This is a genomic window from Chromobacterium indicum (assembly GCF_039708975.1).
GTDB classification, from domain to species: Bacteria; Pseudomonadota; Gammaproteobacteria; order Burkholderiales; family Chromobacteriaceae; genus Chromobacterium; species Chromobacterium piscinae.
In genome coordinates this window covers 1-54,591 of record NZ_JAYFSJ010000003.1, presented here as the reverse complement: position 1 = coordinate 54,591, position 54,591 = coordinate 1, and the positions used below count along the sequence as shown (strand labels likewise).

At 66.3% G+C, this 54,591-nt stretch carries 52 protein-coding genes and 1 riboswitch (1 of these 53 only partly in view); of the genes, 17 read left to right on the top strand and 35 right to left on the bottom strand.

The genetic code is table 11. From position 1 onward, the window contains the following. The 3 genes in view from vioC to vioE are tightly spaced (at most 9 nt apart) and all read left to right on the top strand, a layout consistent with a single transcriptional unit that may run on beyond the window. Positions 1-1,066 carry the 3' portion of an NADP-dependent violacein biosynthesis oxygenase VioC gene (vioC, locus tag VA599_RS05030; protein ID WP_346787839.1) on the top strand. Its footprint begins 224 nt before the window's first position, so 1,066 of the gene's 1,290 nt are visible here — the last part of the coding sequence; the start codon falls outside the window, past its left edge; the stop codon is at positions 1,064-1,066. Beyond that, entirely contained in the window at positions 1,066-2,187 is a 1,122-nt protein-coding gene (gene vioD / locus VA599_RS05025) for a flavin-dependent violacein biosynthesis monooxygenase VioD (RefSeq protein WP_346787838.1), read from the top strand. The genes vioC and vioD overlap by 1 nt, the downstream gene beginning before the upstream one ends. 9 nt (positions 2,188-2,196) lie before the next feature. Then, a complete protein-coding gene (gene vioE / locus VA599_RS05020) occupies positions 2,197-2,772 on the top strand; it encodes a violacein biosynthesis enzyme VioE (protein WP_346787837.1) in 576 nt (191 codons plus the stop codon). A gap of 65 nt (positions 2,773-2,837) precedes the next feature. On the opposite strand, the gene VA599_RS05015 is transcribed toward vioE, so the two are convergent. From VA599_RS05015 to VA599_RS05000, 4 genes are read right to left on the bottom strand one after another with little or no spacing between them, the layout of a single operon-like run. Then, positions 2,838-3,935 carry a tryptophan 7-halogenase gene (locus tag VA599_RS05015; protein ID WP_346787836.1) on the bottom strand — a complete coding sequence of 366 codons (1,098 nt, stop codon included), beginning with the start codon at positions 3,933-3,935 and terminating at the stop codon, positions 2,838-2,840. Continuing rightward, entirely contained in the window at positions 3,925-5,748 is a 1,824-nt protein-coding gene (locus tag VA599_RS05010; protein ID WP_346787835.1) for a LodA/GoxA family CTQ-dependent oxidase, read from the bottom strand. The genes VA599_RS05015 and VA599_RS05010 overlap by 11 nt, the downstream gene beginning before the upstream one ends. A gap of 13 nt (positions 5,749-5,761) precedes the next feature. Further along, entirely contained in the window at positions 5,762-7,024 is a 1,263-nt protein-coding gene (locus VA599_RS05005; protein ID WP_346787834.1) for a ferritin-like domain-containing protein, read from the bottom strand. 43 nt (positions 7,025-7,067) lie between these two features. After that, entirely contained in the window at positions 7,068-7,913 is an 846-nt protein-coding gene (locus tag VA599_RS05000; protein WP_346787833.1) for a heme-binding protein, read from the bottom strand. Between the two features lie 434 nt (positions 7,914-8,347). On the opposite strand from VA599_RS05000, the gene VA599_RS04995 reads away from it, so the two are divergent. Beyond that, complete coding sequence (locus VA599_RS04995) at positions 8,348-9,829, top strand: hypothetical protein (protein WP_346787832.1); 1,482 nt, start codon at positions 8,348-8,350, stop codon at positions 9,827-9,829. A gap of 7 nt (positions 9,830-9,836) precedes the next feature. Here the strand turns inward: VA599_RS04995 and VA599_RS04990 are convergent, their stop codons facing one another. The 6 genes from VA599_RS04990 to VA599_RS04965 form a co-directional block, all read right to left on the bottom strand. Further along, positions 9,837-10,595, bottom strand: coding sequence for a copper chaperone (locus VA599_RS04990; protein ID WP_346787831.1), 759 nt, complete (start codon positions 10,593-10,595; stop codon positions 9,837-9,839). A 16-nt stretch (positions 10,596-10,611) separates the two neighbouring features. Beyond that, positions 10,612-11,088, bottom strand: a complete 477-nt coding sequence (locus VA599_RS04985) for a DUF7868 domain-containing protein (RefSeq protein WP_152527008.1) — start codon at positions 11,086-11,088, stop codon at positions 10,612-10,614. A gap of 133 nt (positions 11,089-11,221) precedes the next feature. Continuing rightward, positions 11,222-12,112 (bottom strand): tyrosinase family protein, encoded by an 891-nt coding sequence (locus VA599_RS04980; RefSeq protein ID WP_161627518.1) that lies wholly within the window; start codon positions 12,110-12,112, stop codon positions 11,222-11,224. 335 nt (positions 12,113-12,447) lie between these two features. Further along, positions 12,448-12,972, bottom strand: coding sequence for a GNAT family N-acetyltransferase (locus VA599_RS04975; protein ID WP_346787830.1), 525 nt, complete (start codon positions 12,970-12,972; stop codon positions 12,448-12,450). A gap of 88 nt (positions 12,973-13,060) precedes the next feature. Continuing rightward, positions 13,061-15,538, bottom strand: a complete 2,478-nt coding sequence (locus VA599_RS04970) for a two-component system response regulator (RefSeq protein ID WP_346787829.1) — start codon at positions 15,536-15,538, stop codon at positions 13,061-13,063. Further along, positions 15,535-16,989 carry a sensor histidine kinase gene (locus VA599_RS04965; RefSeq protein ID WP_346787828.1) on the bottom strand — a complete coding sequence of 485 codons (1,455 nt, stop codon included), beginning with the start codon at positions 16,987-16,989 and terminating at the stop codon, positions 15,535-15,537. The genes VA599_RS04970 and VA599_RS04965 overlap by 4 nt, the downstream gene beginning before the upstream one ends. A gap of 222 nt (positions 16,990-17,211) precedes the next feature. Here VA599_RS04965 and VA599_RS04960 point away from each other — a divergent pair, with 222 nt between their 5' ends. Together VA599_RS04960 and VA599_RS04955 are read left to right on the top strand one after the other, a co-directional pair. Continuing rightward, positions 17,212-18,312, top strand: coding sequence for an agmatine deiminase family protein (locus VA599_RS04960; RefSeq protein WP_031297014.1), 1,101 nt, complete (start codon positions 17,212-17,214; stop codon positions 18,310-18,312). 26 nt (positions 18,313-18,338) lie between these two features. Continuing rightward, positions 18,339-19,298, top strand: coding sequence for a LysR family transcriptional regulator (locus tag VA599_RS04955; RefSeq protein ID WP_346787827.1), 960 nt, complete (start codon positions 18,339-18,341; stop codon positions 19,296-19,298). Here the strand turns inward: VA599_RS04955 and VA599_RS04950 are convergent. From VA599_RS04950 to VA599_RS04935, 4 genes are all read right to left on the bottom strand, one after another. Beyond that, positions 19,249-20,004 (bottom strand): AraC family transcriptional regulator, encoded by a 756-nt coding sequence (locus tag VA599_RS04950; protein ID WP_021479110.1) that lies wholly within the window; start codon positions 20,002-20,004, stop codon positions 19,249-19,251. The two genes, VA599_RS04955 and VA599_RS04950, sit on opposite strands and share 50 nt — an antisense overlap. A gap of 169 nt (positions 20,005-20,173) precedes the next feature. Further along, positions 20,174-22,423 carry a M9 family metallopeptidase gene (locus VA599_RS04945; protein WP_346787826.1) on the bottom strand — a complete coding sequence of 750 codons (2,250 nt, stop codon included), beginning with the start codon at positions 22,421-22,423 and terminating at the stop codon, positions 20,174-20,176. A gap of 140 nt (positions 22,424-22,563) precedes the next feature. After that, complete coding sequence (locus VA599_RS04940) at positions 22,564-24,279, bottom strand: GGDEF domain-containing protein (RefSeq protein WP_021479112.1); 1,716 nt, start codon at positions 24,277-24,279, stop codon at positions 22,564-22,566. Positions 24,280-24,392: 113 nt separating this feature from the next. Beyond that, a complete protein-coding gene (locus tag VA599_RS04935; RefSeq protein ID WP_021479113.1) occupies positions 24,393-25,040 on the bottom strand; it encodes a helix-turn-helix transcriptional regulator in 648 nt (215 codons plus the stop codon). Positions 25,041-25,328: 288 nt separating this feature from the next. Here VA599_RS04935 and VA599_RS04930 point away from each other — a divergent pair, with 288 nt between their 5' ends. Both VA599_RS04930 and VA599_RS04925 read left to right on the top strand, forming a co-directional pair. Next, the gene (locus VA599_RS04930) at positions 25,329-26,294 is read left to right on the top strand and encodes a threonine/serine dehydratase (protein WP_346787825.1); all 966 of its coding nucleotides are present in this window, start codon (positions 25,329-25,331) and stop codon (positions 26,292-26,294) included. Then, positions 26,281-27,216, top strand: coding sequence for an ornithine cyclodeaminase family protein (locus tag VA599_RS04925; protein WP_346787824.1), 936 nt, complete (start codon positions 26,281-26,283; stop codon positions 27,214-27,216). Before VA599_RS04930 ends, VA599_RS04925 begins: the two co-directional genes overlap by 14 nt. A gap of 61 nt (positions 27,217-27,277) precedes the next feature. Here the strand turns inward: VA599_RS04925 and VA599_RS04920 are convergent, their stop codons facing one another. Beyond that, positions 27,278-28,303 carry a magnesium transporter gene (locus tag VA599_RS04920; protein WP_104947702.1) on the bottom strand — a complete coding sequence of 342 codons (1,026 nt, stop codon included), beginning with the start codon at positions 28,301-28,303 and terminating at the stop codon, positions 27,278-27,280. A 77-nt stretch (positions 28,304-28,380) separates the two neighbouring features. Then, positions 28,381-28,545, bottom strand: a riboswitch (M-box (ykoK) riboswitch). A 322-nt stretch (positions 28,546-28,867) separates the two neighbouring features. On the opposite strand from VA599_RS04920, the gene VA599_RS04915 reads away from it, so the two are divergent. Then, on the top strand, positions 28,868-29,647 hold the full coding sequence (locus VA599_RS04915; RefSeq protein WP_104947701.1) for an HAD-IIA family hydrolase: 780 nt from the start codon (positions 28,868-28,870) through the stop codon (positions 29,645-29,647). A gap of 49 nt (positions 29,648-29,696) precedes the next feature. On the opposite strand, the gene VA599_RS04910 is transcribed toward VA599_RS04915, so the two are convergent. The 10 genes from VA599_RS04910 to VA599_RS04865 all read right to left on the bottom strand — a co-directional run bounded on the left by VA599_RS04910 (position 29,697) and on the right by VA599_RS04865 (position 37,628). Further along, entirely contained in the window at positions 29,697-31,103 is a 1,407-nt protein-coding gene (locus VA599_RS04910) for an MFS transporter (protein ID WP_346787823.1), read from the bottom strand. Positions 31,104-31,184: 81 nt separating this feature from the next. Further along, a complete protein-coding gene (locus tag VA599_RS04905) occupies positions 31,185-31,787 on the bottom strand; it encodes a hypothetical protein (protein WP_346787822.1) in 603 nt (200 codons plus the stop codon). 102 nt (positions 31,788-31,889) lie between these two features. Then, positions 31,890-32,345, bottom strand: coding sequence for an aminoacyl-tRNA deacylase (locus tag VA599_RS04900; RefSeq protein WP_158677700.1), 456 nt, complete (start codon positions 32,343-32,345; stop codon positions 31,890-31,892). A gap of 14 nt (positions 32,346-32,359) precedes the next feature. Next, a complete protein-coding gene (locus VA599_RS04895; protein WP_346787821.1) occupies positions 32,360-32,983 on the bottom strand; it encodes a LysE family translocator in 624 nt (207 codons plus the stop codon). An 82-nt stretch (positions 32,984-33,065) separates the two neighbouring features. Continuing rightward, entirely contained in the window at positions 33,066-33,998 is a 933-nt protein-coding gene (locus VA599_RS04890; RefSeq protein WP_346787820.1) for a LysR family transcriptional regulator, read from the bottom strand. A gap of 245 nt (positions 33,999-34,243) precedes the next feature. Further along, positions 34,244-34,735, bottom strand: a complete 492-nt coding sequence (locus tag VA599_RS04885) for a BON domain-containing protein (protein WP_104947696.1) — start codon at positions 34,733-34,735, stop codon at positions 34,244-34,246. A gap of 4 nt (positions 34,736-34,739) precedes the next feature. Next, positions 34,740-35,129, bottom strand: a complete 390-nt coding sequence (gene msrB, locus VA599_RS04880; RefSeq protein WP_346787819.1) for a peptide-methionine (R)-S-oxide reductase MsrB — start codon at positions 35,127-35,129, stop codon at positions 34,740-34,742. Between the two features lie 157 nt (positions 35,130-35,286). Next, the gene (locus VA599_RS04875; RefSeq protein WP_021475245.1) at positions 35,287-35,928 is read right to left on the bottom strand and encodes a histidine phosphatase family protein; all 642 of its coding nucleotides are present in this window, start codon (positions 35,926-35,928) and stop codon (positions 35,287-35,289) included. Positions 35,929-35,948: 20 nt separating this feature from the next. Further along, complete coding sequence (locus VA599_RS04870; RefSeq protein ID WP_346787818.1) at positions 35,949-37,298, bottom strand: deoxyguanosinetriphosphate triphosphohydrolase; 1,350 nt, start codon at positions 37,296-37,298, stop codon at positions 35,949-35,951. A gap of 108 nt (positions 37,299-37,406) precedes the next feature. Next, positions 37,407-37,628, bottom strand: a complete 222-nt coding sequence (locus VA599_RS04865; protein WP_221666071.1) for a YMGG-like glycine zipper-containing protein — start codon at positions 37,626-37,628, stop codon at positions 37,407-37,409. Between the two features lie 247 nt (positions 37,629-37,875). Between VA599_RS04865 and VA599_RS04860 the strand changes: the two genes are divergently transcribed. Then, positions 37,876-38,445 carry a lysophospholipid acyltransferase family protein gene (locus tag VA599_RS04860; RefSeq protein ID WP_104947695.1) on the top strand — a complete coding sequence of 190 codons (570 nt, stop codon included), beginning with the start codon at positions 37,876-37,878 and terminating at the stop codon, positions 38,443-38,445. Positions 38,446-38,505: 60 nt separating this feature from the next. Here VA599_RS04860 and VA599_RS04855 read toward each other — a convergent pair whose 3' ends face one another. Next, a complete protein-coding gene (locus tag VA599_RS04855; RefSeq protein ID WP_031295434.1) occupies positions 38,506-39,063 on the bottom strand; it encodes a DUF1415 domain-containing protein in 558 nt (185 codons plus the stop codon). A 103-nt stretch (positions 39,064-39,166) separates the two neighbouring features. Next, positions 39,167-39,370 (bottom strand): cold-shock protein, encoded by a 204-nt coding sequence (locus VA599_RS04850; RefSeq protein ID WP_021475250.1) that lies wholly within the window; start codon positions 39,368-39,370, stop codon positions 39,167-39,169. Between the two features lie 302 nt (positions 39,371-39,672). On the opposite strand from VA599_RS04850, the gene VA599_RS04845 reads away from it, so the two are divergent. After that, entirely contained in the window at positions 39,673-40,779 is a 1,107-nt protein-coding gene (locus VA599_RS04845; RefSeq protein ID WP_021475251.1) for an HD domain-containing phosphohydrolase, read from the top strand. 9 nt (positions 40,780-40,788) lie between these two features. On the opposite strand, the gene VA599_RS04840 is transcribed toward VA599_RS04845, so the two are convergent. Then, positions 40,789-41,634, bottom strand: a complete 846-nt coding sequence (locus tag VA599_RS04840; protein ID WP_346787817.1) for a dienelactone hydrolase family protein — start codon at positions 41,632-41,634, stop codon at positions 40,789-40,791. A 190-nt stretch (positions 41,635-41,824) separates the two neighbouring features. Here VA599_RS04840 and VA599_RS04835 point away from each other — a divergent pair, with 190 nt between their 5' ends. Further along, on the top strand, positions 41,825-42,985 hold the full coding sequence (locus tag VA599_RS04835) for an HD-GYP domain-containing protein (protein WP_346787816.1): 1,161 nt from the start codon (positions 41,825-41,827) through the stop codon (positions 42,983-42,985). Between the two features lie 6 nt (positions 42,986-42,991). Here the strand turns inward: VA599_RS04835 and VA599_RS04830 are convergent, their stop codons facing one another. From VA599_RS04830 to yjgA, 5 genes are all read right to left on the bottom strand, one after another. Next, positions 42,992-43,567 (bottom strand): hypothetical protein, encoded by a 576-nt coding sequence (locus VA599_RS04830; protein ID WP_346787815.1) that lies wholly within the window; start codon positions 43,565-43,567, stop codon positions 42,992-42,994. 19 nt (positions 43,568-43,586) lie between these two features. Continuing rightward, complete coding sequence (locus tag VA599_RS04825) at positions 43,587-44,099, bottom strand: PaaI family thioesterase (protein WP_346787814.1); 513 nt, start codon at positions 44,097-44,099, stop codon at positions 43,587-43,589. Positions 44,100-44,169: 70 nt separating this feature from the next. Next, positions 44,170-45,129: a YheT family hydrolase gene (locus VA599_RS04820; protein ID WP_346787813.1), complete on the bottom strand. Its 960-nt coding sequence runs from the start codon at positions 45,127-45,129 to the stop codon at positions 44,170-44,172. Continuing rightward, a complete protein-coding gene (gene mog, locus VA599_RS04815) occupies positions 45,126-45,704 on the bottom strand; it encodes a molybdopterin adenylyltransferase (protein ID WP_021475257.1) in 579 nt (192 codons plus the stop codon). Before mog ends, VA599_RS04820 begins: the two co-directional genes overlap by 4 nt. Further along, positions 45,704-46,252 (bottom strand): ribosome biogenesis factor YjgA, encoded by a 549-nt coding sequence (gene yjgA, locus VA599_RS04810; protein WP_221667992.1) that lies wholly within the window; start codon positions 46,250-46,252, stop codon positions 45,704-45,706. Before yjgA ends, mog begins: the two co-directional genes overlap by 1 nt. An 82-nt stretch (positions 46,253-46,334) precedes the next feature. Here yjgA and pmbA point away from each other — a divergent pair, with 82 nt between their 5' ends. The 5 genes from pmbA (at position 46,335) to VA599_RS04785 (ending at position 51,122) form a co-directional block, all read left to right on the top strand. Then, complete coding sequence (pmbA, locus tag VA599_RS04805; protein WP_346787812.1) at positions 46,335-47,678, top strand: metalloprotease PmbA; 1,344 nt, start codon at positions 46,335-46,337, stop codon at positions 47,676-47,678. Beyond that, positions 47,675-48,322, top strand: coding sequence for a DNA oxidative demethylase AlkB (alkB, locus tag VA599_RS04800; RefSeq protein WP_346787811.1), 648 nt, complete (start codon positions 47,675-47,677; stop codon positions 48,320-48,322). Before pmbA ends, alkB begins: the two co-directional genes overlap by 4 nt. Positions 48,323-48,325: 3 nt before the next feature. Next, complete coding sequence (locus tag VA599_RS04795) at positions 48,326-49,219, top strand: DNA-3-methyladenine glycosylase family protein (protein WP_346787810.1); 894 nt, start codon at positions 48,326-48,328, stop codon at positions 49,217-49,219. 176 nt (positions 49,220-49,395) lie between these two features. Then, positions 49,396-50,535 (top strand): patatin-like phospholipase family protein, encoded by a 1,140-nt coding sequence (locus VA599_RS04790; protein WP_031295437.1) that lies wholly within the window; start codon positions 49,396-49,398, stop codon positions 50,533-50,535. An 89-nt stretch (positions 50,536-50,624) separates the two neighbouring features. Beyond that, positions 50,625-51,122 carry a disulfide bond formation protein B gene (locus VA599_RS04785; protein WP_046167135.1) on the top strand — a complete coding sequence of 166 codons (498 nt, stop codon included), beginning with the start codon at positions 50,625-50,627 and terminating at the stop codon, positions 51,120-51,122. Positions 51,123-51,137: 15 nt separating this feature from the next. Here VA599_RS04785 and VA599_RS04780 read toward each other — a convergent pair whose 3' ends face one another. Then, complete coding sequence (locus VA599_RS04780) at positions 51,138-52,811, bottom strand: CHASE2 domain-containing protein (protein ID WP_346787809.1); 1,674 nt, start codon at positions 52,809-52,811, stop codon at positions 51,138-51,140. A 9-nt stretch (positions 52,812-52,820) separates the two neighbouring features. After that, positions 52,821-54,353: a FecR family protein gene (locus tag VA599_RS04775; RefSeq protein ID WP_346787808.1), complete on the bottom strand. Its 1,533-nt coding sequence runs from the start codon at positions 54,351-54,353 to the stop codon at positions 52,821-52,823. Positions 54,354-54,591: the final 238 nt, after the last annotated feature.

The following is a 54,591-nucleotide window of genomic DNA, read 5'->3' as shown; positions in this document are numbered from 1 at the left end:
GGCCTGCGGCGAACCCATCGTGGCGATGGCGTTCTCGGTCGGCGGCCAGCACCGGATGCGGCCGTTGAAGCCGCTGGAGGATTTCCGCCCGCTGTCGCTCAACCGCGCGGCGTTCCAGAAGCTGCTGAACAAATACGCCAATCTGGCCGGCGTCCGCTACTACTTCGAGCACAAATGCCTGGACGTGGATCTGGACGGCAAGTCGGTGCTGATCCAGGGCCCGGACGGCCAGCCGCAGCGGCTACAGGGCGACATGATCGTCGGCGCCGACGGCGCGCATTCGGCGGTGCGGCAGGCGATGCAGAGCGGCCTGCGCCGTTTCGAATTCCAGCAGACCTTCTTCCGCCACGGCTACAAGACGCTGGTGTTGCCGGACGCCCAGGCGCTGGGCTACCGCAAGGACACGCTGTACTTCTTCGGCATGGATTCCGGTGGCCTGTTCGCCGGCCGCGCCGCCACCATCCCGGACGGCAGCGTCAGCATCGCGGTCTGCCTGCCCTACAGCGGCAGCCCCAGCCTGACCACCACCGACGAGCCGACGATGCGCGCCTTCTTCGACCGTTACTTCGGCGGGCTGCCGCAGGACGCGCGCGAGGAAATGCTGCGCCAGTTCCTGGCCAAGCCCAGTAACGACCTGATCAATGTCCGCTCCAGCACCTTCCACTACAAGGGCAATGTGCTGCTGCTGGGCGACGCCGCCCACGCCACCGCGCCTTTCCTCGGCCAGGGCATGAATATGGCGCTGGAGGACGCGCGCACCTTTGTCGAGCTGCTGGACCGCCACAAGGGCGATCAGGACAAGGCTTTTCCCGAGTTCACCGAGCTGCGCAAGGTGCAGGCCGACGCGATGCAGGACATGGCGCGCGCCAACTACGACGTGCTCAGTTGCTCCAACCCCGTCTTCTTCATGCGGGCGCGCTACACCCGCTACATGCATAACAAGTTTCCCGGCCTTTACCCGCCGGATATGGCGGAGAAGCTGTATTTCACGTCGGAACCGTACGACAGGCTGCAGCAGATCCAGAGAAAGCAGAACGTTTGGTACAAGATAGGAAGGGTCAATTGATGAAAGTTCTGGTTATCGGCGCGGGTCCGGCCGGCCTGGTGTTCGCCAGCCAACTGAAACAGGCGCGTCCGCAGTGGGCGATAGACATCGTCGAAAAGAACGACGAGCAAGAGGTGCTGGGCTGGGGCGTGGTGCTGCCCGGCCGGCCCGGCCAGCATCCGGCCAATCCGCTGTCCTATCTGGACGCGCCGGAAAAGCTGAACCCGCAGTTCCTGGAGGACTTCAAGCTGGTGCATCACAACGAGCCCAGCCTGATGAGCACTGGCGTGCTGCTGTGCGGCGTGGAGCGCCGCGGCCTGGTGCACGCCTTGCGCGACAAATGCCGCTCGCAGGGCATCGACATCCGCTTCGAGTCGCCGCTGCTGGAGCACGGCGAGCTGCCGCTGGCCGATTACGATCTGGTGGTGCTGGCCAACGGCGTCAACCACAAGACCTCCCACTTCACCGAGGCGCTGGCGCCGCAGGTGGACTATGGCCGCAACAAGTACATCTGGTACGGCACCAGCCAGCTGTTCGACCAGATGAACCTGGTGTTCCGCACCCATGGCAAGGACATCTTCATCGCCCACGCCTACAAGTACTCGGATACGATGAGCACCTTCGTCGTCGAGTGCAGCGAGGAAACCTATGTCCGCGCCCGCCTGGGCGAGATGTCCGACGAAGCGTCGGCCGAATACGTGGCCAAGGTGTTCCAGGCCGAGCTGGATGGGCACGGCCTGGTGAACCAGCCCGGCCTCGGCTGGCGCAACTTCATGACGCTGAGCCACAATCGCTGCCACGACGGCAAGCTGGTGCTGCTGGGCGACGCGCTGCAGTCCGGCCACTTCTCCATCGGCCACGGCACCACGATGGCGGTGGTGGTGGCGCAGCTGCTGGTGAAGGCGTTGTGCACCGAAGCCGACGTGCCGGCCGCGCTGCGGAGCTTCGAGGAGCGCGCGCTGCCGCTGGTCCAGCTGTTCCGCGGCCATGCCGACAACAGCCGGGTCTGGTTCGAGACGGTGGAGGAGCGCATGCATCTGTCCAGCACCGAGTTCGTGCAGAGCTTCGACGCCCGCCGCAAGTCGCTGCCGCCGATGCCGGAAGCGCTGGCGCAGAACCTGCGCTACGCGCTGCAACGCTGAGGAGGCCGCATGGAAAACCGGGAACCGCCGCTGCTGCCGGCGCGCTGGAGCAGCGCTTATGTGTCGTACTGGAGTCCGATGCTGCCGGATGACCAGCTGACATCCGGCTACTGCTGGTTCGACTACGAGTGCGATGTCTGTCGCATCGACGGCCTGTTCAATCCCTGGTCGGAGCGCGACACCGGCTACCGGCTGTGGATGTCCGAGGTCGGAAACGCCGCCAGCGGCCGCACCTGGAAGCAGAAGGTGGCCTATGGCCGCGAGCGGACTGCCGCCGGCGAGCAGCTGTGCGAGCGTCCGCTGGACGACGAGACCGGCCCGTTCGCCGAGCTGTTCCTGCCGCGCGACGTGCTGCGCCGGCTGGGTGCCCGCTTCATCGGCCGCCGCGAGGTGCTGGGCCGCGAGGCCGACGGCTGGCGTTACGAACGTCCGGGCAAGGGGCCGTCCACGCTGTATCTGGACGCCGCCAGCGGCGAGCCGCTGAGGATGGTGACCGGGGATGAGGCGTCGCGCGCGTCGCTGCGCGATTTCCCCAATGTCAGCCAGGCCGAAATTCCCGACGCGATCTTCGCCGCTAACCGCTAGCGTTTAGATCGGGCAGAAAAACGGGGCTGCTTTCGGGCAGCCCCGTTGTCGTTGCTGGATGGGAGTCAGGCGGGAACGGCCAGCGCCGCCGGTGCGAAGGCGCGGCGCTGCCAGAACGGCCGCTCCGGCCAGCGGTTTTCCTGCCGGTAATGCCGCCGCCGTTCCGCCAGGTAGCGGCGAAAACAGTCGTCGGCGCGTTTGGCGTAGGCGCGAGCGGGCGCCAGGTCGCCGTCCAGCATCGCGGCGATGGCCGGCGCGGCGGCCAGCGCGTCGCCGAGCGCGCAGGCGATGCCGGACGAAGTCAGCGGGTCCAGTCCCATCAGCGCGTCCCCTACGCAGATCCAGCCGGGGCCGGCGGCGCGGGAGATGCAGCCGCTGTGCGCGGCGAAGGCATGCACGGCGTCTATTCGCGGCGGCGGCGGCAGCCTCTCCGACAGCAGCCGGGTGGCGCACCAGGCGGCCAGGAAGTCGGCGGGGTGCTCCAGCCCCTGCGCCCGGGCCAGGTCTTGGTCCGTCATCAGCGTGGCCAGCGCGCGGCCGTCCGGCAGCGCCGCGGCATACCACCAGCCGTATGGCGCGGATTCCACCAGCGAGTAGCCGCTCAGCTCCCCGGGGCAGTCCACGCGGCAAGCCAGCGCCTGCAGCCGATCCAGCCTGCACCTGGGAATGCCCAGCCGGGCGGCCAGCGGCGAGCGCCGGCCGCCGGCATCCACCACCACCCGCGCCTCCGCTTCGCCCAGGCCGCGCACCCGCAGCCGCCAGCCGCCATCGGCTGGCTCGATGGCGTCGATGCCGGATTCGCCCAGCACCGCCACGCCGCGCGCCATCGCCTCCTGCCGCAGCGCGTGGTCGAAGCCGGCGCGGTCCAGATGCCAGCCGTGGCCGTGGCCCCGGTACAGGAAGTGGTCCAGCCGCGGCGTCTCGCTCCCCCACAGCGAGAGGTTGCCGTGGTAGCCCGGCTGGCCGTCCAGCGCATGGCCGGCGCCCAGGCGCGACAGCAGGCCGGCGACGTCCGGCGTCGCCGATTCGCCGATGCGGAAGGGCTGGGCCAGCGGCCGGTCCAGCAGCAGCGCCTCCACGCCCAGAGCATGCAGCGCCAGCGCGAGGGCGCTGCCGGCCGGCCCCGCGCCGGCGATCGCCACCGGGTAGCGGCTAACGTTCATTGCGCCGTTCCGGCAGCGGCGGATGAGCGGGGTCGAACGGCCGGGGCAGTTCGCGCTCCACCTCGACGAAGCGGCGCTCGCCGTCCACCTGTTTTTCCATCACGAAACCCAGGCCGGCCCAGTACTTGACCATGTCGATGTCGTCGGCGAACTGGATGAAGTCGCCGGCCAGCTGGTCGTAGTCGGTGCCCAGCCACGGCACCTGCTTGCCGGTTTCCTGGTCGGGCGGTGGCGGGGGCGAGGCGGCCGCCAGCGTCCGCGGCTGCGGTTGCGGCTCCAGGTAGACGAACTCCGGCCGTTGCGCCGGCCACCACCATAGCCGCCTGCCGTCCAGCGGCTGCGACGAGCACTCGTTGAAGTCGGCTTGCCAGGGGATGGCCATGTAGCGGGTGACGTCGCCGGGCTCCATGCCGCGCTTCAGATCGAAATCCAGGCTCAGCGGGCCTTCGGGCACGAAGTGGTTGCGGATGCGGAAGGGCTGGCGGTAGATGGCCGGATTGCGCGATATCCAGGTCATTTCGATGCCGGGCGAGAACGGCCCGCCGACGCAGTTGTCCAGCGCCGCCCGGGTCAGGCTTTCGGCCGCGTCGCCTTCCTCCGGGTGGTTGACGAACCAGCCGGCCACCCACTGCTGCAGCATGAAGTACTGGGTATCGGTGAGGCGCATGTACTTGCTGGTGGCGGTGCTGAGCACCAGGCAGTTGTCGCCGGCGAGATACGGCATCATCGTCGTGCCGCTGGCGGTGAGAATGTCGTTTTCCTGGTAGGGCGGGCGGATGAAGTCCAGGATGTACTGGCGGAAGCCCTGGTATTCCGGCGCGCCCAGGCCATCCGTTCCGGTCGCGCCCAGTTTTTCGAAATCGAAATGGTGCGGTTTGGGCGGAATGGCGGCGACCCACGGCATATAGGTCGCGCGCTCCAGCAGCGGGCGGATTTCGGTGTGGAAGTTGGGTTTGAAGCCGTCCGCGCCGGACTTCCAGAAGCCGTTTTCATAGAGGGCTGGATAGTGGCCGCTGCGCACCAGCGCGTCGAAGATGGTGTCGTACAGCGTGATCAGGTTGGGGACTTCCGGCGCGTACTTGGGCGGGGCCACCAGCACGTGGGCCGGCAGCGCCTCGATCCGGCTGCCGTCGGAGAGCTCGATCACCGCGCTGACCGGTCCGTCCGAGGTGTCGTCCCACCAGCCGTCGTTGTTGGCGTAGTCGGTGATGGTCGCGTCCGGATCGGCGGAGCCGGAGACGCCGTAGCCGCCCAGCACCAGCAGCCGGCCGTCCTGGTCGGTGCGCAGCTCGCCCAGGGTGTCGATGGAGTCGTTCATCGGATAGAGCGGGCTGGGCGGGAAATGCGCGCCCTCGTAGCCGTCCGGCACGGTGTTCTTGCTGAACTGCTCGCCTTGCTGGCTGCGGCCCGATATCTGGCGCGGGCCGGCGTCGATCAGCAGCGTGTGGCGATCCTCGGCCTGCGGGTTGCGCAGCGGGTGGTTGGGCGCGTAGCCGCCTTCGCCCTCGGCCGGCACGAAGGTGTACCAGCTGGGTTTCTTGTTGGCCAGGTGCGCGGTCCAGCGTATCGCGTGGACGCCGTCGGTGTTCAGCGTCACCTCCTCGCTGACGCCGTTTTCCACCTTGTACACCTTGAAGCGCGCGGCCTGGCGGCACAGCCGGCCTTCGGCGTCGCGGAAATCCTGTTGGGTGAACGGCTTGCCGTCCGGCATGACGGGCAGGCCGCAGTAGCGGTCCGGCTCGATGTAGAACTTCTCCGGCGCGTCGCCGACGCGGGCGATGCCGATGGCGGGGTAGATCCGGTATTCGATCATGATGGCTCCCGATTCATGTTTGCGCGGTCTGATGGGCGGCCGTCAGGCGGCTGACGTTGTCGCGCACGCTCTCCAGCGCGTCCACCATCTCGCCGCGCTCCGCCGGGTCGTCTATCTGCTGCCTGGCCACCTGGACGGCGGCGGGCAGCCGCGCCTCCAGATCGGCCAGCCTGCTGCCGGGCTGGTACAGATAGGTGGGCGCGCCGTTGGGGCCGACGTCGCTGTCGGTGTCCTTGTGCAGCGGCGTCTGCATCAGTTTGCGGGCCAGATTGGGCAGCGCCTGGTGCATCAGCGGCAGGCCCTGGGTGAAGAAGCTGTCCTTGGACTGGCCGGCGACGAAGCTGCGCTCCATCGAGTCCAGCATCAGGCTGTAGGCGATGTCGAACAGCTCGGCCAACTGGATGGCCATCGGGTTGGTGAAGTCGCCACGCTTGGGGTTGGACACGATGGGGTAGGTGGGCGGAAAGCCGGCCTTGTCCAGCGACACGGTGCGGAATTTCTTGAAGTGCGACATCTCGTACGGCGAGCCGATGATGGGGCCGTAGGTGCCGTCGGTGCGTTCGCCGTAGGTGTTGTAGGTGGCCCACGGCTCGATCGGAATCATCGACTGCGATTCCGGCACGCTGCCTTCGCCCTGCTGCACGATCTGCTGGACGCCCAGCCGGGCGCTGGCGAGGTCGGTGACCCGCACCGGCTTGCCGCCGAACTTGCCCAGATAGATGTCCAGCCGCTGACAGGCGTCGGCGTTCTGCTGGAACAGCGCCGCCTGGTCCGGATAGGCCGCCAGGCCGTCCAGCAGCGCGTCGTACAGCTGGGCGATGTAGCTGTAGTTGTCGCCGCGCGGCGGCGCGTGCGGCGGCGCCGGGGTTTCTATCGCAGTGAAGGTGTCGTTGAACACCTCCACCGACGCGCGGCACAGGCCGATGAAAGGCGTGGTGCTGGTGTTGGCGTGGGGCAGATAACAGGGATAGACCGGCGCGGCGCTGCCGGTCAGCCGGGGCCGTCCGCCGATGCCCACCAGCAGATTGGCGGCCTGGTTGATGTGGAACATCTCTTCCATCATCACGCTGCGCAGCAGCTGGTAGGCCTCGCAGTTGGGATCGCTGATCGAATACAGCGCGGTCAGATACGGCGGGATGGTGGTCATTTCCACCTGGATCGCCAGCTGGGCCGCGTCTTGCAGCGGCTTGCGGGCATCCGCCAGGTCTCCGGCGGCGCTCTGGCCGTAGATGCGGTCGAACAGCATGCCGAAGGGTTTGCTCGAATCGATGCTCATGTTTCCTCCGCGAATCGTCGGGTAGGCAAACGGCGCGGCGCGCTCAGCGCTTGATCAGCGTGGCTACCGACACGTGCGGCCAGATCACTTCGTCGAACACCAGCAGCACGGTCTGGGTGTACTGCAGCTGCAGGAACTGGCTGCCGTCCGGGCGCTGCAGGGTTTCGATCCAGAAGATGGAATTCATCTCGGTGGCGTCGGCGTTCTGGACGATGAAGGGAATGTTGGCGATGCCGCCGGAATCCTGGGTGCTGACCGGTAGATTGGTGGTGCTCACCACTTTGAGTTCCAGCTGTTGCTGCTGGTACTTCAGCACGTCCACCAGCGCCTGGTTGGGATTCGACATATCGAAGCCGGGAGGGAACTTGCCGTTCAGGTAGGGATCGGTATAACCAAGAGGCAGTGGTTTGCCGTCCACCCGGGTGGGCATGGTGCTGACCGGCGCGATATTGGGCGCCCGCGCTTCGCTGGACGCCTGGCCCTGGGCCAGAAGCGAATCGCCGTGGGGGATGGTGGCCTGGCGCGCGATGGTGGGCGGATCGTGCGGCGCGGTGGTGGCCGGCACGTTCAGCCAGATGCCGGGTTCGATGTGTATGCCTTCGCCGGTGTCGGCGTCGCTGACCTGCTGCAGGTAGGTCAAACCGTAGAGGAAGATGTCGTTCTGTTTTGAGCCGCGGTTCGGCACCGGTCCGCCTATCGGGCTGAAACTGATGGTTTCGATGGTGGCGTTGACGATCAGGCGGAAGATTCCGCCGTTCTGGCGGTTCGGCACGGCGATCATATTGTAGCCATGGCCGGTCCAGTGGCCGGACAGCTCGCTCAGTGGGCCGAGGTTGTCCAGGCTTTGCGATAACGGGGCCGAGGCGCGTTGGAATTGGCTGAGGTTCATGGTTGGCTCTCCCAAGACATTGTCGAGATGACGTGTGCTGCCTGGTATGTTGCCGACCCGATACCGCGATGTTGTCGTCCGCCTTTGTCGACGGATGATGCCGGATTCGTAAGACTACTTAACCATGATTCTTATATGGAATATCCAGCATGTGCTGGTTATAGCCGGGGCCGGCGCCATGTCAAGCGTGGCGCGGCTTGCGGCGATTTTCCCCCGCGGGTTGATTACTCGCGTTGGGCGCGCTGGTTGTGAATGAAAATGATCAAAAACAGTCATTTTGGACAGCTTGAATCGCGTGGGAGCGGGGTGGTTACGGCATAAGATGAAAGTCCGGCCCATCGATTTGCGCCTTTCGGATCGCGTCGATCCGGGGTGGATTCCGGAGTTTTCGCGCGGAATGGTTTCATCCGCGCCCGCTATCGCAGGAGGCCGCAATGGAAGCCAGGCGTATCAATCAATACCGCGCGCCGCAACTGGTGCCCTTCAGCGCCAGGCTCGACGAGGATGGGCAGACCGTGGTGCTGGCGGCCGATTCCAACGAGTACAAGCTCGCCTTCAAAGGCGTGGAAGGCGGACGGGTGCTGGACAGCGTGCTGTCCATGGCCAATCCGGGCGCGGAAATCTGGTTCGACATCCATTCCGGCTCGGCTCAGCCCTGGCAGCTGTCGCTGGCGCGCCAGCTGGATGAGCTGTCGCTGATCCGGGACGCGCCGGCCGGCCGTTCCGCGCTGGAGATGCGCCGTCTGGAGCAGGAGTCGCTGATCGGCCGCTGCATCGAGCGGCTGCGGTCCGATGCCGGCGACAGCGGCGGGCAGCGCGTTCCCACCGCGCGGGTGATGCTGCATTTGCTGGACGAGCCGCCTCCCGCTCCCGGCGCGTTTTTCATCGACGATGTCGCCGCGCCGGAGTGGGGCGACAATTTCGCGCTGCAAACCTTCTATCTGCAAAAACTCTATCTGGAGGACAACCTGCCGCAACTGATCCCGCTGTGGCGGAGGGTGCTGACGGGCTTCATCGAGGCATCCGGCGGCGCAGTCCTGGGCAGCGGAACGGGGCGGGTAGCCAGGCCGGACGTGCTGGGCTTCTATTGCCCGGTGCAGGAAGAATCGTACTTGCTGTGCCTGGTGGATCTGGTGCTGCAGGCGCCCTGCGCGGGAGCACGCCGCCGCCTGCATGGCTGGACGTCGCCGGCGGCGGCGGACAGCGGCGTCAACTTCATGCGCCGCGCCCGCCAGTGTCTGCGGTCCGGGATCGAGGCGCTGGGTGAGAGCCGCTTCGCTCGGCAGGTGGATGAGGAAGGCGCGGAGGCCGGTTCGCTGGTCCAGGGCCTGTTCATCGAGCAATACCACGTCTCCAGGCGCTTCGCCGAGATCATCGCGCCGTTGATGACCCGGCGCATGCGGCTGCCGATGAAGCAGCATGTCCACCGTTACTTTCAGGAAGAGCTGGCGCGCGAGGTGTATGGACGGTCGGTGTGCGAGGCGCTGGGCGTGCCGTCGGCCTGGCTGGATCAGGCTTTGCCGCTGCCCTTGTTCCAGGCCTACGTCGATGCCTTCACCGTGCTGGGGCGCTACGATCCCATCGGTTATTTGGCGGCGTTGATGGCTTTCGAGTGCGGGCTGGGCATGAAAGGGCTGGAGGAGATGGGGCCGGATGGCGTGGAGGAGGCGCGCGCGGCCTACCGGACGCTTCCGCGCCGGGACGATGCTTGCCAGGAGGGCGGATGCGCGGCATTGCCGCAGTTGTTCTTCCGCGAGATTTCGCTGCTGGGGGCCGCCGCGCAGCGGCGCGCGCTGGGCAGCCTGGCCTACATGATGGAGCTGGAGCACCGGGCGATGGATCAGGTCGCCGATTTCTACCATGTTCAGGAGACGCTGGACATGTGCTCGCTGGATGGTTTCTACGGCGGCGGGTGAGAAGCGGTCATGCGGCCATCGCCTGCCACAGCGCCAAGCCCAGCAGCGCGGCCGCGGAAACGGCGGCGGCTGGCCGGCGGTAGCGTTCCGCCGTGGCCAGCGCGGTGACGCCCAGCATCACGGCCAGGCCATGCCCGCTGGCGCCTGGCAGCAGCATCAGCAGCCAGCAGCTGCGCAGGCAGGCGGCGCCGTTTTCCAGTCCGTACAGCAGACAATCGCGGTCGGCGGCCCCGCCCGATGGCGCCAGCGCGCGGCCGCGGTGGCAAGCCGCGAGAGCGGCGGCCTTGCCCGGGCCCAGCTGCCAGGCGGCCGCGGCGAGGGCGGCGCCGGCGAGAGACAGTGAGAGGTTGTTGACGGCGGACAGCCAGAGCGCGGACGCGGCGTCCAGCAGCCAGGCGGCCGCCAGCCAGAGACCGAGATAGCCGCACAGGAAGACGGCGATTGCCCGGGCCCGCCGCCGCCACAGGCTGTGGAAGGCGGCATAGCGGGCGGGGCCCGCCGCCAGCGGCAGCATCATCGCCGCCGTCATCAGCGGCAGGCCGCTGTCGGGCGCAGGGGGCCAACCCAGTTCGCGCCAAGCGAATCCGCCGCGGCAGATCGCCGCGAAGCCGATGCCGCCGGATCTTTGCAGCAGGCATAGCCACGCCGCGGCGCAGAGCGCCAGCACCCACCATTCCGGATGCCGCCGCAACCCGTCCCGCATTCGCCGCGAACCGGCAGGCCGCGGCGCGGCGAGGCGGGCGGAACCCAGCGTCAGCGCGCGCATCGGGGATATCCGCAAATCATTCGTAATACAGGCTGACCCGCCCCACCCGGACTTCGGCTTCGCGTTTGGTTTGCCGCCTGGGAACGAAGGTGACGCGCAGGTCTTTGGGATCCCAGCCGGGCTCCTGCTCCAGCCGCGCCATCAGCTCGGTGACGTCGAAAACATAATGCAAGCCGGTGCCGGCATGGCCCGCGCCCTGGCGGGACGCCTTGTCCAGGCCGAACAGCGGCAGCACGCCGGCGCATAGTTCTTCCCGGCTGCCGGGTTGGGATTCTCCCGAAGGATGCAGATAGATTTCGTAGCCTGGCGGCATGCCTTTTCCGGTGACACGCTCAACCCGGAGGTAGGCCTGGCGCGGCTTGCCGGCGGCCTGCGCCTGCAGCGCCGGGCCGGTCGGTGGCTCTATCGACAGGCTGACCGTGGCGTCCCGCGACGCCAGCGGAAACGATTCCTGGGTGGCGGCCACCATCTCGCATGGGTGTTCCGTTGACATGAGTGAGTGCTCCCGTGATGGCTGGCGTCGTTAGCCCGCTAACAAAACCCCTGATCCTATGTTGCGCCTCCTTGTCGTGCGAGGGGTACTGCCTGCGTCGGCGCGCCTTGGCTCAGGGTTCTGTTAGCGGCTCTTAATGGACGTTGCCCAGCGGATTGGCGAGGTTGTCGTATTGGTAGTGCCAGGGCCCGTTCACGGTGTCCACCACGTCTTGCGGGGTGAAGGTGGCCGGCTTGCCGCTGGCGTCGTGGAAGAAGAAGCGAGTGGCGCTCAACCATTTGGGATCGGTGGGATTGGCGTTGCCCATTTTGCGCCACACCTCCCACAGCCGGTCGATGTTGGCGTGGTGCAGCCAGAAGATGGGGTCTTGGGCGGCGGTGTCGGGATCGCCCATCAGGCCGCCGATATCGCTGTGGATCATGTCGTGGGGCACCATCTCCAGCTGCCCCTGATCGCTGTCGCCCATATGGTTGGGGCCGCGCATCGGCCCGCCGAAGCCGGAATCGCCGCCCGGGGCCAGGTGTCCGGCGAAGTTGGCGCGTTTCAGGCAGTTCAGGCTGACCGCCTTGTTGTCCAGAAACGGCTTGCCGTCGTTGCCCTGATCGCGCTCCACCAGCAGCGGATTCTGGCCGGACAGGCCGGCGAATTGCTTGGCGGTGAAGGCGGGGGGGAGCGCCCGGGCGCCTGGCGGGCTGTAGTTCCAGTACGGCAGCGCCCAGTCCTGGGGACCACCCAGCTTGGCCACGGTGGCGGAGACGATGTCTTCGAAGATGCCCAGATAGACGCGGTGCCAGGGCAGGAAAAACCAAGTGGCGTGCTGGCATTGCGCCCAGGCTTGCTTCTGGTCCTGCGTGAAGGTAGAGGGGTTCTGCAGCGTGCCGTGCACCGCCGCCTGGTATTGCCAGCTGGTGGAGTCGCCGGGCGGGCGTTGCTGCATGTCGTGTACGGCCCGGGCATACCATTGCAGCGTCTGATCGCTGGCGTCCAGCTTGGATATATCCTTGCGCATGCGGGGGGTAGGCATTTCGGCTGCTCCTGGTTTGGCGTCGCGTTGCGTCGATGGGCTGTCGGACAGGGATGGGGCAGGGGGTGGCTCGCCTGGGCGGCGGATCATCGGCGCTGCCTTGCAGGTATAGCCGCGGAGCGCGGCCATGCGCTTCGGGACGAATACTTAAGTGCTAATGCGGATATTTGCATTCATGCTGGAATTCGCGGCGGGATGGATGTCAGAGGTTCGAGCGCGCCACGCCGAATCCTGAGGCTGGACCAGATATCGCCAGCAGAACTGCGCGGAGCATGTTCAAGCCGAGGCGCGCTGATGCCGGCCGTACGCGCGGGGCAAGGAGACGCAGCGCCGGATCAGGGATTGTGTTCGAGGTCTTCAGCCTTGGAATGGCCAGCGTCGCTCAGCACCGCGTAGTCCACGCCATCGAGCGCGAACGCTGCCACCTCGCGCATGCCCAGCCGCTGATGGGCGCGCAGCGAAGCGGCGTTGTCGCGGCGGATGAACAGGATGGCCTCTGCGCCAAGCAGGCTGTCGCGCAGCACGGCGTACAGCCGGGCCGGCAGGCCCTGGCCTCGTTCCGAGGCGGCCACGCAAACCGGGCCGTAGACATAGGCGTCGGGCCCGCCCGGCCAGGTGCGCAGCATGGCTGCCACCGGAGGCGGCGGAGAGGGTTGCGCCGCGGCGGAGCTGAATAGCGCGCCCACGACGCGGCCATCGTGCAGCGCCGCCACTACAGGCATGCCGGATCGCAGCATCGCGGCGACCTTGTCGCTTGGGAATTCTCCCGTCAGCGAGCCGCCGCGGGATGGGGCATTGGCCTGCAGCAAGGCGGCGATGCCGTCCAGATCGTCCGGGGAGGCGAGGCGGATTTGCAGCATGTCGGGCCTTTGGGCTGCTGGCGAGACGCCAAGCCGGGCAGCGCCTATGGTTTGCGAGCGGCCATCGTCGCCCGCGGCCGCGGTGAGGTCAAGCGGACAGCGCGCGCGGGGAGGGCGGGAAGTCGCCGGGAAGGCTGCCGCCGTGGCACCGCAGCAGCTCGACGAAGAGATCGGCCGGCAGCGGGCGCGAATACAGGAAGCCCTGGGCATGTTCGCAGCGGCAGGTTTGCAGTATGGCGGCCTGGGCCGGCGTTTCCACACCTTCCGCGATGACCTTGAGGCCAAGCTTGTGGGCCATGACGACGATGGCTTCGCACAGCGCGTGGTCGCGCGGTTCGTCGGTGATCCGGCGTACGAAGGCCTGGTCTATCTTCAGGCAGTCCAGCCGATAGCGTTGCAGATAAGACAGCGCGGAGTAGCCGCTGCCGAAGTCGTCCAGCGCGATCCAGATGCCGGCCGCTCGATAGAGGTCCAGCGCTTCCTGCACTTTGCGGTCGGCGTCGAGCAGCAGGGACTCGGTGACTTCCAGCATCAGCGCCTGGCCCGGCACCCCGGCGCGCGCAAGCTTGTCCAGCCAGCGGGCCGGGTTCTGCAGGTCGCGGAAATGCAGCGCCGACACATTGATCGCGATGCGCAGGTCGTCGCGCACCGTGTCGCGCCATTCGCGTATGACGGACAGGGCCTGGTCGTACACCCACTCGCAGATTTTGCCGCTGAGGCCGCATTCCTCGGCGATGGGGATGAACACGGCGGGATTGATGACGCCATGTTCGGGATGTTGCCAGCGCAACAGCGCTTCGGCCTCGCGTATCCGGCCGCTGGCAAGGTCGATGATGGGCTGGAATTCGAGCCGGAACTGGCCCTGCTCCAGCGCCAGATGCAGGCCGTTGGATATCTGCAGCCGGACTTCCGCGGCCTTCTGCATCGCCGGCGCGTAGAAACAGTAGCGGTTGCGGCCGGCATGCTTGGCGCCGTACATCGCCTGGTCGGCGTTGCGCAGCAGCTCGTCCACGCTCATGCCGTCGGCCGGGGCCATCGAGATGCCTATGCTGCCGGTCACGTAACATACCATCTGTTCCAGCCGCACCGGCTCGGCCAGCCGCTGCAGCAGTTTCTGCGCCATCAGGTCCACGTCGCCGGGCGACTCGATGTCTCCCAGCACGATGCAGAATTCGTCCCCTCCCAGCCGCGCCACGGTGTCGCTCGCGCGCACGCTGCCCTGCAGCCGGGCGGCGATGGTGGAAAGCAGCTGGTCGCCGTGGCTGTGGCCGAGCGAATCGTTGATGGTCTTGAAGTGATCGAGATCTATCAGCAGCACCGCCATCATTTTCTGGTGGCGCATGGTCTGGGCCAGGCCGTATTCCATCCGGTCCTGCAGCATGCGGCGATTGCACAGATTGGTCAGCGGATCATGCTTGGCCAGATAGGCCAGTTGTTCCTGCGCGGCCAGCATCGAGCTGATGTCGGAGAACACCAGCACGTAGTTGGCGACGCTGCCTTCCGGCCCCGGCACGATGCTGATGCTTTCCCAGATGTTGAGGATCTTACCGTTCTTGTGCAGATAGTTGACGTTGCCCTGCCACAGCTTGCGCTCGTCGGCTGAGGCCGGCGGGCCGGAACAGGCGAAGCTGTGCGGCGTCTGGTAGAGCGGGTCGATGTCCGGCCAGGCCATCGCCTCTTCTGCGCTGTAGCCGGTTTGCTGGCTGAAGGCCGGATTGACCGACACCACCTTGCGGCGCGCGTCCAATATCGCGATGCCCTCTGAGGTGGAGTCGAACACGGTGGCGGACTGGAGCAGCCTTTCCTCGGTTCGCCGCTGCCCGGTGATGTCCTGCAGCACGCCTATGATGCGCCGGCCGGCCTCGCCGTCGTCGAAACAGCGCGCGCGGGCGTGCAGCCAGCGCTCGCCCTGATCGGACCCGGTGCGGGCGCGGAACCGGATGTCCAGCGCGCAGCCCTGGTCGCGGGTGCGGGATACCGCCTCGCCCACCGCGGCGGCATCGCGGGCATCCACCTGCTCGATGAAGTGGCGGATCGACTCATTGGCCGCCAGTCCCGGCGCCAGTTGCGCATTGCCGGCGAGGCTGAAGGTCTGCATTTGGTCGGCTTCCACCCGCCATTCCCAGACGTCGAGTTCGGCAGCCTGCATCGCCTTGCCCATCCGGCCCAGCTGTTCGTCGGCTCGGTGCTGGAGCCCGAAGCGAACCATGGCCATCTGCAGCGTGGCGTGCAATTCGCGCGGGGAGACCGGCTTGACCAGATAACCGTAGGGCATCGCGCTTTCCGCGCGTTGCAGCGTCGCGTTCTCGGCGTAGGCGCTGAGGAAGACGATGGGAATCTGTTGCCGCCGGTAGATTTCGCTGGCGGCGTCCACGCCGTCCATCTCGCCTTCCAGATGGATGTCCATCAGCACCAGATCGGGCTGCTCCAGTCCTGCGCGCGCTATCGCCAGGCTGCCGCTGGCCACCACGCCGCATACCAGGTAACCGAGCGCCTGCAATTGCAGTTGCAGATCCATCGCGATGATGCGCTCATCCTCGACGATCAGGATGCGGATGTTTTTCAAGGGTTCTCTCCCGCGCCGAATGCCGGGAAGCTGACTTCCACGCGCACGCCGGGCTGGTTGTCCAGGATGTTCAGCTGGGCGCCCATCTGTTCGGCCAGCATCGGCATCAATTGCAAGCCCAGCGACGCGTGCGGCGTCGCCGGGGCGGCGGCGGGCAGACCCACGCCGCGGTCGGCCACGATCAGGAGGGCGCGCCGCTCGTTCTGGCGCGCCAGCCGCATCCAGATGGTGCCCCGGCCATTCGGATAGGCGTGCTTGAGCGCATTGGTCAGCAGCTCGTTGATCAGCAAGCCGCAGGGCGTCGCCCGTTGCAGTTCGATGCAGACGAGGCCCGCCGGCGCGTCCAGCTCCACGCTCAGGCCGCCGGCCAACTGGCCGTAACTGCTCAGCAGCAGCTGGTTGAAGCGTTGCAGGTATTCGCCCAGGTCCACCCGGGAGAAGTCGTGGCGCTCGTACAGCAGCTGGTGTATCAGCGCCATCGAGCGGACTCGGGTCTGGCTGTCTTGCAGCACGCCCCGGGCGCTGTTCTCGCGCACGTACTGGCTTTGCATGCTCAGCAGGCTGATGATCACCTGCAGATTGTTTTTCACCCGATGGTGAACCTCGTTCAGCAGCGTGGTTTTTTCCTGCAGCGCGGCTTCCAGCTGGCGCTGGGCCTGCTTGCGGGCGGTGATGTCGACGATGCCCGCCAGCACCATGGGTCCGGTTTCGGTTTCTATCGGGTTGAGGCCGATTTCGATCGGAAATTCGCCGCCGTCCTTGCGCAGGCCGTAGAGGTCGCGGCCCACACCCATGGGCCTGGCTTCCGGCCGGCGCAGGAACCCTTGGCGCAGCTGGCCGTGGCGGCCGCGAAAGCGTTCCGGAATCAGCTGCTCGATCCGCATGCCCGGCCATTCGTCCCTTTGATAGCCGAACATCGCCTCCGCCAGGCGGTTGAACAGGATGATGGCGCCGGCGCCGTTGATCATGATCATCGCATTCGGCGATTCCTGGACCAGCTGGCGGAAGCGATCTTCCATGCGCTTGCGGTGGCTCAGGTCGCGGGTGATCTTGGCGTAGCCGCGCAAGGCTCCGTCATCGGCGCGCAGCGGAATCAGCAGGATGTCGGCGAGGAAGCGGCTGCCGTCCCGGCGGACATGCCAGACCTCGCCGGCGTAGCGGCCGTCCCGCATCGCCTGGGCCAACTGGCGCATCGTCTGCGGACAGGCGTCGTCGGAAGGGGGCAGGAGGCCGCTGGAGTGGCGGCCCAGCGCTTCGGCGGCCGGGTGGCCGTGCATGCGCTCCGCCCCGGCGTTCCAGCTGCGAATCAGGCCGTCCGCGTCCAGCAGGATGATCGCGTGGTCTTCCACATGGCGGATCAGCAGGTCGAAACAGACATCGCTCTCCCGGATGCCGGGCAGGGGGAGCGGGCCTGGGGCGGGGGAGGTGGTTTCCCTGGCGCAGTTGAGCATGGAAAGGTCCGTGTGGCTTGCGGTTCACAGATGGAAAAACCAATTCCGTTATAGGGTTAATGCTCTTTTTATGCCATTCGGCTAGTGTTTTTACGCATGGATTGAGAGCGTGCTCAGCATCTATACATGATGTAAATTGATTGATTTATGGAAAATTAATCAATTTTTTAAATGTAATTGTTCCCGCACAATGCCAGCCATGAATTCAAACAAGGAAGAGAGATGACGAGCAGACGACAGTTTCTGGGCGGGGGCTTGCTGGCGGCGGGTGGATGGCTGGCGGGCAGGACGATGGCCGCAGGCGGCGCGCCGCAGTCGGGCGAAGCGCATCGGATGCCGGACGAAGGGGCGCGCCATGCCGCAACCTGGATGGCATTCGGCCCCAGCCTGGCGGTATGGGGCGGGCGGCTGCTGCCGGCGGCGCGCCGCGATCTGGCGAGGGTGGCGTCCACCATCGCCGCCTTCGAGCCGGTGCGCATGCTGGCGCGTGAAGAGGAGCTCGATTTGGCCGCCAGACTGTGCGGCCCTGACGTGGAGCTGGTGGCCCAGCCGTTGGACGATTTGTGGATACGCGACAGCGGGCCGGTATTCGTCAAGAGCGGCGGCGGCAGGCTGGCGGCGGTGGATTTCAATTTCAACGGCTGGGGCGGCAAGCAAGCGCATGGCCGGGATGCCAGGGTGGCCGGCTTCGTCGCCGCGCAAAGCGGCGCGCTGCCCGTGCGCGCCCGGCTGGTGCTGGAGGGCGGCGGCATCGAGGTGGACGGAGAGGGCACCGCCATCATCACCGAAAGCTGCGTGTTGAACCCCAACCGCAATCCCGGCTGGAGCAAGGCGCAGTGCGAGGGCGAATTGCGCCGGCTGCTGGGCGTGGAGAAAGTGATCTGGCTGCCCGGCGTAGCCGGACGCGACATCACCGACGGCCATACCGATTTCTACGCGCGCTTCGCCCGGCCCGGCGTGGTGGTGGCTGGCCTGGAGACCGACCCGGCCTCCTACGACTATCAAGTGACCCGCCGCCACTTGGCCATTCTGCGCCAGGCGCGCGACACGCGCGGCCGCAAGCTGGAGGTGGTGGCCATTCCCGGGCCGTCCCGCGTTCGTCCCGAGCATGAGAGCGACGAAATGGCGGCCGGCTACATCAATTTCTATGTTTGCAACGGCGCGGTGATCTCGCCCGAGTTCGGCGATCCCAAGGCCGACCGCAACGCCTTGAGCGCGCTGCGCGAACTGTTTCCGGAGCGGGAGGTGGTGCAGTTGAACATAGACGCCATCGCGGCCGGAGGCGGCGGCATCCACTGCGCGACTCAGCAACAGCCCGCCTGAGCGCGGTTCGAACCAAGGGAGAAAGCATGCCGGAACATGATGGATTGAACGCGGAAGGGGTTTCAGAGCAAGCCGGCGCGTCGCAACTGCCGTCGCTGCGGTTGCTGGCGGGATTCGAGGCGGCGGCGCGGATAGGCAGCTTTTCCCGCGCGGCCGAGTCGCTGCACCTGTCGCAATCGGCGGTCAGCCATCAGATCCAGCAATTGGAGGAGTTCGTCGGCCAGCCGCTGTTCCACCGGGTGGGGCGCGGCGTGGAGCTGACCTTCGCCGGCGAGATGCTGCAGCAGAGCGTGGGGCGCGCGCTGGAAACCCTGCGCCGCGGCCTGGACCGGATCGCCGTTTACACCGATCCCGGCCTGGTGGCGCTGGTGGGACCGGCTTTTTTGCTGCAGGGCTGGCTGCAGCCGCGGCTGTCCGCCTTGCGCGCCGCGCACCCGGACATCGTGCCCTTGCTGTCCATCGACGAAGAACCGGGCCAGGCGGATGAGATAGACGTGGACCTGCTGATCTCGCCGCGGCCGCTGTCGCTCGATGGCTGGGAAGACGCGCGCTGGCTGCGCGACGAGTGGCTGTTCGTCTGCGCGCCGGCGCTGGCTGAAGAACTGGCCGGATTGCCGTTCGAGCGCCATCACGGGCTGGCGAGGCTGGTGTGCCTGGAGAGGGCGCGGCTGCCGGATGCCGCCGAGGCGGAAACGCAGCGGCTGCTGCGCCGTTTCGGCGTGGCCGCCATCTACGACGATGCCCAGCTGGCGCGCGACGCCGCGTTGCGCGGCCACGGCATAGCCTGCCTGTCCTCGCTGGCGGTGGACGAGGATCTGAGCGCGGGACGGCTGCATGCGCTGGCCGGCTACCCGCGGCTGCCCGGCGCGCAATGGTGGCTGTCGCGGCCGGCGAATGCCTTGCGGACCGACTCGATGGAGCGGATGCACGCGTGGCTCAGCTCTGCCGCGCGGGAGGGGCCTGCCAGCGCAATTGGCGCGGACTGAGTCCCAGCAGCTGGCGGCATAGCCGGGTGAGGGCGCTCTGGTCGGAGAAGCCGCAGCCGGCGGCGATGTCGGCCAGCGAGCGGCGGCTATGGCGTATCGCGTGGCAGGCCGCCTCCATCCGGGTGCGGCGGATGAAGTCGCCGGCACACAGCTGGAACACCCGCTTCATCCGCCGGTCGAGCTGGCCGATGCTGAGGCCGGACAGCTCGCACAGCTCTTCCAGGTGCAGCGGGCGGTGGTAATGGGCCTGGATGTGGTCGACGCAGGCGGCGAAACGCTCATCCAGCAGCTTCTCGCGGGTGAGGTCGGCCAGGTCTTTGGAGATGCAGACCAGGCCCAGCAGCCGGCCGTCGGGATGAAGCAGCGGCTGTTTGCTGGTCAGGCACCAGCCGGGCGTGCCGTCGGGATAGACGGTCAGGTCCAGCCGGTTGCGCAGCGGCAGCTGGCTGGAAAACAGGATGCGGTCCTGTTCCCGGTAGCGGTTTGCCATCGCGCTGGGAAACAGCTCATGCGCGGTGCGGCCTTCGGCTTGATCCCGGTTGCGCAGCGCGCAGCGCGGCACGCAGCCCTCGCTGAGGGTCAGATAGCGGCTGTCCAGGTCTTTCACGGCGAACACCATATCGGGCAGGTGGTCGAACAGCGCCGCCATCGCGCGCGCGGCGGCCAGGTCGCTGACGAGATGCGGCTGCTGCAGGGGCATGTTCATGACGGGGCGATCCTTGCTCGATTGCCGCGGCCTGGCGGCGCGATGGCGATGCCATCCGGTCTGCCAATTATTCCTTTGGCATTTATTTAAAACAGCATCGCTCATCTGTATGCGTTTTGCAAGAATGCCGCGGCGGACGCCGAATGCCGTCGCGGCGATGCCCGCCCCCTTACTCGTAGCTGGCGCTGACGGCGACGTTGGCGAACGGCTGCTTCGCCTGCAGCGTCAGGTAGTACCAGTGGCCGGCCTGCGGCGCGGCGATGGCTACCGATTCCTCGTTGCCGGCGCCGGCCGATGCGTAGTCGTAGCTGGCGGGCGTCGGATAGCGGTCTTTCGCCACGTAGAGGTCCACGTCGCCGCTGCCGCCGCTGGTCCACAGCCGGAGGTTGCGGGCGCCGGCCGGCACCCAGATGGTGGCATAGGCGGCGCCGGACGAGGACAGGCCGGAAATCGAGCAGTTCTTGCCCAGCCGCTCGGGATAGCCCTCGTTGCAGGCCGGCAAGCCGGTTGTCGGCGGCAGCGGCGGCTGGCCGGCGGTGGTGGCGCTTTGCGTCCAGGCGGCGAACTCGCTGTCGTAGCGGTTGCCTATCTGCCGCATCATGCCCATGTAGCCGCCCGCGTAGTCGCCCTTGCGGAACAGCGGCAGCATCGCGTCCACGTCGGCGCGGTGGCGCTCGAACATGAAGCGGGTGGCCATATAGCCCCAGCGATAGGCGCGGGTGACGTAGTCCGGCATGTCGTAGGTGTTGCCGAAGATCTGGCTCAGCTTGTAGTTGCCGGTCTTGGCGACGTCGATGGCGGTCTGGTTGTCGTTGCGCAGCGACAGGTACTCGGCCAGGCCCTCTATCCACCACACCGTCGGCTGCTGGGTGGCGGCGGAGAAGTCGCCGTACATGTCGAAGCGGCCGTCCAGGTAATGGATGTATTCATGCTCCAGGTTCCACACCTTGAACACCGGGCGCAGCCACGAGGCCTCGTGGGCGATGAAGCGGGCCTGGTTGCCCGGATCGGCCGGGTTGCCTTCCAGATACATGCCGCCGTTGTCGGTGGAGATGCCGTAGATCACGCCGGCGTACTTGGAGTAATTGTTGTAGTCGTCGAACACCACCACCTCCAGCGAGGTGCTGTTGTCGTTGGCCACCGGCTGGTTGCGGGTTTGCAGCATCTGGTGGAAGTACGACTCCTCCTTCTGCAGCAGCGCGCACGAGGCTTGCATCTGGTCGGTGGTCATTTCCTGGGCGCGGATGCGGATGGTGGGGCTGCAGGTGTAGCGGTTGACCAGGATGGCGTCGGCCAGTTTGGTTTCGAAATCGCAGGTGCCGTATTCGGCGCAGCTGGCGTTGTCGTAATACTTCACCGCCTCCGCCGCCGCCAGCCACAGCTCGTTGTCGGCGCCGGTCATGCTGCTGCCGGCCAGGATGGCCTTGACCTGCGGTTTGATCGCCGGCTTCAACGCCGGGTATTGCATGAAACGCAGGCCTTCGCGGGTGGCGTCGCCCAGCTGGAACGCGGTTTCGGTGCCCAGCAGGCTAGCCTTGTCGGCCTGGACGAACTGGGTCAGCGCGGCGGAGTAGCTGCCGTCGTTCTGCAGCAGCGGCGCGGCGTTGGCGCGGCCATGGGCGTAGAAGAACACGGTCAGCGCGCCGGTGAAGCCCTGGCTGGCGGTGGTTTCGCGCAAGGCCTGCGCGGCGTTGGGGTTGGCCGCGGTGTTGGTGTAGCGCTGGACGATGGCGCGGATGGACGGTAGGTAATAGGCCTCGTCCGCCATATTGGTGATCAGCGTCATCACCTCATTGGCGGTGGTGGGCGCCTGGCTGTTGGCGGCGAACAGCGCCGCGCCGTCGGCCAGCTGCTTGATGCCGGGGCGCAGCACGGCTTGCAGATTGGCGTCCAGCGCCGGCAGCGTGCCGGTGCTGGCGAGGTAGTAGCCGGCGCGCAAGTAGAGCGCGAGGTTGACCAGCGTCATCGACGACGCGTTGTAAGCCGCGGCCTCCTGGGCGAAGCGGCCGGCCACAGCGTTGAGGTTGGCCGCGCTGTAAATGGTGGCGGCCAGATTCTTGTCCAGCGCGAACAGGCCGTAGGCGCAGGTGTAGTCGGGCAGGGTGGCCAGGTAGTTGGCGAGGTCGGCGCCGCCGTGGCTGGCCATCGCGTTCATGTCCTGGCACTGCGGGGTAGCCGCGTGGCGGGCCAGTTTCTTCAGCGGCCGGCCGATCACGGTGCGGTTGTCCTGCAAATGATAGCGGGACTGGAAATCGGTCGGCGGGAGCTGCCGCCACAATCTGGGCGGCGCCGGCTGCCTGGGTTTGGCCTGGGCCTTGGCCTGGTGCGGCATCTTGTAGGTTTTGGGCGCGGCGTGGGCCGGCGCCGACAACGCCGCGGCCAGGGCCAGGCACAGCGCGGCGAGGGGAAGGCTTCGCATATTCTGTCTCCGGAAAGTCAGGGCGATTCCCTGACCGGAAGATCATGCCAAGCGTCCCCTGACATTTCTTGGCGAGTCTTTTCGCCGCCGCGCGCAGATTTGCCAAATATGGCCGGTTGCGTTGCTCGCCATAAGATCGCTCAGGCCGCCACCACCCGGTTGCGGCCCTGCCGCTTGGCCGCGTACAGCGCGCGGTCGGCGGCTTGCAGCAGCGACTCCAGCGTGGCCGACGCTTCGCCCAGGGTGGCGACGCCGAAGCTGGCGGTGACCGCCAGTTGCTGGCCTGATGGCAGCGAGCACGGCGATTCGGCTATGCCCGCGCGCAGCCGCTCGGCCAGCGTTTCTCCGGATGAGGCGTTGCCGTGGCTGGCCAGCACCACGAACTCTTCGCCGCCGTAACGGCCGGCCAAGTCGTCTTCCCGGCAGATGCGCTCGATGATGGCCGCGACATGGACCAGCACTGCGTCGCCGCTGTCGTGGCCGTGCTGATCGTTGACCTGCTTGAAGTGATCGATGTCGAACAGGATCAGCGTCGCCGATTCTCCCGCCCGGCTGGCGCGCGCGATTTCGGCGTCGGCGGTCTGGGTGAACGCGCGCCGGTTGGCGATGCCGGTGAGGAAGTCGATCCTCGACACCTCGGTCAGCTCGTCTATCAGCCGCTGCCGCTCTTGCTCCAGCACGCGTTTTTCCTGGCTGTTGCGCCGCAGGATGGCGATGGCGCGCAGCACGTCGCCGATTTCGTCCTTCCGCAGGGTGGCGGGGAGCTCGGCGTCCAGTCTGCCGTCGGCGATGTCGGACAGCAGTTTGGACGCGGCCAGCAGCGGTTTGGCGATCAGCCAGCGGATGTAGGCGAACAGCGCCAGCTGCGCGATCAGCGCGATCACGCCCAGCGCGGTGGCTGCCAGCAGATGGCGAAAGGCGGCGCGTTGCTGGATGGCCGCTTCGTCGGCCGCGGTCGACAGCATGGAATCGCGAAGCTCCACAATGCTATGCAGGGTGGGAATGTAGGCGGCGGTGAAGGCGGCCGGGGTGGCCGCATACGGCTGCCTCAGGCGGCTGGCCAGCAGAATGTCGTCCACCCGCGCCAGTCCATTGCGGAAATAGCGGCTTTCCATGTTCGACAGGGCTTGCCGCTGGACCGATTGCGTCGTGGGCACGCTCAGGCGCAGGCGGATGGTGCCGCGCAATTGCTCGATGCGGCCGCGCAGTATGAACACCTCTCTGGCCTCGGTTTCCGTCAGCGGCCGTTTTTCAGTCAGCGCGGGCACCAGGGTCGATCCCAGCCGGCCGGCGTATTCGCGCAGCTCGGTCGCCAGACGGGCGCCGCTGAGCGGATTGGACAGTTGGGGGTAGACGCTGGACGCCTGGAAGGAGAGGGCGTTCACCGCCTCAAGCACGACGGGCACCACGTCGAACATCCGCCTGATCGACGCCATGATTTCGGTAGCGGTCGGCGCCGGCGAGGCGATGATTCGGTCCATGTCGTGTCTCGCCTCGCTCAGCCGCTGGCGGGCGATGCGGATGGCGGCCAAGGCCTGCCGATGATAGGCGGAGCGGGAGGGAGACAGCGCGGTGACCAGGTCCTGCAGCGCGCGGTCGCTGGCCAGCCTGGCGACGCGCAGCTTTTCCCGGCCGCCGCCACCGGCAGGCGCGCCGATCAACGCATTGGCGGGGCCGCGCTCGGTGGAGATTTTTTCCACCGCCACCATGGCTAGATGGGCGATTTGTATCGAGCCCAGTCCCTGGTCGGCCGCGTGGTACGCCCCCCATTCGCCGTTGATGATCCAGGCCAGCGGCAGACAGGCGAGGATGAACAGAACGAAGGTGACGATGGTGAATATCTTGGACAGGCGCATCGGTCGTTCAGTGCAAGGAATGCTGCGATCAGCGCAGACGCTGTGCAAGATTGAGTATATGCGCGGCGGGGGCGCGGCTGGGGAAATTCGCCGCGCCCGGCCTCAGCGGCGCGCTATCCGTCTGCGCCCTCGCGCAGCTCCTTGAGCCGTTTGTAGATGGTGGCGCGCCCCATGCCCAGCACATTGGCCACGTAGTTGACCGCGCTCTTGCCGCCGAACGCGCCTTCCGCGTGCAGCGCGTCCACCAGTTCCCGTTTTTGCGTCCGTCCCAACGTGTTGAGGCTGGCGCCGCGCTCTCGCAGCCAGCCGTGCAGGAAGAGGTTGATCCGCTCCTGCCAGTCGTCGCGGAACAGCTCGGCCGGCTGCGGGCGCACGCCGGCGCCCTTGAGCAGGATGTCCAGCGCGCCGCGCATCTCGTCGAACACGGCGATATTGAAATTAAGGCACATCATGCCGGCGGGCCTGGCCTGGTCGTCGAACAGCACCGCGCTGACGCTGCGCATCCGGCGGCCGTCCCAGTTCAGCTTCTCATAAGGGCCGACCATCCGTTCGCGCGCGGTTCCCGGTATTTCTTCCAGCGCGGAGTCGTCGCCCGGCTCGCGGCGCGACAGATTATTGGCGATGTGGAGCACGGTCTGGTCGTGCAGATCGTGGATCACCACTTCGACATAGGGGTGGAACAAGGCGGCGACGCCATCGGCGATATGGGCGTAGCGGTTGAGCAGCAGGTCTTTCACCGGGGAGGGCGTGGTTCGGCGCATGGCGGCGGATGGATGGGAATGATGGTTGAGATTATAGACAGTTTGTCTCGAATCTGGACAGTGTCGTCTGTATGCCGCACCCGATGGTTGGGTTGAAAAACCTTATTGATCCATTGCTATTCAGCCATTCTTCCCGCCCGTATCGGCAAAAGCCATGGCGTTTTCTATTGGTCTATTTTTGTATTAATTGTCTATTTTGTAATTTTTATCTATATTTGTCCGGAGCAAACACCGACTTTCCGGCGGCCGCCATGCCCGCCGCCGGTCAAACCGACAGGACGCGACACCATGAAAGATTTGTACCCGCGCATAGCGGACGCCCATCAAGCCTTGCGGCCGCAGGTCGCCGTCACGCCGCTGAGCCGCAGCCCGGCGCTGTCGGCGCTGACCGGCTGCGAGGTGTATCTGAAATGCGAGCATCTGCAACATACCGGCTCCTTCAAGTTCCGCGGCGCCAGCAACAAGATGCGGCTGCTGGACGCGGCCTCCCGTCGTTTGGGCGTGGCCACGGTGTCCAGCGGCAATCACGGCCTGGGCGTGGCGCTGGCCGGCAAGCTGGCGGGCGTGCCGGTGACGGTGTACGCGTCGGCGGCGGCGTCCGAGGTGAAACTGGACGCGATCCGCGCCCACGGCGCGAAGGTGGTCGCCATCGACGCGCCGATGCTGGAAGTGGAGCTGGAGGCGGCGCGGCGCGCCGAGCGGGAGGGTCTGCCCTTCGTCCCGCCGTACAACGACATCAACGTCATCGCCGGCCAGGGCACGATAGGCATGGAGCTGGCCGAGCAGCATCCGGGCCTGGCGGCGGTGTTCGCGTCGGTGGGCGGCGGCGGCATGATTTCCGGCATCGGCGCCGCGCTGGAGGCGGTCAGCCCGCAGACCGAGATTGTCGGCTGCTGGCCGCGCCGCTCGCAGGCGCTGTATCGGAGCATGCTGGCGGGGGAGGTTGTCGAATGGGAAGAACTGGACACCATTTCCGACGGCACCGCCGGCGGCGTGGAGCCGGGCGCCATCACGCTGCCCATCGCGCGGCGGGTGATAGGCCGGACCGCGCTGGTGGACGAGGCCGAGATCAAGGCGGCGATGCGCAAGATGGCCGAGACCGAGCGCTGGATCGTCGAGGGCGCGGCCGGCGTCGCGGCGGCGGGGTTGATCCAGTTGGCCGAGCATTACCAGGGCAAGCCGGTGGCGGTGGTGCTGTGCGGCCGCAACATCAAGTTGGAGACATTCCTGGAGGCTTGCCATGCTGCTGCTTGACCGCGAGGCCATCGCCGCGCGCTTCGACGCGGACCGGGCGCTGGCCGCGGTGGAGGCGGGTTTCATCGCCTATTCGCGCGGCCAGGTCCAGACGGCGCCGGCGCAGAATTTCCGCTTCGCCGACGCCAATGGCGACTGCTGCGTCAAGTCTGCGCACATCGCAGGCGAGGAGGCGCTGGTGGTCAAGGTGTCCACCGGCTTCTACGACAATCCGTCGCGCGGGCTGCCCAGCAACGACGGCCTGATGCTGGCCTTGTCGGCTCGGGATGGCCGGGTGCTGGCGCTGCTGCAGGACCAGGGCTGGCTGACCACGATGCGCACCGCGCTGGCGGGGCGGCTGGCCGCCAGGCTGCTGGCGCCGTCGCGGGTCGCGCGCATCGGGATGCTGGGCGCGGGCGAGCAGGCGCGCGCCCAGCTGGAGCAGTTGCGGGCGGTGACCGACTGCCGCGAGGTGAGCGTGTGGAGCCGGCAGCCGGCCCAGGCCGCGGCGTTTTGCGATTACGCCGCGACCCTGGGCTTCCGCGCGCGGCCGGCTGCCGATCCGAGCGAGGCGGCGGCGGAGTCGAATCTGATCATCGCCGCCACGCCGTCGCGCGAGCCTTTGCTGCGGCGAGGCTGGATACGTCCGGGCACCCACATCACCGCGCTGGGAGCGGACGGCCCCGGCAAGCAGGAGCTGGACCAGGTCATCGCGGCCGAGGCCGACGTGGTGCTTGCCGATTCGCGGGCGCAGTGCGCGGCCTTTGGCGAGCTGTCGCACGCGGTGAAGGCCGGTTTGCTGGACCCGGCCCGCATCGTGGAGTTGGGCGACGCGCTGGCGCGGCGCGCACGTCTGCGGCGCAGCGACGATGACATCACGCTGGCCGATCTGACCGGCGTCGCCGCGCAGGACGCGGCCATCGCCGCCAGCGTGCTGGGCTGACGCCGGCGGCGAAACAATGAGAAACGGCCCCGGAAATCGGGGCCGCGCGGAAGGGCTGGGATCAGGCCAGGTCGGTGATGACCAGCTTGGCGATGTTGAAGTAGATCACCAGGCCGGTGCCGTCGATGAAGGTGGCGATGAAGGGCGCGGACACCACGGCCGGGTCGATGCGCATTTTCTTCAGCACCATCGGGATGATGGACGACACGATGGCGCTCCACACCGTGATGGCCACCAGCGTCAGGCACACCACCAGCGCCACCTCGTTGCCCACGCCCAGCATCCAGGCGCGGAACAAACCCACCAGGCCGATGGCCAGCGCGATCATCACCGAGGTGGTGACCTCCTTGCGCAGCACCGCGCCCAGATTGCGCAGCCCCACCTCGCCGACCGCCATCGCGCGCACCAGGGTGGAGGTGATCTGGGTGCCGCTGTTGCCGCCGGTGCCGATCAAGAGCGGAATGAAGAAGGCCAGCGCGATCACCGCTTCCAGCTGTTCCTCGAACACTTGCAGGATGGTGCTGGTGTAGGCCTCGGCGGCGAACAGCAGCAGCAGCCAGGGCAGGCGCTTCTTCCACAGCGCCCAGGGGCTGCTTTCCAGATAGGGCGTGTCCAGCGGCAGGCTGGCGCCCTGGCGCTGGGCGTCGTCGGTTTCCTCGTCGCGGATCAGCACGGCGATCTCGCGCTCGTACAGCGCGCCTGCCAGCTTGCCGCCGCTGACCACCGGCACGGTGTCAGGCGACTTTTCCTGAAGTTCCGGCGCCACGTCGCGGCGCAGCTGGCCGGGTTCGACCGAGTAATCGATGGACTGCATCAGAGCGGACACCGGGCGGGTGTCGTCCTTCTCGGTCAGCAGGGTTTTCAGCGACAGCCGGCCGTGAAGAAAGCCGCTGTCGTCGGTGACGAAGATCTGGGCCGGCACGTCGTCGTCGCGCAACTGGCCCAGCATGTGGGCGCGGGCGTCGCCGGCTCGCATGTCGCGCCTGAGCGTGATCAGGGACGCGCTCATGTAGGAGGCGACGGTTTCCTTCAGTTTGAGTTCCGCCGCGTTGCCGGCGGCGAAGGTGTGGCTTGCTACGTAAGTCATGGTGAGAAACTCCCCGTTTAGCTGTTTAAACCGCAAACAGTTCTCAATGGGGGCGACAACCAGGAGGAGAGTGCAGGAAGCGATCTCCGCGTCTAGGTTTTGGCACTATGCAACGTATCCGTTGGAAGTCACTTTGGGCTAAACCTTAATCCGATAAAGCCTGTCCTAACCTTGGGCGTCTCTCGACGTCGTCAGATCAGTGACCTGTGTTTGCATAGGAGCCTCGCCGAACGAGACACTGCATCTTTATTTGAAGCGATGAACAAACGCCGGCGCGCATGGCGGACGCCGGTTCCGATCCTGTCTGAAACCGAGTCGCCGTTGCGTGCCGAACAGACGGTCTGAATGTGAAAAGTTTTGTTTGTTCCATGGTTTTTTCGTTTTTAGCGAATAAATATCGTTTGCATGTTTGTTTTCGCGCAATATCCTTGCGGGATGGCGGACATGGGGGTGTTGGCGCAATCTGGCTGTTTTGCGGCCGTGCTATGCTGTTCCGGTCGCGGCGGCATGCCGCGGCCCGCGATCGTGCCCGCGCAACCGGCACTCGTGTTCTGGATACACCGTATGAGCAAAAGCATCATTTCCGACATGGATGGCGTGATCTACCGCGGCAAGCAGCTGATTCCCGGCGCGCGCGAATTCATCCAGCTTCTGATCGACACCAAAACGCCTTTCCTGTTTCTGACCAACAACGCCGAGCAGACGCCGCTGGACCTGCGGCTGAAACTGGAAAGCCTGGGCATAGGCGGGCTGACCGAGGACAACTTCATCACCAGCGCGATGGCGACGGCGATGTTCCTGAAGAGCCAGACCCGCAAGGCGATGCCCACCGCCTACGTGGTGGGCGGCGCCGGCCTGATCAACGAGCTGTACAACGTCGGCTTCTCCATTTCCGAATCCCACCCGGACTACGTGGTGGTGGCCAAGTCGCAGACTTTCAGCTTCGAGCAGATCAAGAAGGCGGTGCGCTTCATCGACCAGGGCGCCAAGTTCATCGGCACCAATCCGGACATGATCGATCCGATCGAGGGCGGCGGCTACGAGCCGGCGGCCGGCACGCTGCTGGCGGCGATAGAGGCCGCCACCGGCAAGAAGCCCTACATCGTCGGCAAGCCCAATTCATTGATGATGATGCTGGCCACCCGCAAGCTGGGCGTGCATCCGGAAGAGGCGGTGATGATAGGCGACCGGATGGATACCGACATCGTCGGCGGCCTGGAGGCCGGCATGTGCACCGCGCTGGTGTTGTCCGGCGTCTCCAGCCGCGAGTCGATGGAGCAATTCCCCTACCAGCCGGACTACGTGTTCGGCAGCGTCGCCGATATCGACCCGAAGGCGCTGTGAGGCCGAACGGGCGCTTTCGGCGCCCGTTTTTTTTGCGGATGGCCGGGTGTTAATGCTGATGCCGGACCGGCAGGTCCGCGCCGTCGGCTTGCTTGGCCGTGCCGCGCGGGAATGCCCGCGGGCTGACCCAGGCGCCGATCAGCGCCAGCAGCGCCGACATCGCCAGGATGGGCAGCGCGTCCGGCGGCGCGGATGGCCGGCTCAGCGCGTGGATCAGCATGCCGGCCAGCGCCAGCGCGATGCTGGACGACAGCGCGTCGCTCAATTGCAGCGCGGAGGCGTTGCTGCCTTGCTCGTCCGGCCTGGACAGCTTCATCGTCAGCACCGACAGCATCGGGAAGCTCAGGCCTATGCCCAGGCCGGTCACTGCCCAGCCGGCCACCACCCATCCCGCATGCAGCGACAGGGCGGCCGCGGCCAGCGCGGAGGACAGGCCGGCGGCCATCGCGGCGAAGCCTAGGGTCAGCCCGCGGCGGCGGGCGGTCTCGCCGTGCAGCCGCGCCTGAGTGGCGCTGCCCATGCTCCACATCAGCGCGCTGGCGGTGAGCGCCAGGCCGGCCGAGCCCAGGCTCCAGTGGTAGCGGGTGGTCAGGATCAAGGGGATGAAGGCCTCGCTGGCGAAGAAGGCGGCGGCGATCAGGCCGCGCATCGCCACCACCGAGGGCAGGCCTTCGGCGGCGCGCAGGCTGCCGGCGGGCAACAGGCGGCGCGCCGCGAAAAAGGCGAAGGCGAAGCCGGCCGCGAGCGCTGGCAGCATGTACTGCGTTTGCGGCAGATGGCTGCCGCCGTGCAGCGCCAGCGCGCCGCAGGCGGCCAGCAGGCTCCAGCCCAGCCGCGGCCAGCGCATCGGTTTGGCTGAGCCGGCCGGCGCCTCCTGCCGGCTCAGGGCGGGCAGCAGCAGCGCGCCGGCGACCGGCGCCAGCGCCGCCACCGTCAGGAAGACCGCGCGCCAGCCGAAGATGTGGACCAGGCCGGCGGCGATGCCGGGGCCGATCAGCGCGGGCACCACCCAGGCGCCGGCGAACATCGCGAACAGCTTGGGATGCAGCGCGGGCGGCACCGCGCGCGACATGCCCACGTAGATGGCCACGCCCAGCAGGCCGGAGCCCAGGCCCTGCATCAGCCGGCCCAGCACCAGCATGTATATGTCGGAGGCCGCGCCAGCCGCCAGCAGGCCGGCGATGAAGGCGGCCAGGCCCAGCCAGGCGGAGCGGGCGGCGCCGTAGCGGTCGCAGATTTCGCCGCCCAGCGTCATGCCCACCACCGAGGTGGCCAGCGTGCCGCCGAAGGCGATCGCGTAGAAATCCAGGCCGCCCAGCGCGGCGGCGACGGCGGGCATGGCCGCGGCGACGGCGATGGATTCGAAGGCCAGCAGCGAGATCAGCGCGATGCCGCCGATGCAGGCCGCGGTTCTGCCCTGGCTGAAGAGACTTTCATTCTTGACGGATTGCTGCATGGGGAAGCTCTTGTTGCGGTAAGAACCGTCATGATGAAAGTTGAAGTTAACTTCAAGTCAAGCGTAATGGTTCGAGGGGGCTCACGCGCCGGGGCAGGCCTCGGGCAGATCATTCAGGCCCTGCTTGTCGCGGCGGAAACGGGCCGTGGGCTTGCCCTTGCCGTAATCGATGTCGATCACGTACAGGCTGTCGAAATCGTCCTTGCCCCAGATTGTCACCTGGGCCGCGCCGTCTTTGCCGCCGTAGCGGCGCATGATGTCGGCGGCCATTTCCCGCAACTGCTTGTGCTCCCAGGCGATGTAGACCGTCTTGCCGTGGCGCAGCGGATTGACCAGCTGTTGCTGCAGGCCGTCTATCGCCAGCATGTCGAACGCGGTGTTCACCGGCAGGCCCTGGGCGATGGCGGTGGGTTCTATCGTCGCCAGCGGCCGGATGTAGTTGAAGGTGCCGGCGGGGTCGCGCTTCTGGCTGGCGGTGGACGGCGCGTAGATCTGGTCCGCCTTGCCGAACTTGGCCGGCAGCGTCTTGATCAGCGCCAGCGAGCGGTTGAGGCCCTTGCAGCTGAGCTGGCCGTAGCCGCCTTCCGGTTTTTCGCCGTGGCGCAGCATGACCAGGGTCTGAACGTCGGCGGCGAAGGCCGGCGCGGCGGCGAGTAGCAGAAGCAGCAGTCGAATGAGTTTCATCGATTCGGTCCGTGGTAGGTGACGACCTGTCAATTTCGCGCCCGCGCCGCCAGGATGCAAGCGAAATCGCAAGCCGCGCCAGAAGCCTGTCCGGCGGCGTGCCTATTCGTACCAGATCGACACGCGGTTCAGCTCCGCCAGGACGCGGGGGGAGATCTTCAGCGTCCTGAGCGGATCGCCGGCGCCGCCGTAGACGAAGTCGTGCGCCAGCAGCAGGCGGTCCATCACGCAGGGCAGGTCCAGGCCAAGCAGCGGCACCGCGCCGGCGTCGCAACCGGTAATGTCGCGTACGCGGCGGCGGTCGGCCAGGCGGGCGTGGCCGCGGCCCAGCAGCCGCGCCAGCCTGTCCCAGTCCACACCGTCCCGTCCGCCGGACAGGATGCAGGCGAAGATGTCGCCGTCCGCCTCTACGATCAGCGTGGGCGCGGTCTGCGCCATGGCGATGCCGAAGAGGGCAGCGCCCTCGCGGGCTGAGCGCAGCGGCTTGTCGTGTTCCAGAACCTCGCCGCCGTGGCGAGACACCAGTGCCGCGAATGCTTCCGGATTCCATTCCGTCATTTTTCCCCGCATCGTCACACCATCAGGATGCGCAGGCCCAGCAGCAGCATCAGCGCGCCGCCGCAGCCGTCTATCCACCGGCTCTTGCGGTGCAGGCCGCTCAGGATGGACGGGTGCGAGATCAGCAACGCCAGCAACGCGTACCAGCCGAAATCCAGTCCCATCGCGGTGACGATCAGCAGCACCTGGCTGCCGGCAGGCATGTCCGCGGTGACGAACTGGCTGAGCAGGGCGACGAACATCACCGCCAGGTGCGGATTGGACAGCGATACCGCCAGGCCGGTGCGCGCGGCGCGCCAGGCGGAGGTCGGCGCGGCGGCGGAGATTTCGTTGCTGGCGGCCCGCGACGGACGGGCCGCCGCGCGCAGGCCCTGCACGCCCAGCCAGATCAAATAGGCCGCGCCGAGGCAGGAGATGACTTTGAACAGCAGCGGATGCGCCGCCATCACCATCGCCAGCCCCTGGGCGGCGGCCAACGCGTACAGGCCCACGCCCAGCGCGTGTCCCATCGCGGCGGCGAGGCCGCCGCCGCGCCCGCCGCGGGCGGTCTGCTGCAATACCATCGCCAGGCTGGGGCCGGGCGACATCGCGCCCAGCATGCACACGGCGGCGAATTGCAGCCAGGTGGTCCAGGTCATAGCTTTCTCCTTGTTTGATGACAGTCCGGACAAAGTCTATGAGCTGGGCGCGGCGGACAGAACCGCCATCGGCGGATAGCCGCTATGCGTTCTCCGAATACTTGCTGACGCCGTGGATGGAGTGGTGCAGCACGTCGAACACGTGGCCGCGGAACCAGCGGTGCGCCGGGTCCTTGTCCGCCCGGCCGTGCCACAGCAGCCAGTAGCGGTAGGTGTAATCGATGAAGGGCATGGGCTTGGCATGCACCGGAAACTGGCGCTGGAAGCGGATGGCCAGGTGTTCCGGCAGCGTCAGCAGCAGCTGGCTGCGGGAGACGATGCTCAGCGCCGACACGAAATAGGGCGTGGCGATGCGGATTTGGCGGGACTGGCCTTGTTGCGCCAGCTGGATGTCGACGAAGCCGTCTTTGTCGCTGGCGGAGCTGACGCGCGCGTGCGGCCAGGCCAGGTAGTCGTCCCGCTCCAGCGCGGGTTTGTTCCGCAATGGGTGGTCGTCGGCCATCACGCACATCGGCTGGTCCTGGCCCAGCGACTTGCCGTAGATATTGTCCGGCACCTCGTCGGCGATGGTGGACACCAAGTCCGCGCTTCCGTCCACCAGCATGTCGAAACGCCCGGCCTGCCAGGGGAGGAATTTCAGGCGCATGTCGGGCGCTTGCGGCAGCACGCGGTCCAGAATGTCCGGCAGCATGTATTCGGCCAGATAGTCGGAACCGGCGAAGGAAAACTCCCGCTCGCAGACCGCCGGATCGAACTGTGGCGGCTGGTACAGCCGCTCCACCTGCTCAAGCACCGTTTTCAGTCCCAGCCGCAGCTCTTCCGCCCGCTCGGTCAGCACGAAGCGCTGCCCCTCGCGCAGCAGCAGCGGGTCTTGGAACTGCGCGCGCAACTGCACCAGATGGCGGCTCATCGCCGATTGGGTCAGGCCCAGCCTGTCGGCGGAATGGGTGAGGTTGCGCGTTTCCAGCAGCGCCTCCAGCGAGCGCAGCAGGTTCAGGTTGAGCGGGAGAGGCATCGGATATCCGTCATTGTCGGGCGATCATCGGCCCGGTTCGTTTTGCGTGATCTCTGGATTGTGGGCTGGACGGAGGTTTTAGGGAAGCGGTTGGCGAGGGCGCGTGATGGGGTGAGGCAGCTGTCATGATTTGGCGGCAATGACTGATGATGGCGGCCGCTTGCCGCCGGCAATTGTCCACCAGCCACCGAGCCGGCTCGTTTAAGAGCATGCAAGGCGGAGGCGCGCCAGATGCGCGGGGTCCGCTATCTTTCTGGCATGACTGCGTAATTTGGTTTGCCGGAGCCAACGGTGATGTTCGCAATCACCAGTTGCACGTCCGGAGTCCGCTTGATGAAGGCTTCGATGCCTGCGGCCGCATTCCGGCTGCGGACGCAGCCTTCCACGTAAACGAAGCGGCGCTGCACGGTGAGCCACAAGCTGGCGTCGGCGAAGCGGCGGCTTTGGGCGAAGCGTCGCCGCAGGTCGGCGGCGATATCCGCGTCGTACATATAGGCGTTGGGCTTCGCGCACTGCTTGGCCAGCCAGCAGCTGGTGCCGCGCTCGATGCGCGAATGCGCCTGTTGTTTCATCTCCGCCTCGGTGGCGAATGGGCCCAGAGGAACCGGGCAGGAGGCTATTCGGTTGCGCACCTGGATGAATGGGTCATGGAACCAGTTTTTGACCGGCGGGGCGGCGCGCGCCGCCCCGCATGCCAGTATCAGGCAATATCCCAGACTCCAGGCGCGGGCGCGCATGAGCTTATTCCGCCTTGAAGTCCAAACACACCGAGTTGATGCAATACCTTTCCCCGCTTGGTTCCGGGCCATCTTCAAAGACGTGGCCGAGGTGGGCGTCGCAATGCGAGCAGCGCACTTCCACGCGCACCATGCCGTGGGAGGTGTCGGTGATGCGGGCGATGTTGGCGCCGGCGGCTTCGGCCCAGAAGCTGGGCCAGCCGCAGCCGGCGTCGAACTTGGTGTCGCTATGGAACAGCAGGGCGCCGCAGCAGACGCAGAAATAGTCGCCCTTCTTGTTGTGGAAGTAGTGTTCGCCGCTGAAGGGGCGCTCGGTGCCGGATTGGCGGGCGACGCGGTACTGCTCCGGCGTCAGTTGTGCGCGCCATTCGGCGTCGGTTTTCTCTATGGTCATGGCGGTATCCTTGTGTCGTCCGGCCCGGCTGGCTAGGGCGCTTGATGGTTGGTCGCCGCGCGGGCGGTTTTCTTACCGGAGGCTAACAAATTCTCGCCGGCGCGTGGAGGCGTGTCCAGGGCGGCGTGCGCCGCCTCGGATGCGCGCCGCGGCGGGGTTACTGGATTTCGTCCAGCGCGCTGCTGAGGTGGGATTCGTCGGCCCAGCGGCGCAGCGTCCAACCGCCGTCCTGATAGTCCAGCCAGTTCAGCGCGGCGTTGGGAATGGGGAAGTCGCGCTTGTCTTCCAATGGTTTGGACGTGGCGGCGCGGTAGATGATGTCCAGCACGCCGCCGTGGGTGACGATCAGCACGTTTTCGCCGGGATGCAGCGCGGCGATGCTGGCCAGGCCATCTAGAATGCGGGCGCGGAAACGGCGCAGGCTTTCGCCGCCTTCCAGGTCGAAGTCGGGATCCCGCGCCTGGTGCTGGCGGTAGAGGTCGGGAATTTGTTCGGCCGCTTCCGCATAGGTAAGGCCCTGCAGCGCGCCCATATGGCGCTCGCGCAGCTGCGGCGTGTAGTGGGCGTTGAGTTGCAGCCGGGTTTGCAGCGGAGCGGAAGTTTGCCGGGTGCGGATCAGGTCGCTGACGTACAGCGCCTGGAAGGCGTGGTCGGGCCGGAAGGCCTGGGCCAGCTGGCTGGCCTGTTCCAGGCCGGCGTGGTTGAGGGGGATGTCGGTATGGCCTTGCAGCCGGTATTCGCGGTTCCAGTCGGTTTCGCCGTGGCGAACCAGGCAGAAGCGGGTAACGGGCTGAGTCATTGTCGCCTTTCTTCGAGTATCTACAGAATGCCGACGCCGGACAGTTCGCGCGCCAGGTTGGCGGCGTAGTTGTCGGTCATGGCGCCGACGAAGTCCAGAACCTTCATATAGGCCTGGTATAGGCTGTCGTCTGTTTGAATATGGCCTTCCAGCAGGCCCATCGCCAGGTGCTCGCGCGGGGTGAGTTCCTTGTCGTCCTTGGTGACGGAAGCGTGCACCGCCGGCACCAACACGTTGAGGATGGTGGCGATGCAGGGGTAGGAGGCCAGCTCGGTCACCAGCTTGGTGCGATGGCGGTATACCTTGTGGCTGGCCAGCTCCTTGGCTTGCAGCAGCGCATCCTGCACGGCGGGATCGCACAGATTGATCAGGTCTTTGGCCGGAAACTCGCCGCGCAGCAGCGAGGGATGGTGCATCATGAATTTTTCCGCCACCTCGGTCACGCAGCGGCCGATGGCCACGCCGCGCAGCGTGCCGCATTTTTGGCGGACATCGTGCATGCCCCATACGCGTTCGTGTTCGGAGAAGCCGGAGAACAGGGTTTCGAATTCCTTGAAGTCAAGAATGCCGATTTCCACCGCGTCTTCCAGGTCCAGAATCGCGTAGCAGATGTCGTCGGCCGCCTCCATCAGATAGGACAGCGGGTGGCGGCTCCACTGCAGCGGACCGTGGCGCAGCAGGCCTAGCTCCTCGGCCACCCGTTCGAAATACGGCAACTCGGTGCGGTAGATGTTGAACTTGTCGCGCTCGTAAGCCGACGGCGCGTCGGCGGTCCACGGATATTTGATCAGCGTGCCCAGCGCGGCGGAGGTGAGGCGCATGCCGCCTTCGCCGCTGTACATTTCCAGCGTGGCCAGCATGCGCAGGCCGTGCGCGTTGCCTTCGTAGGTTTGCACGTCGCGGATTTCCGCCGCCGACAGGCTGTTCAACCAATGCGCGTTGCGCTCGTCGCGGAACCAGTCGCGCAGCGCGTACTCGCCGGTATGGCCAAAGGGCGGGTTGCCGATGTCGTGCGCCAGGCAGGCCACCTGCACCACGGCGCCGATGTCGTGCGGCGTGTAGCCGGCCGGCAGCAGGCCGTCGTGTTCCAGCATCACGCCCACGCGGTTGCCCAGGCTGCGGCCGACGCTGGCCACCTCCACGCTGTGGGTCAGGCGGTTATGGGTGTGGTCGTGGCGGGCCAGCGGGTGCACCTGGGTTTTGCGGCCCAGTCGGCGGAAGGCGCTGGAGAACACCACCCGGTCGTGGTCGATGTGGAAGTCGGTGCGCAGGCCGGAGCCGCCTTCCTGGGTGGCCGGGGTCCGGGTTTCCCTCACTTCGTTCTGGATGATCTTGAAACGGCGGGTGGAGAGCAGGCTCTCCCAGTTCATGGTTTGGCTCATGGCTTGGCCCGGTGTGGATTCCATCAGGATGATAGGGGCGCGGGCCTTAAAACAAAAGAGCCAGCGCTTGAGCTGGCTCTCGATGTGCGCCTGGGCTTAGTGACGGCCGGTCTGGTGGCCTATCACGCCGCCGACGGCTGCGCCGCCGATGGTGCCGAGCGCGTCGCCGCCGGTAAGCACGGAGCCGAGCACCGCGCCGCCGACGGCGCCGATGGCGGTATTCTGTTGGCGATGCGACATATTGGCGCAGCCGGAGAGCGTGGCGATGGCGATCAGTCCGGCGGCGGCGAGTTTCAGGCTGGTCTTGGCAGTGTTCATTATCAAGGTCCTACTAGGGGTGAGATATAGGTTTTGGGCAGCTGTCGGCGACGACAGTTCCATTAAGTATGTTACTGATTGTTATAGGTTGATGCGGGCGGCGGCGGGAGGTTTGCGCTATGTTCTTTACTGTTAGTGTTTGATTTAGTACATTCAGCGCCTTCCACGTGTTTGGCGCTGTCCCGACGCAGGGCTGCGCCATATGCCGCCCTTGCGCGCGGAACCGCGCCGTTGCAACAGGGCAGCCATGCATTTCACCATTTTCGATACCCCAATCGTCCGCGATCTGTTTCGCTGGCTGTCCATCGTCATGCTCAAGCTGTGCGGCTGGAAGCTGAGGGGAGAGTTTCCCGCGTTGGGCAAGTACGTGATGATAGGCGCGCCGCATACCAGCAATTGGGATTTTCCGATCACGCTGGGCCTGTGCTTCGCCGCCCGCGCCAAGATCTACTGGATGGGAAAGCACACGCTGTTCAAGGGCCCGATGGGGCCGGTGATGCGCTGGCTGGGCGGCGTGCCGGTGATGCGGCATCAGAACAATTCGCTGGTACAGCAGATGGTGGACGTGTTTCAGCGCAGCGACAGGCTGGTGCTGGCGATTCCGCCGGAAGGCACGCGCAAGGCGGTAAAGGAGTGGAAGACCGGTTTTTACCACATCGCCTGCGGCGCGGGCGTGCCGATCGCGCTGGCCTATCTGGACTATGGGCGCAAGGAGGGCGGTTTCGGGCCGTTGTTCCAGCCTAGCGGCGATATCGCCGCGGACATGCCCAGAATCCAGGCCTTCTATGCGGACAAGCAAGGCCGTCATCCGCGTTGAGGCGGGGGCGCAAACGACAAAGCGCAGCCATGGGCTGCGCTTTTTGTTTTGCGGAGCGTCTTACTCGGATGGCTTGGGCGCGAACATTGCTTTCCAGCCGGCCAGGCCCAGCGTTTGCAGCGTTTCGATATTGCGCTCGTAGATAGCTTCGGCTTCCGGAAACGCCTCCACCGCGCGGTCTATGCTGGCTTCGCGGATCAGATGCAGCGTTGGATAGGGCGAGCGGTTGGTGTAGTTGTCGATATCGTTGACGCCGGTGCCGTCGAACTGGAATTTGGGGTGGAAGCTGGCCACCTGGATCACGCCGTCCAGACCCAGGTCTTCGACGATGGCGTCGGCTATGTCCAGGAATTCATTGAAATCCAGGAAGCGGGCCAGCGTATTCGGGTGCACCAGCAGCGTGGTGTCTATTTCCTGCGGGTCGGTGTCGGCCAGCAGCTTCAGCTCGGCGGCCAGCTCTTCAGCCAGTTGTTGCGGATTGGCGGCCTCGCTGACCTGGATGCGCACCTGGTTCTTCACGTACACGGACTTGGCGAACGGGCACAGGTTGAGGCCGATCACGGCTTTCTCCACCCATTCGCGGGTGGCGGCGATCACGGTTTCGTGGTTGTCGGACATGCGGGCTCCGATGGCGATGGCGCGAATTTTCTCGATCAGAATGCAAAAAACCCGGACGAATCCGGGTTTTCTCATCACGACCAAATGATCTCTACGAGAGAGATTAGATGGGCTGGATGTTGGAGGCTTGCTTGCCCTTCGGACCTTCGACGATGTCGAAGCTCACGCGCTGTTGCTCGGACAGGGAGCGGAAGCCCTTGGCGTTGATCTGGGAGAAGTGAGCGAATACGTCGTCGCCGCCTTCGTCCGGGGTGATGAAGCCAAAGCCTTTGGAGTCGTTAAACCACTTAACAATGCCGGTTGCCATTTTGTTAAATTCCTCAAAACGAGCAGTTGAATAAAAGGCACGAAGATCAAGGGAAATGGCGACTGAGGTACGGCTATTGCCACTACGACAACTACACATCACACAACTTGAGCATCCTGCGGGGGGAATATTGCCTCTAGTTGCACGCCATGGCAAGCGTTTTCTGCAGGCGTGATCTGTTTTTACGAATAATTCAATACGTTTGGACAGGATGTTTACATTGAAGGGCGTTGCGCGTGTCGGGATGCGTAGCGGCCATGCTTGCATATACTGGATAAAACGCCAATCCGAAGGGGTTCCATATGGCCACGCAGCAACTGATGCCGGAAATCATCGATCCTATTGCGTTCCAGGACTTTCGCGACGCAGTGTCCGATTACGCGCCGCAGCTCGAACAGTTGGTCTGCCAACTGGAGGACGGCAGCGGCAATGGGGAGAAAATCGCGCAGTTGTTCCGCATCCTGCACAGCATCAAGGGCGACGCCAGCCTGTGTCAGGTGCACTTTGTAGAGCCTTATATGCATGTGCTGGAGCATTTGCTGGACCGGGTCCGGCGCAAGGAGCTGCCATATCTGGACGTGCTGGGCGATGTGCTGCTGCTTGTGATGGACCGGCTGGTGCTGATGCTGGACGCGGTCGCGGACGATGCCCCCTTGGATGATTTGCGGATGGACGCCTTGCGGATGAGGCTGGACCCTTTGCTGGACAAGAGTGCGGAGGAGCTGCCGCAGGCCTGCGCCTGGCTGGTGGCCAGCATGATGGGGCATCCGCCCGTTGTCGCGCAGGCGGCCGCCGAACAAACTGGGACGCATGGCGGCCATCGATTTGCCGACCTGCAGTTTTTCCGGTCTCTGGCGGTACAGCTGGAACATCGTCTGCCAGCCTATGCCGGCCGCACCGAGCGCAACCTGGCGCTTGCGCTGGAAACCAATCGCCTGGCCAAGCAGCCATTGCCGATGGAGCAATTGGCAGCCGCCATCTATATGCACGATATCGGCATGATGCTGCTGCCGGAGTCGATGTGGTTGAAAGCCGGTCAGCTGAGCGATGAGGAACGGCGTGATATGTCCGCGCATCCGGGTTGGGCGGCGGGGCTGCTGGAGCGCATGCCGGGTTGGGAGGAGGCGGCGGCGATGGTGGCTCAGCACCATGAGCGTCCGGACGGCAGCGGCTATCCGGACGGGCTGCGTGACGGCGCCATCTGTTCTGGCGCTTGCGTGCTGGCGCTGGTGGATGCGTTCGAGTCGGTGATGCTCAAGCACGCCCAGCAAGGCCAGCGCCGCTCGATGCTGCGGGCGGTGGCCGAGCTGAACGCGTCGGAGCGGCAGTTCGATCCCTACTGGCTGCAGCTGTTCAACCAGGTGGTGCGCACCCGGCTGGAGCTGGGCAATGTGGTCGGCGGCGCGTAGCCAGCCGGCTCAACGCGCGCCATGGCGGGCGAACCAGTCCAGCATCCTGCGCCAGGCGTCCTGGGCATCCCGCGGGTGGTAGCTGGGGCGATAGTCGGCGTTGAAACCGTGGCCGGCATCGGGGTAGACGACGATCTCGCTGTCCTTGCCGGCGGCGCGCAGCGCGGCTTTCATTTTCTCCACGCCGGCGAGCGGGATGCTCTGGTCCTGTCCGCCGTACAGTCCAAGAACCGGCGCCTTCAACTCGCCGACGATGTCCAGCGGCTGGCGCGGCGCATTGGCGCTTGCCGGTCCCTCCAGCTTGCCATACCAGGCCGCGGCCGCCTTCAACAGCGGGTTGTGCGCGGCGTAGAGCCAGGTTTGGCGCCCGCCCCAGCAGAAACCGGTGACGGCCGCGCGCTTGAGGTCGGCGCCGTGCGCGCCGGCCCAGCGCCAGGTGGCGTCCAGATCGTTCATCACCTCGCCGTCCGGCACCTTGGAGACGATGTCGCGCAACAGGCTGTCGATGTCCGGCGCTTGCGCCGGATTGCCGTGGCGGAAATACAGTTCCGGCGCCACGGCCAGGTAGCCTTGCTTGGCCAGCCGGCGGCACAAGTCCTGGATATGCTCGTGCACGCCGAAGATTTCCTGGATCACGATCACCAGCGGCCAGGGGCCGTTGCCTTCGGCCGGACGGGCGTAGTAGCCGGGCATCGTTCCCTTGCCGGTGTCGATGTCCGGATGGCCGGTTTGCAATTGCCGGCTGTCGGTGAGGATGGTGCTGGCGGCGATGGGTTGCACGGCCAGTGCGAAACCCAGGCTGCCCGCGCCGGCGAGAAAGCTGCGGCGGGGAAGGGGTGCGCTGTTGTCGCTCATGTCGAGATGACTCCTTTATCGGGGCGGGGACTGGTGTCCGCGCCGATTTTCGATAAAATTTGAATAAACACTGGTAGCTGCTCTAAGTAGAACTAACAAAATCGGCAATGCGTCCAAGCATCAGGACACCCTTGGGCGATTTTTGAAGCGATGGCCGGCAAGGTGTCGGCGCAACTGATGCAAGTGGAATATGACGGATTCGTCTGCAAAGGTAAAACTGCCGCGCAATTTTCTCCGCGCCGGCCAGCAAGCTCCGGTCGATGTGTACGCCAAGAACGGCGTGCTGCTGCTGAAGCGAGGTCTGTATGTGCTGACCGAGGAGCAGCGCGACCGCCTGGCGCAGCTGGGGCATGGCGAAAGCGAAGAAGTGGCGGCCAAGCTTGAGCGCGAGCGGCTGGAACGGGCCGCCCAGCGCGAGAAAGAGGCTGATCAGCAGCGCAACAGCGCCAACCCGCTGCAGGAGATGGCCTTCTTGCTGCGGCGGGCCGAGGGCGTGTTGCAGCATGGACTGGCGGTGCGGGACCTGGCCGGCAGCCTGCTGGGCATGGCCGAAGGGTTGCTGGCGCTCAGCCGCCGCCACCCGGACGGCGTGCTGGCCAGCGTGTTTTTGTTGCCGTTCCAATGCATAGGCAGCGCGCAGAGCGTGCACGTGGCCGCGGTGCTGGCGGTATTGGGGCGGCGGCTGGGGTTGTCCGACGCCGAGTTGCGGCCGATGCTGGGCGCGGCCCTGAGCATGAATCTCGCCGTCACCGGACTGCTCAACCAACTGGCGGCGCAGAGCGCGCCGATGGATCTGGCGCAGCAGGAGGCGATGTTCGCCCACCCGGCGCTGGGCTCGGCCATGCTGCGGGAGGCGGGTGTCGACGACGAATACTGGCATCTGCTGGTACAGCAGCAACATGAGCAGCAGGACGGCAGCGGCTATCCGCAGGGTCTGGCGGGAGACGAGATCGAAACCGACGCCCTGCTGCTGCAGATGGTGGATCTGGTGTGCGGCTGCGTGCACAACCCGCAGCCTCAGTTGCCGGCGCTGGTGCTGGGCAGCCTGTTCCGCGGCGAGCTGGGCGGTTTTCCGCCGCAGCATGTGTCCTTGCTGGTGAAGGAGATGGGCATCTATCCGCCCGGCAGCTTCGTGCGGCTGGCCAGCAACGAGGTGGCGGTGGTGACCCACCGCGGCGACAAGGCCAACACGCCCAAGGTGGCGGCGCTGCGCAAGCTGGATGGCCCGCCTTATGCCGACCCCCTGCTGCGCGACAGCCGCCAGTCGGCCTACCATGTGATGGAGCCGGTCAGCGCGGCGGTGGCGGCGGTCAAGCCCGCCTATCTGTACAAGCTGTGGTACAAGCCCTGAATCGCTTTATGGCCGGGCCGCCGCCGGCATCGCCAGCGGGCGGATCTTCACCTGGCTCAGGTCCTTGATCTTCCATACCCGCCGCATGTGGCCGAAGTCGCGCCGCTGCTCGTCGGACAGCTTCACTTCCGGCAGGAAGGACATTTCCACCTGCACCTGCCCCAGATAGACCGTTTCGCCCTCATCCAGATGGAAGGGGGTGTTCAGCCGAAACTGCTTCATCTGCAGATTGGACCCGAAAACGCCGTCGTCCACCCAGTGGCCCCACGCGCCGGAAACGCGGTAGTCGCCCGGGGGCAGCGCCATCAGCACCAGCTTGCCCTCCGCCGGCGACATGCCTTCCTCGCCGAACACCGTGTCTGTGATCAGGCTGGCGATGTCCTGGGCCGCCACGCGGCCGCCGGCGTCGCTGACTGTCAGGCCGATGGTGGCGCGGTCGGGGTCGAATGCCTTGCCGGTCAGCGAGACGATGGCATATGCCTGGCCCGGCGGCGGCGTCAGCGAGCCTTTGAGGCGGTCGGCCATGGTGGAGCAACCGGTCAGCAAGGCGAATGCGAAGCACAATAAGGCGGAGCGGAGCATGGTTCCTTCCTTTTGCCGATCAGCCGGCCGGGGCGTCGAAGATCATGCAGGTGGTGGTGGCATGGGCGTACAGCTTGCCGGCCTCGTCCTGCAGCCGCGCCTCCGCGGTAGCCATGCGGCCGCCGGCGTGGATGACCTGGCCGCAGCACAGCAGCTTGCCGTGGCGGGGCTGGACGGCGCGCACGAAATTCACTTTCAATTCCAGCGTAGTGTAGCCCTTGCCGCGCGGCAGCAGCGAGTGGACGCTGCAACCCATCGCGGAATCCAGCAGCGTGCTGATCACGCCGCCGTGGACGCTGCCTATCGGGTTGAAATGGGATTCGTGCGGAACGAAGGCGAATTCCACTTCGCCTTCCGCGGCGCGGACGAAATCGAAGCCAAGCAGCTTCATCACCGGAGGCGGCGGGATGCGGCCGGACTCCATTTCCCGCAGGTATTCCAGGCCGCTGAGCGTCTGGGCGGCGCGGGCGCCTATCATCGGATCGTCCCACTGGATGGTGAGGCTGCGCTCGGCGGTGTCTGGGCTCGGCATGGAAAATTCCCCCTGGTGGCAAGTCCTCAAACTTGCCATTCAGGCGGCGGGATCGTCAATGCCTATGACGTTAGGACGATGCGGCCCTCAGATGCGGCGCGATGAATTCCAGCAGCCGTTGCGGCAGCCAGTCTATGCGGCCCGGGAAGGGGCCGGTGGCGAAGCCGACGTGGCCGCCGTCCTTGGGGAAGTCCAGCGTCACCGCAGGCGATACCTGGCTGGGGTCCGGCAGCGCGCTTTCCGGCAGAAAGGGGTCGTTGCGGGCGTTCAGCACCAGGGTGGGGCGGACGATCTGGCCGAGCCGGGGCTTGCTGCTGGCCTGGGTCCAGTAGTTGAGCGCGGTGCCGAAACCGTGGATGGGGGCGGTGACCAGGTTGTCGAACTCGATGAAGGTGCGCGCGCGGCTTAGCCTGGCGCCGTCGAACAGGCCCGGATGGCGTTGTAGCGACGCCATCGCCTTGGGCTTGAGCGTGTCCATGAACATCCGGGTGTACAGCAGCTTGCCCAGGCCGCGGTCCAGCCGGGTGCTGGCGGCCACCAGGTCCAGCGGCGCGGACACCGCGGCGGCGGCTTGCGGCAGCGCGGCTTCGCCGTCGTCGGCCAGGTAATTGAGTAGCATGCTGCCGCCGAGCGACACGCCGACGGCGGCGATGGCGGCGAAGCGGCCGGACAGCCGCTGCAAGATCCAGCGCACCTCGGCGGCGTCGCCGGCGTGGTAGGCGCGCGGCAGCGGGTTGTCCACGCCGCCGCAGCCGCGGAAATGCGATACCGCGCCGTGCCAGCCGCGCGAGGCCACCGCCTGCATCAGCGCCTTGGCGTAGTGGCTGGCGCTGCTGCCCTCCAGGCCGTGGAACAGCACCACCAGCGGCGCGCCGGGCTGGCCGTCGACGAAGTCCAGCGCGATGCGCGCGCCGTCCGGCGTGTCCCACAGCTCGCGGCGGTAGGACGGGGCGTCCTGCTTGACGGCCAGCGCCGGCCAGATGGTCTGGGCGTGGCCGCCTCGCAGCCAGCGCGGAGCGCGGTAGCTCATGGCGTCGGCTTGATGGCGGACTTGGGCCGGAAGGCCTTCACCACCGATTCGTCGGTTTCGATGTAGGGCGCGCCTATCAGGTCCAGGCAGTAGGGCACGGCGGCGAAGATGCCGGGCACTTCCACCTTGCCGTCCGCGCCGCGCAGGCCCTCCAGCGTTTCCTGGATGGCCTTGGGCTGTCCGGGCAGATTCAGGATCAGGCTCTGTTTGCGGATCACGCCCGTCTGGCGCGACAGGATGGCGGTGGGGACGAAGCGCAGGCTGATCTGGCGCATCTGCTCGCCGAAGCCGGGCATCACGCGGTCGGCCACCGCCAGCGTGGCGTCCGGCGTCACGTCGCGCGGGGCTGGGCCGGTGCCGCCGGTGGTCAGCACCAACTGGCAGCCTTCGTCGTCGACCAGCGCTTTGAGCGCGGCTTCGATGCCGGGCTGCTCGTCAGGGATCAGCCGGCTCGCCGTTTCGAACGGCGTGGCTATGGCGCGGGACAGCCAGTCCCGCAGCGCGGGCAGGCCCTTGTCCTCGTAGACGCCCTGGCTCGCGCGGTCGGAAATGGAAACCAGGCCTATCTTCAGCATCACTCGTCGTCCTCTTCCTCATCCTTTTGCCAGATGCGCGGCTTGCCCGGCTCGGGGATTTGCTCCTTGATCAACTGGTACAGCTGGCGGAAGGCCTTGGGCGGCTTGTTGTCCTGCTTTTCCTTGCGCGATTGGCGCACCAGCGAATGCAGCTGCTTGGGGTCGGTCTCGGGGAAGCTCTGCAGGAACAGCGGCTGGTTGGCGTCGTCGGCCATCAGCTTGTCGCGCCAGCGCTCCAGCAGCTTCTGCCAGGCGATGTGCTCGGACGATTCGCCCTTGAGGATCTGCAGGTATTGCTGGATCGGCTCGGGATCGACATTGCGCATCAGCTTGCCGATGTATTGCAGTTGGCGGCGGATGGCGCCGTGCGCGCTCAGGCGCTTGTATTCCAGCAGCGCGGAGAGCAAATCCTCCGGCAGCGCCATTTTCTTCAGCGTATCCTTGGACAGCTCGACCAGTTCGCTACCCAGATCCTGCAGCGCGTCCATGTCGCGCTTGCGCTGGGACTTGCTGACGAAACCATCGTCGTCGTTCTGGTGGTCGGTCATTGTTGCTAGGTCTCACTCGGTTTTCAAGGCTGGTATGATACCGGAAAAGGCCGCCGGCCGTTTCCACGTTCCGAAAGATACTATGGCAGATAAGACATTCAGTTTCAGTCCCGATACCTTGAGCGGGATCGCCGGCCGCGTGCTCGAGCTGGCGCGCCAGCAAGGCGCCAGCGCGGCCGAGGCCGATGTTTCCGAGGGCGTCGGCCAGACGGTGAGCGTGCGCCTGTCCGAAGTGGAAACCATAGAATACAACCAGGACAAGGGCGTCAGCGTCACGGTCTACCTGGGCAAGAAAAAAGGCCACGCCAGCACGTCCGATTTTTCCGACGAGGCGCTGTCCGACACCGTGCGCGCCGCGCTGGACATCGCCCGCTACACGGCCGAGGACGATTGCGCCGGCCTGGCCGATCCGCAACTGCTGGCCGACGATCTGCCGGACCTTGACCTGTTCCACCCCTGGCAGCTGCCGGTGGAAGAGGCGATCGAGCTGGCGCGCCGCTGCGAGGACGCCGCGCGCGCGGTGGATGCCCGCATCCGCAATTCCGAGGGCGCCAGCGTGTCCGCCCAGGCCAACCAGTTCGTCTACGCCAACAGCAACGGCTTCAGCGGCGGTTTCGCCGGCAGCCGCCACAGCCTGTCGGCCGCGGTGGTGGCCGAGCAGGACGGCGTGATGCAGCGCGACTACTGGTACTCCGCCGCCCGCCATCAGAACGATCTGGCGCCGGTGGAGGAGATCGGCCGCATCGCCGGCGAGCGCGCGGTGCGCCGCCTGGGCGGGAGGCGGGTCAAGACCGGCCAGTACCCGGTGCTGTTCGAGGCGCCGGTGGCGATGTCGCTGCTGGGCCACCTGGCCGCGGCGATCAGCGGCGGCAATCTGTACCGCAAGTCGTCCTTCCTGCTGGACGCGCTGGGCAAGCCGGTGATGGCGTCCAAGGTGACGATAGACGAAGATCCGTTCCTGCTGCGCGGGCTGGCCAGCAGCGCTTTCGACAGCGAGGGCGTGGCGACGCAGTCGCGCCGCCTGGTGGACGGCGGCGTGCTGCAGGGGTATTTCCTGAGCAGCTACTCGGCGCGCAAGCTGGGCATGCAGACCACCGGCAACTCCGGCGGCGCGCACAATCTGGTGGTGCACTCCACCGGGGAAAGCTTCGCCGAGTTGCTGGGCCAGATGGGCAATGGCCTGTTGGTGACCGAGCTGCTGGGCCAGGGCGTCAACACCGTGACCGGCGACTACTCGCGCGGCGCGGCCGGTTTCTGGGTGGAAAACGGCGTGATCGCCTACCCGGTGGAGGAGATCACCATCGCCGGCAACCTGCGCGACATGTTCCTCAATATCGAAGCGATCGCCGACGACGTGCTGGATCGCGGCGGCCGCCGCATCGGCTCGGTGCTGGTCGGTGGCATGACGGTGGCCGGCGAGGAGTGAGCGGCAGCCTGTTCGCGCCGGACCAGGGGTCGTGGCTAGAGCCGCTGTCGGCCGGTACCGCGCTGCTGCACGGCTGGGTCCGCGCCGGCGAGGCGCGGCTGCTTGAGGCGGTGGAGGCGGTGCTGAGGCAGTCGCCGCCGCGCGGCATGGTCACGCCGGGCGGGCAGGCGATGTCGGTGGCCACCTCCAGCTGCGGCGACTGGGGCTGGGTGTCGGATCGCCGCGGCTACCGCTACTCCGCCGTCGATCCCGACAACGGCCAGCCCTGGCCGGCGATGCCCGATCTGCTGCGCGAGCTGGCGCGGGACGCGGCCGCCGAGGCGGGCTTCGCCGGCTTCGATCCCGATGCCTGCCTGATCAACTGCTACCTGCCCGGCGCCCGGATGGGCCTGCACCAGGACAAGGACGAGCGCGATTTCTCCGCGCCCATCGTCTCGGTGTCGCTGGGCCTGCCCGCGGTATTCCTGCTGGGCGGCCTGCGCCGCGCCGACAAGGCCGCCCGCATTCTGCTGCAGCATGGCGACGTGCTGGTGTGGGGCGGGCCGGACCGGATGCGCTTCCATGGCGTGCAGCCGGTCCAGCCTGGCATCCACCCGCTGCTGGGCGGACGCCGCATCAATCTCACTTTTCGCAAGGCCCGCTGATCCATGTCCGTCATTCATTGCGATATCGCGCTGCCGGCCGGCTTCCGTCCGCAGGACATCCTGGCTTTCCACCGCCGCGACGGCGAGCGGCTGGCCGAGCAGGTGGACGACGACGGTTTGAAGAAAGGCTTGCTGTGGCAAGGCCTGCCGGCCTGTCTCGATCTGCGCTTCCATTCCGGCCGGGCCGTTCTGAAGCTGGATGCGGACGGAGGAGGGGGGGATATCGGCGAGCTGGAGCGCATGGGCCGGCGCATGCTGGGTCTGAATCAGCCGGTGGAGGCGTTCGAGCGCCAATACCGCGGCCATCCGCAATTGGGCGGCCTGATCGCCGCGCGCGCGGGCCTCCGGGTGCCGCAGACGGCGACACCGTTCGAGGCGCTGGCCTGGGCGATCACCGGCCAACAGATCAGCGTGGCCGCGGCGGTGACGATACGCCGGCGCATGCTGCTGCTGTGCGATTGCCGCCATTCCTCCGGCCTGCTGTGCCACCCGGATGCGGAGCGGCTGGCGGCGCTGACGGCCGATCAGTTGGGCGAGGCCGGCTTCTCGCGCGCCAAGAGCCGCGCCATGCTGGCCTTGAGCCAGGCCGCGGCGAATGGCGAGCTGCCGCTGGATGCCTGGCTGGACGGCGCGGCGGCGGAAGAAATCTCCGAACGGTTGCTGGCGGTGCCCGGCATCGGGCCGTGGACGGTCAGCTACGCCTTGCTGCGCGGCTATGGCTGGCTGGATGGCTCGCTGCATGGCGATGTCGCCGTGCGCAAGGCATTGGGCATGGTGCTGGGCGCTGCCGACAAGCCCGACCAGCGGCAGACGCAGGCCTGGCTGGAGGCATTCTCGCCATGGCGCGCGCTGGTGGCCGCGCATTTGTGGGCCTTGCTGCAGGCGGGAGGTTTCTGAGCGCCTGCTCGAGCGCCGCGCCGCTTGGGAGTCATCTTTCAAGCAGGCTCTTTCGCCGTTCGCAAGCCCCCGCGTTTTCGGCTGTTTCGTCCCTGTCTCGTTCTGGCGCTTGCGGTCGCTTCGTCTTTTTGACTATGTCTAAATAGAACTGACAAGGCGTTAAGAAAGAGACGAGCATGGGCGGACCGAGCAGAATCGGTTTGGTGCTGTCGGGCGGGGGCGCCCGCGCGGCCTACCAGGTGGGGGTGCTGCTGGGCATTGCCCGCTTGCTGCCGGACCCCCGGCACAATCCCTTTCCCATCATCTGCGGCACCTCGGCGGGGGCGATCAACGCAGTGGCGCTGGCGGCTGGAGCCGGCAATTTCCAACTGGCGGTGAATACGCTGGCCAAGGTGTGGAAGCATCTGCACATCGCCGATGTCTACGATGTCAGCGCCGGCTACTTCATCAAGACCTTCCTGCACTTCGGCGTGTCCCTGCTGAGCGCGGGCCAGGCCTGGAACAATCCGCAAAGCTTTCTCGACAACGCGCCGCTTCGCGACACGCTGGGGCGCTGGATGCCGTTCGAGGGCATCGCGCCTTCGATAGACTCCGGCGCGCTGCAGGCGCTGGCGCTGACCGCGTCCTGCTACACCACCGGCATGTCGGTCACCTTCTTCCAGGGGCAGGAGCACTTGGGCGAATGGATGCGCTATCAGCGCCTGGGCGTGCGCGAGCGGATAGGGCTGGACCATCTGATGGCGACGGCTGCGATTCCGCTGATCTTCCCCTCGGTGCGGATCGGAGAGAAGTTTTATTGCGACGGCGCGGTGCGCCAGCTGTCGCCGCTGTCGCCGGCGCTGCACCTGGGCGCTGAGAAGCTGTTCGTGGTGGGGCTGGCCAGCAAGCGGCCCGACACGATAGAGCGGCGCAATGTCGGCTCTTATCCGATGCCGGCCCAGATATTCGGCCATCTGCTCAACAGCGTGTTCATCGACAGCATGGCGGTGGACATGGAGCGTTTGACCCGCATCAACCATACGGTGTCGCTGTTGCAGAGCAGCGAGGAGCTGGCCCACCAGACTCAGCTCAAGAAGGTGGATATTTTCCAGCTCAATCCCAGCAAATCGCTGGAAGGCATCGTCTACCGCCACACCCATTTGTTCCCGGCCATGCTGCGTTTCATCATGCGCGGCACCGGCGCCACCCGGCAGCGCGGCACCGCGCTCGCCACCTATCTGTTGTTCGAGCCGGCCTATTGCCGCGAGCTGATCGCGCTGGGCTACCGCGACACCTTGCAGCAAAAGGACGCGATCCGGGAATTTTTGGAGCTGTGACGCCCGGAACTTTGCCTCGCCGCCCCAATCTCAGCTTTTCCGTTTACACTGCGTTCACTCACTGGACATAACAGGAAAGGTTAAGGGGGATGGGTTTGAATATCACGAACCGTCAGGGGTTCTTGCTGGTGGCGGCCGCCTGCGCCGGCGCCATGGGGTTTGCGCTGTTCGCGCAATACCAGCTTGGCCAGGAGCCGTGCCCGCTGTGCATCCTGCAGCGCATCGGCGTGATGGCGGTGGGCGCGCTGGCGCTGCTGGCGGCGCTGCACAATCCCGGCCGGACCGGCGCGCGGGTGTGGGGCGGCCTGGTGACGCTGGCCGGCCTGGCGGGCGCGGGCGTGTCGCTGCGCCAGTTGTGGCTGCAGAGCCTGCCGGCCGACCAGGTGCCGCAATGCGGCCCGGGCCTGGAATTCCTGATGGAATCCTTTCCCTTGTGGGATGTGTTGTCCAAGGTATTGAAGGGCAGCGGCGAGTGCGCGGAAATTCATGGCCGCTTCCTTGGCATGACCATGCCGTTCTGGGTGGCGGTGTTCTTCGCCGGCGTTATCGTCTGGACGCTGTGGCTGGTTGCCCGCCGCCGCCGTTGAACGCTTTCCGGACTCTCAATCCAGCAGCGCGGACGTCTCGTCCGCGCTTTTTTTTGCGTCGGCGTCGGATGAAAAGTAAAGGCTGGCGCGGTTGCGGCCGCCGCGTTTGGCTTCGTACAGCGCCTGGTCGGCTTGTTCGAACAGGGTGCGGGTGCTGTCGGCGGGGCCGGGGACGCAGGCGCGCACGCCTATGCTGCAGCTGATCTTGCCGAGCGGGCTGGCGGAGTGGGGCAGCTCCATCGCCGCCAGATGGCCGAGGAAGCGCTCGGCGGCGGACAGGGCTTGCGGCGCGTCGCCGGGCGTCAGCAGCACGCCGAACTCCTCGCCGCCCAGCCGGGTGGCCAATTGCCCTTTCTGGCGGAAACAGTCTTTGAGCGCCCGCGCCACTTTCTGCAGCGCTTCGTCGCCGGCGTAATGGCCGTAGTGGTCGTTGTATTTCTTGAAGTGGTCGATGTCGAGAATGAGCAGCGCCAGCGGCTTGCGCTTTTGCCGGCTTTGCTCGACGGCATGGCCGAACACTTCATCGAAGTGGCGGCGATTGTAGAGCCGGGTCAGGCCGTCGGTGAAGGCCAGCGAGAACAATTGGGCCTGGCCGCTGACGTAGCGCAGCGTGCCGCTGAGCAGCAGCAGGATGGCCACCACGCTGCCGCCGGCCCAAATTGAGGCGAAGTAGAGCAGCGCGGCCGACGACAGCAGCACGGCGCCCGAGGCCAGCGCGTAGCCGGCCAGCAGGCTGCGCGCGCGCACCCGGCGCGACAGCAGCCAGTCGCCCAGCCCCAGCAGCAGCGCGCCCAGCAGGCATTCCAATGGCAGCGGCATCGGCCGTATCTGCTGGTGGGTGAGCAGGCCGTGCACCATGTAGGCGTCTATTCCCACGCCGGACATGCCGGTGTTATTCGCCGAAACCGGGGTCGGCTGCTGGTTGCCCAGGCCATTGGCGGTCACGCCGATCAGCACGATGCTGTCTTCGAAGAACGAGGGCGGCAGCCGATTCAGCGCGTCGCTGTACGATACGGTGTGAAAGGGCTTGGGGCCGCTGCTGAACGGCACCATCACCAGGTCGCGCCGTTGCCAGGCCTGCCCGGGGCGGGGCGGCTGGGCTGGAGGGATGGCCTCTTTCTGGCCGTTGGCTACGGCGCAGACGGCGGCGGCGAAACTGGGGTAGCGCGGCGCGCCCAGGCCTGCCCGCAGATAGACGCGGCGTATGGTGCCGTCTTCGTCACGTTCGTAATCGGTGTGGCCGAGCGCGGCCATCGCCGATGCGATCGGCGGCAGCGGGCGGGTTTCCAGCAGCTGGCCGGCCTGCAATTCCGGAAACACCGGGCCGACCACCTTGCCGTTGCGGCGGATGGCTTCGGCGAGATGCTTGTCGGCTTCCGGATGGTCGCGCGAGGGTTCGGCGATGGCGATGTCGAAGCCGACAGCGCTGGCGCCGCCCAGCTTGTCCAGCAGCTGGGCGTGGTAGGCGCGTGGCCAGGGCCAGCGGCCCAGCTCGGACAAGCTCTTTTCGTCGATGGCGATGACGATGAGGTTCTGGTCCGGCGGGTGCAGCGGATTGGCCCGGGTCAGGCTGTCGTACAGCCAGAAATCCAGCCGGCCCAGCAGCTGGCTGGCGATGAGCAGCAGGCCGAGCAGGGCGAGCAGCAGGGGGATGCCCCTGCTGTAGCGGGAGATCTGGGTGGAGCGCATCGTATGATTTTACGGCAAAAGCAGCGCGGGATACCGTTCTTCGGCATGGTATCCGCCGTCGCCGTCCACCAGAATGGTGACGACGAAACGCCCGCTGGGCATGCGCAGCAGCGACCAGGCGGGCTCGTCGGCGCCCTGCTGCCAGATGATGCGGCCGGGCTCGTCCGGCCGGGCCAGTTGCAGCGTGTAGCGCGCCTTGGCCACCGGGTAACGGCGGGATTGCAGCTTGCGGTCGCCAGGCAGACCCATTTCATACCAGGCCTTGATTCTCAGTTCCTGAGTGTTGCCATAGGGGCCGGGTTGGTTCTTGTCATCCAGCGAGGCCAGCCGCCAGTACCATTTGCCCTTGTCGGGCAGATTGAGCGCGAAGGCATCCTGCTCCAGCCTGCCCTGGTACCAGATGTCGGCGAAGGCGGGGTCGCGGGCCACTTGCAGCCAGGCGGGATGTTCCGGGCTGGCGCTGCTGCCTACCCACAGCGTCTGCGCGCGCTGACTGGTCCGCTTGGCGTCGCTGAAGATCAGCGGCGGCAGCGGGCTGGCGGCCAGGGTGAAGCCGCGGCTGGCGTCGTAGCCTTCGATGCCTTGGGCGTTGCGAGCGCGAATGGTCAGCAAGTAGCGGCCATTTTGCGGGAGTTCGGGGTAGAAGCGCGCCATTTCCGTGCTGCGATTGTACAGTTGCTGCTGGGTCTGGGCGTCGGCCAGCGCAAGCTGATAGCCGGCTTCGCCGTTCTGCTTGTGCCATTCCAGCAGCGGAGGATTGAAGGGACTGACGGTGATCACGCCGTCCAGCGTGGGCGCCTTGGGCAGGGCTACCGATTGTTTGCCGCCGCTGCGGCCGCCGAATCCCGCGGGAATGTCCAGCTCTTCGCCGTCAGCCGCCAGATTGACCTTTCCGTGCAGCACTTCGGCCGCGGTGTCCTGGTCGTTCAGGCTGCGCACGCGGAACTCGGTGCCGCGCACCGTGGTCACCGCCGATGGGGTGTAGATCTGGTAACGGTTGGGCATCAGCTGCCTGGGCACCACGGCGTTGCTCGCCGAGCCGTGATCCAGCCGGTTTTGCGACTGGATGGCGCCGGTGGTGGGGTAGAACACCTGTTTGCCCAGCGTCAGCTTGCTGTTGGACCACAACTGCAGCATGGAGCCGTCTGCCATGCGCAATTTCAGCATGGCGTCCTTGCCGGTGGAAATCCGGCTGCCGGCCTGAAGGTGGAGGCCGGGCGCAGCCTTCAGCGGCTGTCCATCCGCATCCTGGACGTTGACGGCGCCGGACAGCGCTTCGATGGTGACCGACGATTCGTTTTGCCGGGTCCAGCTATAGGGAACGGCGAGCTGACTGCCGGGTGTCAGCCGGTAGGGATTGGCGATGCCGTTTTGTTGTTGCAGTTTCGGCACATAAGTAGGCGAAATCAGGTGCTTGGCCGCGAATGACCACAGGGTGTCGCCCGCCTGAACAGTGTATTGCCATGTGGCTTCTTCGCTGCCGCTGCCGGCCCAGGAGGCGTGGCTGCTCAGGCATAGCGCCAGCAGGGCTGTCTTGTTCATGTGAAATCTCTTGATATGAATTTTTAAAAGTCTGACAGTATTGCCAGCTATAAGGCATTTTGCAACCGCAACATGCGGATGGGCTGAAAAGGGGAGAGCGGTGGGGGTGCGCTGTGGCGGGAAATGCAAAAAAAGCAGCCTGGGGCTGCTTTTTTGCAAGATTGGCGGAGTGGACGGGACTCGAACCCGCGACCCCCGGCGTGACAGGCCGGTATTCTAACCAACTGAACTACCACTC

What these genes read in the sequence shown, in the direction of transcription:
- vioD (WP_346787838.1), top strand. Translation starts at nt 1,066, where the DNA reads ATGAAAGTTCTGGTTATCGGCGCGGGTCCGGCCGGCCTGGTGTTCGCC.
- vioE (WP_346787837.1), top strand. Translation starts at nt 2,197, where the DNA reads ATGGAAAACCGGGAACCGCCGCTGCTGCCGGCGCGCTGGAGCAGCGCT.
- VA599_RS05015 (WP_346787836.1), bottom strand. Translation starts at nt 3,935, where the DNA reads ATGAACGTTAGCCGCTACCCGGTGGCGATCGCCGGCGCGGGGCCGGCC.
- VA599_RS05010 (WP_346787835.1), bottom strand. Translation starts at nt 5,748, where the DNA reads ATGATCGAATACCGGATCTACCCCGCCATCGGCATCGCCCGCGTCGGC.
- VA599_RS05005 (WP_346787834.1), bottom strand. Translation starts at nt 7,024, where the DNA reads ATGAGCATCGATTCGAGCAAACCCTTCGGCATGCTGTTCGACCGCATC.
- VA599_RS05000 (WP_346787833.1), bottom strand. Translation starts at nt 7,913, where the DNA reads ATGAACCTCAGCCAATTCCAACGCGCCTCGGCCCCGTTATCGCAAAGC.
- VA599_RS04995 (WP_346787832.1), top strand. Translation starts at nt 8,348, where the DNA reads ATGGAAGCCAGGCGTATCAATCAATACCGCGCGCCGCAACTGGTGCCC.
- VA599_RS04990 (WP_346787831.1), bottom strand. Translation starts at nt 10,595, where the DNA reads ATGCGCGCGCTGACGCTGGGTTCCGCCCGCCTCGCCGCGCCGCGGCCT.
- VA599_RS04985 (WP_152527008.1), bottom strand. Translation starts at nt 11,088, where the DNA reads ATGTCAACGGAACACCCATGCGAGATGGTGGCCGCCACCCAGGAATCG.
- VA599_RS04980 (WP_161627518.1), bottom strand. Translation starts at nt 12,112, where the DNA reads ATGCCTACCCCCCGCATGCGCAAGGATATATCCAAGCTGGACGCCAGC.
- VA599_RS04975 (WP_346787830.1), bottom strand. Translation starts at nt 12,972, where the DNA reads ATGCTGCAAATCCGCCTCGCCTCCCCGGACGATCTGGACGGCATCGCC.
- VA599_RS04965 (WP_346787828.1), bottom strand. Translation starts at nt 16,989, where the DNA reads ATGCTCAACTGCGCCAGGGAAACCACCTCCCCCGCCCCAGGCCCGCTC.
- VA599_RS04960 (WP_031297014.1), top strand. Translation starts at nt 17,212, where the DNA reads ATGACGAGCAGACGACAGTTTCTGGGCGGGGGCTTGCTGGCGGCGGGT.
- VA599_RS04955 (WP_346787827.1), top strand. Translation starts at nt 18,339, where the DNA reads ATGCCGGAACATGATGGATTGAACGCGGAAGGGGTTTCAGAGCAAGCC.
- VA599_RS04950 (WP_021479110.1), bottom strand. Translation starts at nt 20,004, where the DNA reads ATGAACATGCCCCTGCAGCAGCCGCATCTCGTCAGCGACCTGGCCGCC.
- VA599_RS04945 (WP_346787826.1), bottom strand. Translation starts at nt 22,423, where the DNA reads ATGCGAAGCCTTCCCCTCGCCGCGCTGTGCCTGGCCCTGGCCGCGGCG.
- VA599_RS04940 (WP_021479112.1), bottom strand. Translation starts at nt 24,279, where the DNA reads ATGCGCCTGTCCAAGATATTCACCATCGTCACCTTCGTTCTGTTCATC.
- VA599_RS04935 (WP_021479113.1), bottom strand. Translation starts at nt 25,040, where the DNA reads ATGCGCCGAACCACGCCCTCCCCGGTGAAAGACCTGCTGCTCAACCGC.
- VA599_RS04930 (WP_346787825.1), top strand. Translation starts at nt 25,329, where the DNA reads ATGAAAGATTTGTACCCGCGCATAGCGGACGCCCATCAAGCCTTGCGG.
- VA599_RS04925 (WP_346787824.1), top strand. Translation starts at nt 26,281, where the DNA reads ATGCTGCTGCTTGACCGCGAGGCCATCGCCGCGCGCTTCGACGCGGAC.
- VA599_RS04920 (WP_104947702.1), bottom strand. Translation starts at nt 28,303, where the DNA reads ATGACTTACGTAGCAAGCCACACCTTCGCCGCCGGCAACGCGGCGGAA.
- VA599_RS04915 (WP_104947701.1), top strand. Translation starts at nt 28,868, where the DNA reads ATGAGCAAAAGCATCATTTCCGACATGGATGGCGTGATCTACCGCGGC.
- VA599_RS04910 (WP_346787823.1), bottom strand. Translation starts at nt 31,103, where the DNA reads ATGCAGCAATCCGTCAAGAATGAAAGTCTCTTCAGCCAGGGCAGAACC.
- VA599_RS04905 (WP_346787822.1), bottom strand. Translation starts at nt 31,787, where the DNA reads ATGAAACTCATTCGACTGCTGCTTCTGCTACTCGCCGCCGCGCCGGCC.
- VA599_RS04900 (WP_158677700.1), bottom strand. Translation starts at nt 32,345, where the DNA reads ATGACGGAATGGAATCCGGAAGCATTCGCGGCACTGGTGTCTCGCCAC.
- VA599_RS04895 (WP_346787821.1), bottom strand. Translation starts at nt 32,983, where the DNA reads ATGACCTGGACCACCTGGCTGCAATTCGCCGCCGTGTGCATGCTGGGC.
- VA599_RS04890 (WP_346787820.1), bottom strand. Translation starts at nt 33,998, where the DNA reads ATGCCTCTCCCGCTCAACCTGAACCTGCTGCGCTCGCTGGAGGCGCTG.
- VA599_RS04885 (WP_104947696.1), bottom strand. Translation starts at nt 34,735, where the DNA reads ATGCGCGCCCGCGCCTGGAGTCTGGGATATTGCCTGATACTGGCATGC.
- msrB (WP_346787819.1), bottom strand. Translation starts at nt 35,129, where the DNA reads ATGACCATAGAGAAAACCGACGCCGAATGGCGCGCACAACTGACGCCG.
- VA599_RS04875 (WP_021475245.1), bottom strand. Translation starts at nt 35,928, where the DNA reads ATGACTCAGCCCGTTACCCGCTTCTGCCTGGTTCGCCACGGCGAAACC.
- VA599_RS04870 (WP_346787818.1), bottom strand. Translation starts at nt 37,298, where the DNA reads ATGAACTGGGAGAGCCTGCTCTCCACCCGCCGTTTCAAGATCATCCAG.
- VA599_RS04865 (WP_221666071.1), bottom strand. Translation starts at nt 37,628, where the DNA reads ATGAACACTGCCAAGACCAGCCTGAAACTCGCCGCCGCCGGACTGATC.
- VA599_RS04860 (WP_104947695.1), top strand. Translation starts at nt 37,876, where the DNA reads ATGCATTTCACCATTTTCGATACCCCAATCGTCCGCGATCTGTTTCGC.
- VA599_RS04855 (WP_031295434.1), bottom strand. Translation starts at nt 39,063, where the DNA reads ATGTCCGACAACCACGAAACCGTGATCGCCGCCACCCGCGAATGGGTG.
- VA599_RS04850 (WP_021475250.1), bottom strand. Translation starts at nt 39,370, where the DNA reads ATGGCAACCGGCATTGTTAAGTGGTTTAACGACTCCAAAGGCTTTGGC.
- VA599_RS04845 (WP_021475251.1), top strand. Translation starts at nt 39,673, where the DNA reads ATGGCCACGCAGCAACTGATGCCGGAAATCATCGATCCTATTGCGTTC.
- VA599_RS04840 (WP_346787817.1), bottom strand. Translation starts at nt 41,634, where the DNA reads ATGAGCGACAACAGCGCACCCCTTCCCCGCCGCAGCTTTCTCGCCGGC.
- VA599_RS04835 (WP_346787816.1), top strand. Translation starts at nt 41,825, where the DNA reads ATGACGGATTCGTCTGCAAAGGTAAAACTGCCGCGCAATTTTCTCCGC.
- VA599_RS04830 (WP_346787815.1), bottom strand. Translation starts at nt 43,567, where the DNA reads ATGCTCCGCTCCGCCTTATTGTGCTTCGCATTCGCCTTGCTGACCGGT.
- VA599_RS04825 (WP_346787814.1), bottom strand. Translation starts at nt 44,099, where the DNA reads ATGCCGAGCCCAGACACCGCCGAGCGCAGCCTCACCATCCAGTGGGAC.
- VA599_RS04820 (WP_346787813.1), bottom strand. Translation starts at nt 45,129, where the DNA reads ATGAGCTACCGCGCTCCGCGCTGGCTGCGAGGCGGCCACGCCCAGACC.
- mog (WP_021475257.1), bottom strand. Translation starts at nt 45,704, where the DNA reads ATGCTGAAGATAGGCCTGGTTTCCATTTCCGACCGCGCGAGCCAGGGC.
- yjgA (WP_221667992.1), bottom strand. Translation starts at nt 46,252, where the DNA reads ATGACCGACCACCAGAACGACGACGATGGTTTCGTCAGCAAGTCCCAG.
- pmbA (WP_346787812.1), top strand. Translation starts at nt 46,335, where the DNA reads ATGGCAGATAAGACATTCAGTTTCAGTCCCGATACCTTGAGCGGGATC.
- VA599_RS04795 (WP_346787810.1), top strand. Translation starts at nt 48,326, where the DNA reads ATGTCCGTCATTCATTGCGATATCGCGCTGCCGGCCGGCTTCCGTCCG.
- VA599_RS04790 (WP_031295437.1), top strand. Translation starts at nt 49,396, where the DNA reads ATGGGCGGACCGAGCAGAATCGGTTTGGTGCTGTCGGGCGGGGGCGCC.
- VA599_RS04785 (WP_046167135.1), top strand. Translation starts at nt 50,625, where the DNA reads ATGGGTTTGAATATCACGAACCGTCAGGGGTTCTTGCTGGTGGCGGCC.
- VA599_RS04780 (WP_346787809.1), bottom strand. Translation starts at nt 52,811, where the DNA reads ATGCGCTCCACCCAGATCTCCCGCTACAGCAGGGGCATCCCCCTGCTG.
- VA599_RS04775 (WP_346787808.1), bottom strand. Translation starts at nt 54,353, where the DNA reads ATGAACAAGACAGCCCTGCTGGCGCTATGCCTGAGCAGCCACGCCTCC.